We start from the raw sequence: 56109 nt of genomic DNA, 5'->3' as shown, positions 1-56109 counted from the left end.
CACGCTTCCCGTGGCTAAGCCCCGGGGGTGAGAAAAGAAGCCGAAGCAGAGCACCCGCCGGAGCAGTCGTTTTTGCCTGTGGTGCCTATTCAAGAGGAACGCTTTCGGTCCAGTTGGTTTCCGGCAAAAATTCTGCCTCCTCTTTGACTGCGTCGGCTTCTTCCTGACGACCCAGTGCGGCAAGGATATGGCTCTTGAGCAAGGTGGCCTCCTTGTGGTTCGGGTTTAGCGTCAGTGCCTGATTGACCCTGCCGAGTGCCTGTTCATCCTGTCCGGTTAAAAATAGCGACATGGCCAGGTTGTGATAGCCTTTCTGGTAACCCGGCTCAATTCTGATCGTGTCGGTAAAGTGCTCTATCGCTTTTTCATAGTCACGTTTTTTAGCGTAGATTATCCCGATATCATCGTGTGCCTCGGCATTTTCGGGGTTTAGTTCAAGCGCTTTATCCAGGTCTTTTTCAGCATTCGCGTAATCCTGTAACCACATATAGCGTACACCGCGTTTGGTGTAGGCCAGCGAGCTGTCAGGGTTGCGATCGAGGTATACCGTGAGATCGGCAATCCCCTCACGAATCATCCCTTGTCGTGCCAGCGCCATACCTCTGCCGAAATACGCCTGGTCTGCACCAGGATCCAGTTCTATGGCAATGGTGTAGTCCTCAACTGCATCGAAGAATTCCCTTTTTCCAAAATATAGGTCGCCGCGTTTGATGTAGAGCTGTGCATTATCAGCATTACTGTTTATCTGTTTTGTTATTGATTCAACTGAAATTTCTGCCTGGGCGTTAGCCGGTAGCGGGAGGAGAAGGCTGCACATCAGAGTTGTGCCGAGTAAAAGCCTACGCCCGCTAAAGGGGGGTGCATCTTTTAGTGACATGGTTACGAACCTCCATACCTGGATGAGGGTGTCATTACCTTAATGAGAAGATTAGCCGGGATAATATTCCGGCGTTGGGGTAAACCGAAAACACCCCGGGCACCTCGATAGCGCCAAGCTAATGACAATATTCTATAATAATATCAGTAGATTAAATGTTAATTACTTGCCGGATTTGCCAAACTTACGATCAGTATTGCTTATGGATCATATTATAATTATTTACTTTCATTAATGGTTCTGAGCGTCTAGCATGCGACTTCCCGTTTGGCAGGGCAGTGTCCCCGAAGACGGATGAGCTGATTTCCCGGTGGCAAAGCCGCGCAGGTGAGGTCGGGAACGGCACGACCAATTTCGATTGTATTAGGAGGTTTACCATGGCAGTAAAGAGCTACAACGCGGGCGTTAAAGAGTACCGCGAAACTTACTGGATGCCCGATTACACGCCCAAGGATACTGACATCCTGGCGTGCTTCAAGATCACCCCTCAGGCAGGTGTGCCACGTGAAGAAGTAGCTGCTGCGGTTGCTGCCGAATCATCCACCGGTACCTGGACCACAGTGTGGACCGACTTGCTGACCGACCTGGACTACTACAAGGGTCGTGCCTATGCCATCGAAGATGTGCCGGGTGACGATACTTGTTTCTATGCCTTTGTCGCCTACCCGATCGACCTGTTCGAAGAGGGTTCTGTCGTTAACGTGCTGACCTCTTTGGTCGGTAACGTATTCGGCTTCAAGGCCCTGCGTGCCCTGCGCCTGGAAGATATCCGCTTCCCGGTCGCCTATGTCATGACTTGTAATGGACCCCCTCAGGGTATCCAGGTCGAGCGCGACATTCTCAACAAGTACGGTCGTCCGCTGCTGGGTTGTACCATCAAGCCTAAACTGGGTCTGTCCGCCAAGAATTACGGCCGCGCCTGTTACGAAGGTCTGCGTGGTGGTCTCGACTTCACCAAGGATGACGAGAACGTCAATTCACAGCCGTTCATGCGCTGGCGTCACCGTTTCGACTTCGTTATGGAAGCGATCCATAAAGCCGAAACCGAAACCGGCGAGCGTAAGGGTCACTACCTGAACGTTACCGCTCCGACTTCTGATGAAATGATGAAGCGTGCTGAATACGCGAAAGAAATTGGCGCGCCAATCATCATGCACGACTACCTGACCGGTGGTCTGTCCGCTAATACCCAGCTGGCCCAGTGGTGTCAGGACAACGGCATGTTGTTGCACATTCACCGCGCCATGCACGCCGTGCTTGATCGCAACCCCCATCACGGTATCCACTTCCGCGTATTGACCAAGATCCTGCGTCTGTCTGGTGGTGATCACCTTCACTCCGGTACCGTTGTCGGCAAGCTGGAAGGCGACCGCGATGCAACCCTGGGCTGGATCGACACCATGCGTGATTCCTTCATCAAGGAAGACCGTTCGCGTGGTCTGTTCTTCGATCAGGACTGGGGTTCCATGCCGGGTGTTATCCCGGTTGCTTCCGGTGGTATCCATGTATGGCATATGCCGGCACTGGTTGCGATCTTCGGCGACGATTCCTGCCTGCAGTTCGGTGGCGGTACGCTGGGTCACCCCTGGGGCAACGCCGCCGGCGCTGCTGCCAACCGTGTCGCGGTTGAAGCCTGTGTTGAAGCGCGTAACTCGGGTCGCGAGCTTGAGAAAGAAGGTAAGGAAATCCTTACTGCCGCGGCGAAGCATAGCCCGGAACTCAAGATCGCCATGGAAACCTGGAAAGAGATCAAGTTCGAATTTGATACCGTTGACAAGATCGACGTCGCGCATAAATAAGCGACCCGCGTAACTGGCCAACAGTGGCAAGGTGCCTGTTTTAATGCCGGGCACCTTGCCGCCTGATCAAATAAATATTTGGAGTAAATCACAATGAGTGACGTACAAGATTACAATTCAAGCCTGAGCGATGCCGCCCAGAGCCGTAAATTTGAAACGTTTTCCTACCTGCCGCCCTTGAGCAAGGATGCCATCCGTGCCCAGATCCAGTACATTGTGGATAACGGCTGGAACCCGGTTATCGAGCATACCGAGCCGGAAAATGCGCGTAGCAACTACTGGTACATGTGGAAGCTGCCGATGTTTGGTGAGACTGATGTAGACGCTATCCTGGCTGAAGTCGAGGCTTGCCACAAAGCACATCCGAACAACCACGTTCGTCTGCTGGGCCTTGACAACTTTGCGCAATCTGCAGGGACGGCAATGGTTATCTACCGCGGTCAATCTGTTTAATCACGGCCGGGCAAGACCATAAAGATCAAGCCTCTGCCCGGACGACTTCGGTCAGGGGCTTTTTTTATCAGAACTGGAAATTATGGCAAAGCCACAGACTTACGTTGGAATCGATAAAGAAATAGATGGGGGCATGACCGCCATCGGCAAGGTGATTCGTGATGCCTGGGTGTTCGGGGTTATTCCTGAAACCGAGACTTGCGAAGGCTGGAATTTCGGCGGGATTGATAACTTGCTGGACAAGGTCAATCACGAATGGGACAAGTATGGCTGCCTGGTCAGTAACCTGCCTGACGACCTGCGCGAACGCCACGAAAGGATCCACGGTGAAGCCATAAAGCGTGCACGTGCTGCAGGCTGGAGTGGCGAAATGGAAACAGACGATGAAGGGTGAAACATGTCCGCTGTAGATATTGATCAATACAAAATCAAACAGGAACCATTTTATAAATCCGTTAGCGATGAAGTTGAGCTCTACGAGGCAGCTTACAATGCGCGTATGCCGATGATGCTCAAGGGACCGACCGGTTGCGGCAAGTCCCGCTTTGTCGAGTACATGGCCTGGAAGCTCGGCCGTCCGTTGATTACGGTGGCCTGTAACGAAGACATGACAGCGTCTGATCTCGTGGGTCGCTTCCTGCTGGATAAGGAAGGCACCAAATGGCAGGACGGTCCGCTGACAACGGCGGCGCGTATGGGTGCGATCTGTTACCTCGATGAAGTCGTGGAAGCACGCCAGGATACGACGGTTGTGATTCACCCGCTGACTGACCATCGTCGTACCTTGCCGCTGGACAAGAAGGGTGAGTTGATTGAAGCCCATGCGGATTTTCAGCTGGTTATTTCTTACAACCCCGGCTACCAGAGTTTGATGAAGGATCTCAAACAATCCACCAAGCAGCGTTTTGGCGGGCTGGATTTCGACTACCCGGAAGAAGATACGGAAACGGATATTGTTTCCCGTGAGTCGGGTGTTGACAAGGACATCGCGCACAAGCTGGTGCAGATTGCTCACCGTGCCCGCAACCTCAAGGGCCACGGCCTCGATGAAGGGATATCAACCCGTCTGCTGGTGTACTCCGGCCAGTTGATCAATAAGGGTGTTGAGCCGACAGCTGCCTGCAGTATGACCATGGTAACGCCGCTGACCGATGATCCGGATATGCGCGATACGTTGAACGCAGCAGTACAAACGTTCTTTGGTTAAACCTCTGGTTACCCGGCAGCGGGTACTAGTGGCAGTGGGTGGAAGCGCGTAATGGCCATCAAGCTCGAAAACTACGAAGAATTTCTGGAAGATATCGCTCCGGAAATCCGTAATGTGCTGGAAGGCACTTTTTCCGAAGCGACGCACGTCATGTCGCCTACCGGTCTCCAGACTTACCTGGAGGGCGCCAAGGCGCTTGCCAATCTGGGGCGCGGTAGCGACCTGGTTATCTCTTATCTCCAGGAGATGCCGCTGGTCGTGAAGGAATGTGGTGAGGATGTCATTGCCGACTGTATTGCCGCGGCATTAAAGCTTTCCTCGATGACTTCCGGGGAGGTGATAGCCCTGCTGTTTAGCAGCCTTCCAACCGCATCTCGTCGCCTGGGTGACGCTGAGCTGCTGCGCGGTTACCTGACATTGATACACCAGCTTTCTGCGACGGCAGCGCGTGGCTTGCGTCCAATGCTAAGCCATGTCGATGAGCTGCTGTCGAAGCTGACGTTAAGCGGTTTGCGACGCTGGGCCAACTTCGGTGTGCAGGCTTACCGTCGTGATTTCCAGAATCTGACGGCCTATTTCAACCTTGAGTCGCAGGACAGTCTGGCGGTGTTGCAAAAAGAGCGCCGCGGTACGCTGTTCATTGATACCCAGCGCAAGCTCAATTTTTATTTGCGTGCACTATGGGGTCGTGATTTCTTCCTGCGCCCCACGGGTGCCGATTACACCGATTTCAAACCGTATATTGAAAAGCACATTGTGCATATGCCCGACGCGGTCGATGCGATAGGGGATATCTCCGGCCTCGAGCTGTACCGTGCGACCTGTGCCCATATGGCGGCGCATATCTGTTATACCTCCTCGCGAATTTCGGCCGAAGAGCTTGGTCCGGCGCAGATGTTTTTTATCGCCCTGGTTGAAGACGCACGTGTCGAATACAAGGCGATCAGGGAATTTCCCGGTCTGAAGAAGCTGTGGCGTTCGTTGCTGGTACTTGAGTATGAGGATGAGCCGGAACATAAGACGATCCCGATACTGGAACATTTTGCGTTGATGCTGCTGGATGCTTCGGAGCGTTCTGGCGACGAAGAATTGAATGCCCTGGCAGATCGTTTCCACGAAGAGATCGAAGAACGCCAGGATGACAACCGGTTCAGCTGGAACCTGGGTGTTGATCTGTTCAACCTGTTTATGGCGCGCCGCGAAGTACCCAGTTTGCGTATTCTTGACCGTATTCGCATACCTTACCGCGACGACAATCGTTTTGTCTGGGAGTTCGAGGAGTTCGACTGGGACCAGGGGACGGAATATCTGCCAGCCAGTCAGCGCCAGGTGCGGCGCACGGTCAGTGTCATGGAAATGATTAACGAGCTGGATTGCGAGCTCGCAGGTGACGACGCGCAGGAAATATGGACCTGCCAGACCGAACTGTTCCCCTACGAAGACCAGGGCGTCAGTTTTAACGAAATGTGGGGCAAGGAACCCATCTCCGAACCGTTCCATTACCAGGAATGGGACTACCAGATTCAGTTGCACCGCCCGGACTGGGTAACGCTTTACGAGAAGCGTCAGCCCAGGGGTGATCCTGAAACCATCAACGACATCATTACCGAATACAAGCCGGTGGCGCACCGTATCAAGCAGATCATCGATCTGTTGACCCCGGAAGGTGTGCAACGTGTGCGTAACATGGAAGATGGTGATGAGATTGACATCAATGCAGCTATTGATGCCATGGTGGCTATCCGCATGGGCGAGCAACCCAATCCTCGCATCACCATGCGTAATGTCCTCAAGACCCGTGATCTGTCTGTTGTGGTACTGATGGACCTGTCGGAATCCACCAACGAAACCGTTGAAGGTTCCGACAAGACTATCCTGCAACTCACGAAGGAAGCCTCAACACTGGTTGCTACCGCGATCGACGGCATTGGTGACCCGTTTGCCTTGCATGGCTTTGCCTCGGACGGACGCCACGACGTACAGTACTATCGCTTCAAGGACTTTAATCAGCACTTCGATGATGAAGTGAAAGCAAGGCTGGCCGGTATGCAGGGCGGGTTGTCGACGCGTATGGGTGCCGCCATGCGGCATGCAGGGCAGCATCTGCTCAAGCAGCCAGAACGCAGAAAGCTGTTGCTTATCATTACCGACGGAGAGCCGGCCGATATTGACGAGCGCGATCCGCAGCACCTGCGACACGACACCAGGAAGGCCGTGGAAGAACTGTATTCCAGGGGAGTTATGAGCTATTGCCTGACGCTGGATCCCAATGCAGACAGTTATGTAAAACGGATTTTTGGCATGAACAACTATACGATTATCGATAACGTCGAGAAGTTGCCGGAAAAACTCCCGGTGTTGTTCGCTACCCTGACAAGTTAGCGAGTGCGGAATAGTCGGTTTGGCAAGTGACTGCAAAGTGTGTGCTATGCGCGAGTAGTACGGGGAGCGATTTATGAAACTCAGCTTCGAGTGCGGTGATGAAATAAGCCGGGACGTCCGGCAGCTGCCTGCTGACTATTATAAAAAGATCTTGCTGCTTTTCTCGCGTAGCCAGAGTGAAAATCTTTTTATCCCCATCCGAAACATGCAGTACCTTGCCGTTATAGCCAATGACGAAATTGTCTTTATCGACGGGCTGGGTGCGCGTCGCATCGAGCTTGCGTGGCGCAACTTTCGCCATGAAACAGAAGTGCTCGATGACCCGGTCAGCTATGACAGCATTATCTTCGAAGAAAAAGGTGCAAACGTACTGGTACGCCTTCAGGGAGAATTTCTCAAGGCGCTGGCAGTGGCGGAAGCGCGGGAACCGAGAACCGGCAGCGCTACCGTGACACCGCTGGATCGCACCTGACGACATCCCTTGGAAGATACGCTGATCGATTAATCGCAGAGTGGTATTGATACCCTGCGATGATACAATAAGCACCAGTTATGTATTGGATCGAGTTCATAAGGGCGCTATTGTGAATATTACCCTGCGACAGTTAAGAATCTTCGAGGCTGTAGCCCGTCACCTCAGCTTTACCCGCGCAGCCGAGGACTTGCACCTCACGCAACCGGCTGTCTCCATGCAGATCAAGCAGCTTGAGGGCGTCACCGGGCTGCCCTTGTTTGAACAGGTCGGCAAGCGAATTTTCCTCACCGAAGCGGGTCATGAGATGGAGCGGTATTCGCGCTCCATCCTGGCGACGCTCGAGGAAGCAAAACTGGTGTTCGATGAATTGCGTGGCCTGAAGCGCGGGCATCTGAAAATCGCCGTGGCCAGTACCGCAAACTATTTTGTCCCGCAGTTGCTGGCCAAGTTTTGCCGGCGTTTTCCCGGGGTAAAGGTCAGCCTCGATGTCACCAACCGCGAGGGATTGCTGGAAGCGCTGGGCGATAACACCACCGACCTCATTATCATGGGCAAGCCACCCGGACGAATCGAGGTGGAATCCGAGGTACTTATGGAAAATCCCTTAGTGGCAATCGCGCCGCCCACACACCCGCTGGCCGGGGAAAAGGCGATACCCCTGTCGCGCCTTCAGGAAGAAACTTTTCTCATTCGGGAGAAGGGTTCCGGAACACGATCGGCGACCGAGCGGTTTTTTATCGACCAGGGCCTGTCCCTGTCGTCGACGATGGAGATGAGCAGTTCGGAGGCGATCAAGCAGGGTGTTCAGGCCGGATTGGGGCTGGGTTTGTTATCTCTGCACACGCTGGAGATGGAGCTGACTTTGAAGCGGCTGACAATTCTGGATGTGCAGGAATTGCCGATCATTCGTAACTGGTATGTTATGCATCGCTCCGGCAAGCGCCTGTCTGCGGTTGCGCGGAGCTTTCACGACTTTGTGAAAGACGAGGTCAGTGAGGTCCTGAATCTGCCGACCCTGGCGTAGTGGTGTAGCCGGGATCAGGCTTCGTCGGGTGCCGCAGGATCGATGGCCACGCGAACACGTTCTGCAATACGCATCGCCTCGGTGGGGTCATCCGCCAGTGAGGTAAAGTGTCCCATCTTGCGTCCCGGCCGCGCTTCTTCCTTGCCATACAGGTGCAGATTGGTATGTGTCTCTGCAAACAGGTGTTGCCAGCGCGGCGGGCCCTTGCTCCACAGGTCGCCAAGAACATTGACCATAACAGCAGCCGATAACAGCCGCGTCGATCCCGGGGGTAACCCGCAGACAGTCCGCACTTGTTGTTCAAACTGTGAAGTCAGGCAGGCATCGATGGTGTAGTGGCCACTGTTATGTGGCCGTGGTGCCATTTCATTGATCAGCAGACGACCGTCTGTGGTGATGAAAAATTCGACGGCCAGCACACCACGATAATCCATGGCATTCGCCAGTTTCAGCGCCATGTACCGGGCGCTGGCAGCCACGTCATCATCGAACCGTCCCGGTACGCAGGTGGTATCGAGAATGCCCTTGACGTGCAGGTTTTCTCCGGGGGGATAGACAGCCGTTTGTCCGTCCGTACCGCGTGCCAGTATCACAGACAGCTCCTGCTCCAGCTGAACGCATTCTTCCAGTACACATGGCGCCTCGTTCAGGTCATCAAAAGCCAGCCTGGCTTGCGCAAGGTCATTGACGCCGATCTGCCCTTTGCCATCGTAGCCGAACTGCGCGGTTTTGAGTAACGCGGGCATAGTAAGTCCGGCGCAGGCCTGTTCCAGGTCAGCCGCCGAGTTGATGGCGAAGAAGTCCGCAGTGGGCAGGCCCAGATCACGGATAAAAGACTTTTCGCGAATGCGGTCACGGGCTATAGCAACGGCTTTTGAACCCGGGCGCACCGGTATCCGGGCTTCCAGGAATTCCAGTGTCTCGGCCGGGACATTCTCAAATTCGGTTGTAACAGCAGCGCAGCCGCTGGCCATTTCATCGAGTGCGGCGGTGTCGTTATATGCGGCTTGCAGGTGCCGGTCGGCCATACTGCCCGTCGGGCTGTCAGGGTCCGGGTCCAGCACCCACACCTTGTAACCCATACTGTGCGCTGCAAGGGTAAACATACGTCCGAGCTGCCCGCCGCCGAGCACGCCGAGTGTCGCACCCGGAAGTATCATAATTCGGGTGGCAGGGTCATGTTCAGCGCCATCTCTGTCTGTGCGGCGCGGAAATCATCAAGTTTTGCTGCCAGCGCAGCGTCGTTCAGGGCCAGCAGGCTGATGGCATACAGTGCAGCGTTGGCCGCACCGGCTTCACCTATGGCAAAGGTTGCCACGGGCACGCCCTTTGGCATCTGTACAATCGACAGCAGTGAATCCATGCCTTTCAGGTGGCGGGAAGGAACCGGCACGCCAAGCACGGGCAGGGTGGTCTTGGCAGCCAGCATACCGGGCAAATGCGCCGCGCCACCGGCGCCGGCAATAATACAGGCCAGCCCACGCTCGCGTGCGGTCGAGGCGTAGTCAAACAGTAAATCCGGTGTGCGGTGCGCAGAAACCACGCGCGACTCGAATTCAACACCGAACTGCTCCAGTTGCTCGGCTGCCGACTGCATGATGTCCCAGTCGCTGTTGCTGCCCATCACCAGGCCGATTTTTGTGGCTGCCATAGCATGCCCCGAAAATGAGAAAGCGCGCATTGTACCATCGCCACCACCGGCCGCCACCGGTACAATGCCGTATTGCCGGGGTTATTCGGCGATTTTCAGTATTTTGACGGAATCCACTATGCTCGACGTATTATATGAATCCACGATTTCCAGCCTGCCCCGTGTGGCGCGCGGCAAGGTGCGGGATATCTACGCGGTGGGTGATGACCACCTGCTGATTGTCACCACGGACCGTCTGTCGGCCTTCGATGTTGTGTTGCCCGACCCGATCCCGGGCAAGGGCGCAGTGCTGACAGCGGTATCGAATTTCTGGTTTGAGGGTACCCGCGCGCTGCTGCCGAACCATTTGTCCGGCTTGTCCCTGGAAAGCGTATTGCCGGATGCCGCCGAGCGTGAACAGGTCGAAGGCCGCGCGATTGTAGTACGCAAGCTGAAGGCTTTGCCGGTCGAGGCGATTGTGCGCGGTTACCTGATCGGATCCGGCTGGAAAGACTACCAGGCCAACGGCACGGTGTGCGGGATTCGGTTGCCGGAGGGACTGCGGATGGCTGATCGCCTGCCCGAGGCGATCTACACACCCTCCAGCAAGGCTGAGGTTGGCGAGCACGATGAAAATATCGATTTTGCAGCCACTGAGCGTCTGCTGGGTGCTGATCTGGCTGTCAGGGTACGTGACGTCAGCCTCGCCATTTACCGGCAGGCAGCCGACTATGCGCTCGACAAGGGGATAATCATCGCTGATACAAAGTTCGAATTCGGCGTCGATGAAGCCGGAACGCTGGTACTGATCGACGAAGTCCTGACGCCGGATTCCTCGCGCTTCTGGCCGCAGGACGAATACCGGGTCGGCATCAGCCCGCCCAGTTTCGACAAACAGTTCGTGCGTGATTACCTGGAAACGCTGGACTGGGACAAGACAGCACCTGGACCTAAGTTGCCAGAGGACATCATTCGCCGCACTTCGGAAAAATATAATGAGGCATTACGGCGGCTTACCGGCCATTCCCTGCAGACCCCGCTATGACAGGCGGTGGCTTCGCAATGCACGGGAAGCCTGGGTAATTCAGAAGTTGCTTATTGATCGGCTAAAATTTTTTGCCAGAATGCCGCTATTGCGGGAAGATGCAACAATAACGCGGGCGCTTGCCCGGGAATGATATTTTTTCAGCACCCTGGCGGTGTTCAATTATTGAAGAGGGAAAGGTCATGCGAATGATCCCGAGAAAACTGACAAGTTATGTGATGGCAAGTGTGCTGACAGTAGCTACGCTTGGTGTGCCGACAATGGCCAGTGCCAGTGACTATGCCTTTAATAATCCCAAGGCGGCGCCGACCGGTGGTGAAATGTTGGCTGATGCCTTCATGGTTCGGCCTTTCATGCTGGTGAGCACCGTGGTTACCACGGCAACATTTATTGTGACACTGCCGTTCAGTGCGATTGGCGGTAATGTAGGCGAGGCGGCCAATAAACTGGTTGCCGAGCCAGCGAAATATACGTTTGCCCGGCCGCTCGGAGATCTGTAAGAATAGCCGGTAAGGATTGTGGAATGACGGGGTCTTCGGGCCCCGTTTTTTTTTACTGTGTGAAAAGCCAGAAATACCCGCTGTTGTAAAAGACATGCAGCAGGATCGGGGCGGTAAGACCGCCACTGCGTTCCCTGGACAACCCGAACAGCAGAGACGGGAGAAATACAGCGGCGGCCCAGATGGGCGGATGGTTGATAAAGTGCAGCGCGCTAAAGACCAGGCTGGTGAGCAGGTTCGCATGGGTCAGTGGGCCCAGTCGCCAGGGGCGAAGGCGTAGCTGGATAAATTCCTGCATCCAGCCGCGAAAGACGATTTCCTCGATGACCGGGTATAACACTGCAGGGTAAATAAATCGCAGCGGTTCCCGTAGTGGCCAGGCAAGATCTGTTGCAGGTGTTGAAATAACCCATAACAACCCCCAGTAAAGCAGTGCTGCCCCTGTGGCAGCAAGGAATACCGGGTCGCGCCAGAATGCCCTGTATGCTTGACTCATGCAGGGAGTCTACCTTGCCGGGCAGCATCCGGTACAATCGCTTTCCAGCCAGGAATAAGGAGTGCAGTCATGTATGGGTTCAGTGTTCAGATGTCGTGCAGTTTTGATGAGGCAATCGGGAAAGTCACCGAAGCACTGAAATCGGAAGGCTTCGGTGTGCTGACCGAGATTGATGTCAAGGCGACACTCAAGAAGAAAATTGATGTGGATCGCAAGCCCTACACGATACTGGGGGCCTGTAATCCGAAACTGGCCAACCAGGCGATTAATGCAGACCCCGATATCGGTCTGCTATTACCCTGTAATGTTCTGGTGCGTGAAGAAGACGATGGCGCTGTTACGGTCGCCTTTATGGATCCATCCGCAGTGCTGGGTCTGGTCGAGCAACAAGATGTCAGGGAGATCGCAGGCCAGGTCCGCAGCAAGCTGGAAAAGGTGCGTGACCAGCTGGGTTAAGACGGAGCTTGCAAGCTTATGCCGCTTCGCCGTGCGGCAGGATCACCGTGCTGGCTTCCTCGAACAGGATATCTGCTTCGGCTGATACGTCTTCAATGATGTCAACTGACAGGCCGGTGAGTTCCCAGGCGCCGGGTTCCAGCGGGGCCGGGCAGGATGTGCCGGCAGCGGTGACATGCACCATTCCGGTGATAACGTCGGCAAGATGAATGGTTGCAGTTTCCAGGCGGTGGTTTTCGGCCGCCGATGGTTGATGGTGGTAGCGTGCCACGGTGGCAAAACTTTCCGGCAGGTTCCAGCTGCGCATTAATTCGGCGCCGACCGCGCCGTGGTCAAAGCCCAGTATTTCGCGCTCTGCCACGTGCAGCGGCAGGTCGTTGGCGCGGGCCATTTCCAGCGCCTGTCTGGCCTCTACGGGTTTTTGCCGAAACAGGATCAACGCACCTACGTCGTGTAATAGCCCCATGACAAAACAACGTTCAGTGTTAGGTGCGCGCAGGTGACGTGCGAGGATCCTCGCCACCACGCCTGCGTACAGGCTGTGGCTCCAGAACTGTTGCATACTGACAAGCTGGTTGGGCAGACGGGTAAAAACCTGGATGGCGCTGGACCCCAGAATCAGATCAGTCAGTTCACGCGTACCAATAATGGTGATAGCGCGTGAGATGGTGTCAATTTGTGACGGAAAGCCATAGAAGGCGCTGTTGACGATTCTCAGGAGTTTAATGGTGAGCGCAGGGTCCTGGCTGATGACCTCACCGATATCGGATGCAGAGGTGTTCGGATTATTCAGCAGACCCATGGCCGTGGTGACAACAGAGGGCAGGGAGGCGAGTTCAAGTGTATCGGTGATCAGGTCTTTTGCATCGAGGGTCATGGATGTCGATTCCCTGTTCATTTGATGAACAAACGTCCAGGCCAGTTTGCCCGGATTATGACGGAAATGCATGTTGTGGCATTCCCTGCAGAGGGTTATAGAAGCACTGAACAAGATCTTGTGTTTACATAAGAGACTGATCTTACAGAAATTAACAGATAGATCAAACAGGTTTTACAGCGCGCGGCCGGTCTGCGAAAATAGGCGCCAGTTTTTAACCACGGTAGTATTTGGAGAGAAATCATGAAAAAGGTGTTTGTAGCAGTTACAGGAAGTGTTTTGTTGTTAAGCGCCAGCATCAGCATGGCAGGCGATGCAGCAGCCGGAAAGGCCAAGGCAGCCACATGTGCCGGTTGTCACGGCGCCAATGGTGTCAGTGCCAATCCATTGTGGCCGAACCTGGCAGGTCAGAAGGATGCCTACCTTGCCAAGCAGCTGAAGGCGTTCCGCGATGGCAGCCGTACCGATCCGACCATGTCGGCAATGGCGAAGCCGCTGACGGATGCGGACATCGATAACCTGGCGACGTACTTCTCTGGACTTAAATAGTATTCTTGCTGTGACCGGTTAACGCTCCGGTGCAGGCAGAATACGCGCACAACAAGGCCCGGTATTTGCCGGGCTTTTTTGTGGGCGGGCTAAAAGAGCCTTGCCGGTTTGTGCAGGCGATGATTGACAAACAACAGAACCGTTAACAGTGTCAGAGCGCCAGCCTGGTGCAGGGACGCCAGGGCCACGGGGACATGGAGCAGCAATGTGGATATTCCAAGGCTGACCTGTCCCACAACAACCAGTGCTAACAGGTTGAGTCCAGTGCGCGTTGCACGCGTGGTCACACGGTGCCGCGTGCGGAACCAGAACAAGATGACAGTGACGAATGTCAGCGTGGCAAGCACCCGGTGGTCAAACTGTACCGTGGCAATGTTTTCGAACAGGTTGCGCCAGCCGGGTTGCAGTGTCCAGCCGGCCGGAGGAAGCCACTGGTCACCCATTTTCGGAAAAGTATTATAGGCGTGCCCGGCCTTGAGCCCCGCTACGAAACCGCCGGAGAGCACGGTTGTACCGGCCAGGGCAAGCAGCCATTTCGCGGCCTTGCCAGAACGTTGATGGCTGTTTCCTGGTTCACGCTCCGGAAATAACAGGTCGAACATCAGCCACAGCAGGTAACAATAAATCACCAGCGCCAGCCCCAGGTGGGCTGTCAGCCGATACTGGCTGACATGGGGTCGGTCGACCAACCCGCTTTTAACCATGTACCAGCCCAGCAAGCCCTGAAGGCCGCCCAGCACAAAAGCAAACAACAGGCGTGGTATCCATTTGCGCGGCAACATGCCGCGCCAGAGAAAGTACAGGAAAGGAATCAGGAATACCGTACCTATCGAACGCCCCAGAACCCGGTGCGAGAATTCAAACCAGTAAATAGATTTAAACCCGTGCAGATCCATATTGGTATTGATCTTCAGGTATTCCGGTGATTCACGGTATTGGGTAAAGGCCTCTTCCCATTGTTGTTGATCGAGTGGAGGGACAAAACCGAATATCGGGTCCCACTCGACCATCGACAGCCCGGAGCCGGTCAGACGCGTGACGCCACCGAGAATTACCATGGCAAAGATCATAATGGAGCACAGCAGCAACCAGCCGGCGACTTGCTTGCGCGCCATATCTGTCATCCGGTCGGGAAATCGGAGCATGTAGTGGTACCAGCAGGTTGTAAAACAGCATAATTGTAACGGATGTTGTTGCGTCGTGCCGCAGGCTGTTACAACATGGAGATTCCCTGCGCAGACAGCCGAAAGTGATGGATTAAACCCGATGGCACGAAATCTTTTGATCTTTGCGGTAGCCGTGCTGGTGTTCTGGTTTGGCGCAGACCTGCTGACCGGTCAGCAGGCAGATAATGCCGGGCGTGATACTGCTGCGAGGTCCCCATCCTCTGAACTTGAGTCGATTGTCCCTCCGTCAGGTAATAGTGGCGCCCGACGGTACGCAGATATTAGTGTACATACTACAGAGCAGCTTGAGCTGTTGTTTGATCGTGTAGAGGCGTTGCTGGATCGACCGCGAAGCGAAGGTGAGGCGCCGATAATTTCACTGGTGCTGCATGGTCCGGAAGTCGAGTTCTTTGCGCTGAAGAACTACCCGCGTTACAAGAACCTTGTTGACCGGGCCGCCAGGCTGGCCGCATTTGGTGCTATAGACATCAGTATCTGTCAGACACAAATGCGCCGGCGGGGTATTGGCAAGGACGAGGTGCCTTCCTTTCTGCGCCAGGTGCCGTTCGGCCCTGCTGAGGTGGAACGCCTGCGCAAGCAGGGTTATATCGCCATGTAATCTGTCTCAAGCAGAGGGTCTGGTGTGACCAGGAAGATACACCACCCGTGTGCCTACAGCAGTTCAGCAGCGCGGACTTCACCATACCGGTCCAGGGTCAGCCGCAGCCGCCCCTGGCAGGGCACACGGCCCGCCAGGCTTCCAGAGCCTTCCATGAGAATTTCCTCGAACTGTACCAGTGCAATCACGTGATGGTCGTTCTGTTCGATAATTTCATAATAGAGCGACTTGTTGTCAATCCACCCGTTCTGAGAGCAGAAGGCGGTTAACTCCCGACACGACATCAGGTAGCGCTCGATATTTTCCATCAGACGGTGCATAACTGGTTACGAATGGAACTCCGTGTTGTTATCGGTATAGCGACTGGGATCATCGGGTTGGGCTGCAAGGTAGGCTTGCCGGGTCGCCTCCGATTCAAAGTAAATCTTGGTTTGCGCAGCTCCTCCGCCTTCAACAACAAAGGGATGATGCTCCAGATCCTGTACGCGGTTGCCGGTTACAGGGTCGATAGTGGTCACAATCATGATCCAACCTCCTTCCAGACCGCGATTACAATCCTCCGATCCGGATCCGGTGACCTGTCTAAAAGTATAGATGGGATTTGTGGGCCGACAAGCGTCAAAAAATGGTCGTTTTACGGGCGAGGTGTGTATTACAGAAAGAGCGTCAGAACACCGGTGTAGCCATAGAGGCGCTGGTTGGAGATTTCCCCGTTGGCAAAGAAGCCGACCAGCGGGAAGTCGCCCAGTGTGCTGCGAATCATCTCCAGCTCTACCGAGTCCTCACCGAACAACGCCTTGCCGCGGCCAAGGCAGGACACATACACGCCTCCCTTGGGCGCTGAAGAGAGGCGCTGTTTGAGTTCGTCGAGCATGCGCTGCATGTCTTCCGTGGCTGTTTTGCCGTCACGACGGCAAAACTGGACAGGTTGGCCGGGCATGACAATATCACCAATGGCAATACGTCCACCCTCGCTGTCCACGCCAACCAGATTGCGTACCAGGTAGTCACCTGTATCGGATCCGCGGATCGGCAGTCCGGCAAAAATATAGCCGGCTGCACGGTTCAGGTCGCGGGCGAGAATTTCACCGATGTCTTCCTTGAGCACGTCCAGCGCAGGCCGGTCGTCAATGCGATTGATGACATTGTTGTCACAGCTTGAAATAACGCGCTTGTCGGCAATGGGTGTGCAGCCCTGTGTGAGGCCGGTCAGTATCGGTTGTTGCGGGTTGAACACGATACCGGACAGACCGCCGTCCAGAACATCATCGGCAATCTGCGGATGCTCGCCGTGTGATGAGCTCAGTCCGCCAACCAGAAAGCCGCCGGGCAGTGAGGCGTCCAGTTGCTGCAACAGTTGCGGCAGGCTGCCATTGCCAGGGTCACCGTGCAGTAAGGCAACGTGTGAGTCAGACTGGCTTAGCCAGGTGTCCCAGCTGCCGGGCAGGTTGTCCGCGGCGCGATTATAGAACGGCAGTATCCTGAAACTGTCGTCTGGAAAGCGGCCGATCATGACAGCCATCGCCGATGTTTGGGAATATTCCTTACCTGTAGCGCAAATGCCGATGCCTACTGTGCCGACCCAATGCGTCACACCGGTTTTACGACGTAACTGCTCCAGGATCGATGCGGCCAGATCCGCGTACAGGTCAGTCATGTAGAGAAAACCGATATTCGCTTGCGTCGGTACAGCGCCGATCTGCTGCAGGCATTGTTCCAGTGCCTCGTTCCAGTCCGCAGAGCGGGCGTGGCCAAGCAAAAATTTACCAGACTCAGACATGCTATGACCTGACAAAAAAGGGGGCGTCAGCCTGTGGCCGCACGCCCCCCCGGATGATTAACAGGGTCAGCCTGTCAGGCTGACTTTTTCTGCGACATCATCTGTTCGATGATCGGTGCGAGTACGATTTCCATGGCAAAGCCCATTTTTCCGCCCGGAACAACGATAGAGTTGCGGCGTGACATAAACGAGCCATCGACCATGTTCAGCAGGTACGGGAAATCCACGTCCAGTTTGGCAGGATCGCGGAAGCGGATCACCACGAAACTTTCATCCGGTGTCGGGATGTCACGGGCGATGAACGGGTTTGAGGTATCGACCGTGGGCACCCGCTGGAAGTTGATATCCGTGCGCGAGAACTGCGGCGTGATGTAGTGCACATAGTCGTGCATACGGCGCAGGATAGTGTCGGTAACGACTTCGGCGGAATAGCCGCGCTGGGCGCAGTCGCGGTGGATTTTCTGGATCCACTCCAGGTTGACGATCGGCACAACACCAATCAGCAGGTCGACAAATTGCGCTACGTTGGTAGTACCGTCCACAACACCGCCGTGCAGACCTTCATAAAACAGCAGGTCGGTACCGGGCGGGATAGTCTCCCAGGGTGTAAATTCGCCGGGCTTCTGACCAAACGGCTCGGCTTCCTCATCGCTGTGCAGGTAATAGCGGCGCTCACAGCTCCCGGTATCACCATACTTCTTGAAAGTTTCACCAAGCTTGTCGAACAGGTTGGCTTCAGGGCCAAAATGACTGAAGTTGGTGTTGCCCGTTTTTTCCGCTTCTTCCATCGCGGTTTTCATGGCGACACGGTCATAGCGGTGATAGCTGTCACCCTCGATGACGGCCGGGTTGACGCCTTCGCGGCGAAAAATATGCTCGAAGGCGACCTTGACGGTCGTGGTGCCGGCACCGGAGGAACCGGTAACTGCAATCACGGGATGCTTCTTGGACATACAACTCTCCTCAAACCTGTTACTGATAAAACGTAGACAATCCGCCGTTGCAGGGGCGAACTGCGTGAATTCTGTTGTCGTCGCGTACTCGGCAAACAGGACCTTCCGCGACCTCCGGGGGCGAGTCGGAACGGCGTATTGAACCACTTTTGCGACATGGGCGCCAATTCGCAGGTAACTTATTGATTCTCAGTCTTGATTCGCTGAAAAATCAGGTCAAATACGGCGTGTCCAAGACGCTGGCCGCGGCGTTCAAATTTGGTGACAGGCCGGTAGCCGGGCCGTTCGACAACATCGCCGCCCGGGCTGGTGTTACGGAAGTCTGCACAGGCCTGCAGGGTGTGCAACATATGTGTGGCGTAGGGCTCCCAGTCGGTAGCCAGGTGGAAATAACCGCCGGGACGCAGCTTGCGCGCAATGAGCGCGGCAAAATCAGGTTGAACGATACGTCGCTTGTGATGTTTGGTTTTGTGCCAGGGATCCGGAAAGAACAGCAGTACGCGATCCAGTGTGGCATCCGCTATCTTCTGTTCAAGCACCTCGACGGCATCATGGCAAAAAACGCGCACGTTATGGCTGCCTTGTGTATCGAGTGTTTTCAGCAGGTGGCCAACGCCCGGGCGGTGCACCTCGATGCCAATGTAACGACTGTCCGGGTCTGCCGCAGCCATCTGCGCCAGACTCTCGCCATTACCGAAACCGATCTCCAGCGTCAGCGGAACTGACTGATCGGCCCGGTCGAGCCAGTCCGGCGTGACCTCGAAATCGAGGCCATAGCGGGGCCACAATTCGTCGAGTGCGCGCTGCTGGCCGGGCGTCAGCCGCCCTTCGCGACGCACAAAGGAACGGATACGCCGTAACTGCGGGTCTGTGTTATGTTTGCTGTCATTCATGATGTCGGTCTGCGTGAGGGGATTATACGGTCTTGTTTGAGACGTATCTGAATAAAGTCAAAAGCTGGGTCAGCCATATCGATTACATGGCTATGGGCTGGGAGCTGGTGATTCTGGTTCTGGCCGGTATTGGCGCCCTCATGGTGCACCGCACGCTCGGGCGTTACCTGCTGGCGTCTACGTCCAGTGCCGGGGAGCGTACTTTCAAACATATCACGCTGCGCAGCCTGCAGCGTGTTGTCTTTCCGCTGAGCCTGTTGCTGGGTGCGCTGGTTGGCCGGGCGATCCTGGAGTCGATGAAAGTCGACGTCACGCTACTGAATTTTGCCGTGCCACTGATGCTGTCGCTGGCACTGGTGCGTTTCATTGTCTATGTGCTGCGCAAGGCGCTACGCCCCGGTCCTGCAGTCAAGGCCTGGGAGAATTTTATCAGTACGGCGATCTGGATACTGGTCGCCATGCATCTGGTTGGCTGGTTGCCGGAAGTGGTGCGTGCGCTGGACGCTTTTGGCTATTCTTTCGGTGATATCCGCGTATCGCTCTACACCCTGCTGCAGCTGGCGGTGGCTGTCGGCGCCCTGCTGGTGATGGCTACCTGGCTTTCCACTGTTATTGAGCAGGGATTGTCACGCTCGGAGTTTATCAGTCCCGGTGTGCGAATCGGTCTGGTCAAAACCAGCAAGTTCGGTCTGTATACCCTGGCAGCCCTGCTGTCGCTGAAAGCGGTCGGCATCGATCTTGGCGCGCTTGCCGTGTTTAGTGGCGCGCTGGGCGTAGGGCTTGGTTTTGGCCTGCAGCGCATCGCCAGCAATTTCATCAGTGGTTTTATTCTGGTCTTTGACCGATCCATCCGTCCCGGCGATGTCATCAGCATCAACGATAAATTTGGCTGGGTCGAGGAATTGCGGGCGCGCTATATCGTGGTACGCGACCGCGATGGTGTCGAGACACTGATACCGAATGAAAACCTGATTACAACCGAAGTGATCAACTGGAGTTACAGCGACCGCCAGATACGCGTCAAGTTGCAGGTGCAGATCAGTTACCAGGATGATCCTGAGCAGGCGATGGAAATTTTGTTACAGGCGGCGAAAGCGTCGCCGCGCGTACTGACTGATCCGCCGCCTGCAGCCCGCTTAATGGGCTTCGGCGACAGCGGTATTGATCTGGAGTTACGGGTGTGGATTCACGATCCGCAGCAGGGTGTGGCGAATGTGCGTTCTGATGTGAATGTGGCGATCTGGAAAGGTTTCAAGGAGGCAGGGATCACGATCCCCTACCCGCAGCAGGACCTGTATATCAAGGAAATGCCGTCATAAGGGAATCCCTGATTGATCCGTCGTTCCCTGGAAAAATAACCCGTCCACCGGTGAGGAGGCGCTGGCAAAGCGTTTGCGGGGAATGCGTCCGGCCAGGTAGGACTCGCGTCCTGCCTCGATGGCTTTTTTCATGGCTGACGCCATCAATACAGGGTTATTTGCACCGGCAATCGCGGTGTTCATCAGCACGCCGTCACAGCCAAGCTCCATGGCAATGGCGGAGTCCGACGCACAGCCGACGCCGGCATCGACCAGGATCGGCACGCCGGCATTTTCCACAATAGTCCGGATGTTGCCCGGGTTGCGAATACCCAGCCCCGAGCCGATCGGCGCGGCCAGCGGCATGACGGCCACGCAACCCATGTCCTCGAAGCGTTTGGCGATTATAGGGTCATCATTGGTGTACACCATGATTCTGAAGCCCTCGGCAACCAGCGTTTCGGCGGCTTCCAGCGTCTGGATGATGTCCGGAAACAGGGTTTTCTCATCACCCAGCACTTCGAGTTTGACAAGGTTGTGCCCGTCCAGCAGTTCACGCGCCAGCCGGCAGGTGCGCACGGCGTCTTCGGCGCTGTAACAACCTGCCGTGTTGGGCAGGTAGGTATAGCGATCCGGCGGCAGTACTTCGAGCAGGTTGGGTTCGTCGGCATTCTGACCGATATTGGTGCGGCGAATGGCGACAGTGATGATTTCTGCACCACTGGCCTCGATGGCCAGCCGGGTTTCTTCCATGTCCTTGTATTTGCCCGTACCGACCAGCAGCCGGGACGGGTATTCAACGCCGTCGATCATTAACGGGTCTGCGGTTGTCGGACTGGCTGATTTCATCACGCTGGACATGAGGTGCTCCTGAAAGCGGGGTCGTTAGGGTTTTGCACTGCCACCACCGATGGCACGCACGATTTCGATCCGGTCGCCCGGCACGAAGGTATAGGTCTCAAACTGGCTGCGTGGCACGATTTCCTGGTTGACCTCTATCGCCAGCCGCTCGTTTTCCAGCCCAAGCCGGTTGAGCAGGGCGGCCGCCGTGGTGCCTTCCGGGGCCTGTTGGGTTTCGCCATTGATGACCAGTTCCATGTCACCATATTCTACCGTAAAAGTTGCATCGGCGGTGATTCCATGGACAAATAGCGGGTATGGTCGATTGGCAGGAAGATCTGATAACGGTAGAAACGGCGTCCACGCTGGACGGGCTGTTTGTCGAGCGCGTGCGGCGCAGCCCCGACACCCTGGCATACCGGAATTTCGACAAGGCCACGAAAGACTGGCGTGATTACACCTGGCGGGATGTGGCACGTTGTGTTGCGCGCTGGCGTGCGGCGTTGGCTGACGAAGGTCTGGATGTCGGTGAGCGGGTTGCAATCCGGCTGCGTAACAGCCTGGACTGGGTCTGCTTTGACCAGGCAGCGATGGCTGAAGCGCTGGTGACCGTGCCGCTGTATACCGAGGACCGTCCGGATAACGTAGCCTATATTCTCGATGATGCGGCCGTGTCGCTGATGCTGGTGCAAACTCTGTCGCAGTGGAAAAAACTTGAGCCTTCACTGGCGGATAACACCGTTTTGCAGCGTGTCCTGATTGTGGATCCCCCCGAGAGTGTCGAGGCGCGTGAATCGGCGCTTGCGGAGGATGAGAGATTGCGTTTTGTCGACGACTGGCTGCCGGTCACCGCACCGGCCATTACCCGTCGTGAAGGCGACCCACATGGGCTGGCTTCAATTGTCTACACCTCCGGCACAACCGGGCGTTCCAAGGGTGTGATGCTCAGTCACTATAATATGTTGTCGGTTGCGCATACGGCGGTGACATCAGTGTCCTGCTACCAACAGGACCTGTTCCTGTCCTTCCTGCCGTTATCACATACGCTGGAGCGAACCGGCGGTTACTACCTGCCGATGATGGCGGGCGCTGCCGTGGCGCACGCCCGTTCTGTCCCGCAGCTGGCCGAGGATCTGTTGCATATACAGCCTACCGTCATGATTGCGGTGCCGCGAATCTTTGAGCGCGTTCACGGACGTATCAGCGCGCAGCTGGAAAAAAAATCGCCTTTGGCACGCTGGTTGTTCAATACGGCAGTCAACATCGGCTGGCGAAATTTCCGTCGCCAGCAAGGTGAAGCAAGCTGGTCTCCGGTACTGTTGTTCAACCCCCTGTTGAAGAAGCTGGTCGGTGACAAGGTGACTGAAAAACTGGGTGGCCGCATGCGCTATGCGGTCAGTGGTGGCGCGGCTTTGCCGTTGACCGTTTCAAAAGTCTTTATTGGCCTGGGACTGGAAATATTGCAAGGCTACGGGCTCACCGAAACCAGCCCCATCATCAGCGTTAATGTTCCCGGGCGTAATGATCCATCGACTGTGGGTGAACCGTGTCGCGGCATCGATGTATGCGTAGGCGAAAGCGATGAGTTGCTGGTGAAAAGCCCCGGCGTGATGCTGGGGTACTGGAACAATCACGCTGCAACAGCCGAGATGATCGATGCAGACGGCTGGCTGCATACCGGCGACCAGGTGCGTATCGATGACAGGGGGCGCATTTGTATTACAGGGCGTCTGAAAGACATCCTGGTGCTCTCCAATGGCGAAAAGATCCCGCCTGCGGATATGGAATCCGCTATCTGCCTCGACCCCCTGTTTGAGCAGGCGCTGGTGGTGGGAGAGGGCCAGCCCTGTCTTGCAGCACTGGTTGTACTGAATGCCGATCTCTGGTTTGGTTTTGCAAAGGAGCTTGGGCTGGATCCCTTTGAAAGGGAAAGTCTTGATGATGAGCGGTTACAGAAAAAAGTGCTGGCTCGTATTCAGGCGCAGTTACATGACTTTCCCGGTTATGCGCGAATCCGGCGTGTAAGCCTGAGCCTTGAGCCATGGACTGTGGAAGACGGGTTGGTTACGCCAACACTGAAGACAAAGCGGGCAAAGATCATTGAACGTTATCAGCCCCGGATAGATAAAATGTACCAGCAGGTTCAGCGCTGAATCATCAATCCACTTTCTCCTGGTTTGCTGGCTTGTCCAGCCCGCCGAACGAGGCTTCCACTCTGAACTCGATCCCGGGGGTGGCACGAAAATCATCATCGTTGCGGAAGACCAGTTGTGGATTGATTTCATAGAACAGCCACTTTCGCCAGATTTGTCGACGAAATTTGATGCGTAGCCCGGTTTCGTCGACGGCATGATTGGGTCGTGTGACAAAACTGGTGCTCCACTGGTATTCAATGGCGGCGCGCGGATGGATCTTTTGTATCAGGGCGGGTCCAAGACTGTAGCGCAGGCCTTTGTCTGACAGGTCTTCTTCCCTGATACGGACATCAAAAGTGCCACGGAAGAACCATGATGTGCCCACAATGCGTTCGGTATCCAGTCGTGTTCTGGACTCCCAGCCGATATCGGTATACCAGCGAATCCGCTCGGTAAATCGCAGTTGCCAGGGGGAAAGTTGCCAGGTTTTTCGCAGGCGTGGGCCTATGAACAGATCCACGCCGTGATCACCACCCAGTTTAATGCCCGCGGTAATGTTGGTATTTAACCGGTCCTTGTCGTGCAGGACATACTGCAGGCCGACGTTGGTCTCATCGGTTTCCGGATCTGTGAAACGTTGCGAATCGAGAGTTCCTTTTGCATCGCTTTCTTCGTCGCTGACAACGAGTTTCAGTTTTCGGTTAAATCGTGGCACATTCAGTCGCGCCCCCACAGACAGTTTGACGCGGAAGGATTTCCCTTCTTCGAGCAGCAGCGAAGGACGCAGCCGGATACGGCTTGTCGCTTCCTCGGCGATGAATCGTTCGTCTTCGAAAAACGAGTCGAACCAGCGTGCGGCATCATTGGCAGATCCGGTCATGCTGGCGTGGAAACGGTCAATGTGCGATGCGGTGGTTCGTGTTTCACTCTGTGCTTGTGCTTGTGCTTGTGCTTGTGCTTGTGCATCAGCCGTCAGGCCGGCTGCCAGTATCAGTGCCGGCACGATGCTGCCGGCAAATACCCCTGGTAGGGGTTTTCGGGCAAAATGGCCCAGTTCCACCATTGAATTACACCCGCAATACTCTTAAGAGACAGTAGTTTACAGAAGAGTGGGGGTGGGCGCCACTAGCGGGCAGGCGTAATGACCGTTATAGCGAACCGTGCAAAGCATAACGGCACCCGAGGGCGCCGCTAGAAGTCTCGTAAGAAAATGATTAAGGTTTTAAGCGGCTTTCTTTCTCCGCGCCAATCCGACCAAACCGATCAATCCTGAGCCAAACAACCAAACGGCTGCGGGTACCGGAACCACCGCGCCCGCGGGCTCATACGAACCTTCGTCAGTCTGGAACTTGAGCGGAAAGCCCATGAGTATCGCCATAGGATCCGAACCGAACGCACCTGTCAGGCGTATCTGCATGCTGTCTGACGCACCGATAGCCAGTCCATCGTTTACACTCCCACCGGAACAGTTGTTGGCGGCAAACGCACAAACGTCTATTCCCTTGAACCCCCCCGGGAATGACTGCTGACCACCCTGGCCATCAGCGACAGTTACAAAGGTCGTTCCAGAGGTCAGGAACGAGGGCACCACATCCGGATCCACACCAAATCCGAACGACAATATATTCGCCTTGAAGCCGCCATCGAGTAACGTAGTGTTGCTGATGGCGATGCTCAGATCCAGCGTCGTACTGGTAAATGCATCGACTGATACTGTCATTTCCGCCGCAAGGTCATGGGTCAGTGCCGAGCTCGCGCTGGACGGCACGTTCCAGAAAATGTCAAAGGAACTGTTTACGTCGGTCGAAGAGATTTTTACTTCGTACAGGTCTCCAGGCGGGTTTCCAGCCTGCATCCCCGTGTTAGTTATGAGGAATGCCTGCGCCGTACCCGAAAAAATACCGGCTGCCAAGGCCGCGGCTGACAAAGCGCCCCATGCAAAATCTTTCAATACCATCCTGTTTCTCCTCCAGATTACTCAATGCTCCATGCCAGGACACTTGCACATAGACAGTTAATTGTTTTGAATCCCGCCAACGCGTTTCTATCAACCCGCTTATTAAGCAGAATTCGCACCATAAAAATTATTACGTCGAAATCCAATTGGTTGCGGTAAGGCCACGCATTATTGCCTACGCTTAATTGTAAGTTAAATCGACATCTTTTCTGTTGTTCTTTACACATGTCGGAAATTTGGCGAAGAACACCACCATCGCTAAAGTGCGACCCAATCGCTCAGATGTAGTGCACTGAAGGCGTCCCTAATGGGTCTACTAATACACTGGTGGGTGGTGTGGGGACTGTTCCTGTGTCCAGATACCATTCCACTACCGTCAGGTGGTGACTCTTACCCCCTATGAGTTGTAAACTGCCGTGATAATTGAATATTGCGGGTGTAGTTCAATGGTAGAACTGGAGCTTCCCAAGCTTCAAACGTGGGTTCGATTCCCATCACCCGCTCCATCATTAACCTGCTCTGCAGGATTGCACCGGTTTTCAGTTAACAGGGGTTTGCTATGAGTAAGTTGATACGCTGGGCGGGTCTGGGTGTCGGGGCGTTGCTGGTGCTGATTATTGTGGCCGTGGTGGTTTTGCCCATGATCATCGACCCGAATGACTTCAAGCCGGAGATTGCCAGTGCGGTGGAATCCAGTACCGGGCGAACCCTGACCATGAAGGGCGATCTGGAACTGTCGGTATTCCCCTGGCTGGGGGTGGGTATCGGCGATAGCGCGCTGTCCAATGCGAAAGGCTTTTCCAGTCAGCCGTTTGCGCAGGTTGAAACTGTCCAGATCCGGGTAAAACTGTTGCCCTTGTTGTCCCGGGAACTGGTCATGGATACCGTGGTGCTGAAAGGACTGAAGGTGTCGCTGGAGACCGACAAATCGGGTCGGACCAACTGGCAGGATCTGGCAGGTGCAGCGGCTGAAAAGAAGCCGGCGAAAAAGGAAACTGCCCCGGAGCCTGGCGCAGCACCGGCACTGGCCGGTCTGGCGATCGGTGGTGTCGAAATAGAGGATGCACAGCTTGTATGGGACGACCGTCAGGCCGGCAGCCGCTACCAGGTCGACGATTTAAGCCTCAAGACCGGTGCAATCGGGTCTGGTGAGCGCGTGCCGGTATCGTTGTCAATGAGGGTCAAGGGAAGCGGGCTGCCGGCAAGCGGACTGGCGCCAGAGCTTGATTTCGACGTGGCAGTTGATATCGATGCACAGACACTGAAACTGTCTGATCTTGTCTTTCAGGTTGCCGGCATGACCATGGAAGGCGATCTTTCAGGCAAACAGATCATGAGTGATGCCAGCTTCAACGGTAAGCTCAAGATCAGGGAATTTGTTCCGCGCGACCTGATGGCGGCGTTTGACGTGACGCCACCGGAGACTTCAGATCCGGCCGTGCTCAGCCGTGCAGACGCCGTTCTTGCACTGGCGGCCACCCCGAACAGCCTTAAACTTTCCGACATCCGTATTCGCCTTGATGATTCGACGGTGGATGGCAGTCTTTCTGTTGCCAATTTTGCGCGTCCGGCAATGCGTTTCGGGATCAGTCTCGATACAATCGATGTCGATCGTTACCTGCCACCACAGCAGGAGACTACGCCGGCGACACCGACTGCAGCGGCAGCGGCGGGTGCCGGGATGATCCCGGTTGAAACACTGCGCTCACTCGACCTTGCCGGCAAGCTTTCCATTGCGGAGCTGAAAGCGGCGCAGTTACGCAGCCGCGATGTCAGTATGGAGCTGAAAGCCAAAGACGGTGTAGTGCGGATCTACCCGGCAAAAGCATCTCTGTACGAGGGAAGCTACAGCGGTGACGTAAAGCTGGATGTGCGGGGTAAAAAACCGGTGATATCACTGAATGAATCTCTGTCCGGCGTACAAATCGGCCCCTTGTTGAAAGACATGGTTGACCAGGACCGCTTGCAGGGCAAGACCGACATCAGTGCAAAACTGACGGCAAAAGGGCAGACCCCGGAAGCATTCAAGCGCACCCTCAATGGCAACCTGTCATTTACGTTCGCCAATGGTGCCGTGAAGGGTGTCAACCTGATTCGTCTCATTCGCAAGGCGCAGGCCATACTCAAGGGCAAGCCGGTGCCGGCTGACAATACACCGGAGCAGACTGACTTTTCCGAAATGCAAGGTACGGCGGTCGTTACCAACGGCGTTTTACGTAACGATGATCTGCTGATCAAGAGCCCGTTGTTGCGTGTCGACGGCAAGGGCACAGTCAACCTGCCGGCCGAGACGATTGACTACCTTGTGACAACCAAGCTGGTGGGCAGTCTCGAAGGTCAGGGTGGCAAGGATCTCGAAGAGTTGAAGGGCGTCGCTATCCCGGTTCAGGTCAGTGGTACCTTTGCCGAGCCCCGCTACCAGGTAAAACTGGATACCGTCGTGAAAGACGCCGCCAAAAAAGAAATCAAAAAGAAGGTAAAGAAAAAACTTGAGAAAAAACTGGAGAAACAGTTTGGCGATACCCTTAAGGGCCTGCTCCGCTAGAGAGGACGTGTCACGAGTCCTGGCGTGCTGACGGTACAGGATGCCAGGATCGGTATTATCGGTCTTGGCTATGTCGGTTTGCCGCTTGCCGTGGAGTTCGGCAAGCAGATGCCAACGCTCGGCTTCGACATCAATGCACAGCGCATCGGCGAGCTGAGGTCAGGCAGGGACAGTACACTTGAGGTCGATGTTGCAGCGCTTGCTGCCGCAACCCGGCTGGAGTATCACGGGAAGATCGATGATCTGGCTACCTGTAATGTCTACATCATTACGGCGCCGACCCCGATCGACGCGCATAAGCGTCCGGACCTCGAGCCGTTGCTGTCAGCCTGCCGCATGCTGGGCAAACTGCTCAAGCCAGATGATGTCGTTATTTTTGAATCGACCGTCTACCCGGGGGCGACCGAGGAGGTATGTGTGCCTGTGCTGGAAGACGTGTCCGGCCGGGTTTTCAATAAAGACTTTTTTGTCGGCTACAGTCCGGAGCGGGTAAACCCGGGTGACAGGGCGCACCGCTTGACCCACGTCACGAAAGTCACCTCCGGTTCGACACCGGAAACCGCTGACTTCGTCGATGCCCTGTACCGGGAAATTATTTCTGCCGGTACCCACAAGGTCAGCAGTATCCGTGTCGCCGAAGCCGCCAAGGTCATTGAAAATACCCAGCGTGATATCAATATCGCACTGGTCAACGAACTGGCGCTGATTTTTAACCGGCTTGATATCGATACGCTGGAAGTGCTCGAGGCCGCCGGCACCAAGTGGAACTTTCTGCCCTTCCGCCCCGGCCTGGTGGGTGGGCACTGTATCGGGGTGGATCCCTACTACCTGACCCACAAGGCACAGGAAATTGGCTACCACCCGGAAGTTATTCTTGCAGGCCGGCGCATCAATGACAGTATGGGGACCTATGTAGCCGAGCAGGTTTTCGGGTTGATGAACCGGGCGAACTTGCCCGTGCATGATGCGCGCATACTGGTGATGGGGCTGGCCTTCAAGGAAAACTGCCCTGATTTTCGCAACACGCGTGTCATCGATATTATCGAGGCCTTGCGGGGATACAACGCCAGCGTCGATGTCTATGACCCGTGGGTCGATAGTGAAGCAGCCGGACGCGAGTACGGTATCAGGCCGGTCGAACAGCCACAGCAGGGCCATTACGATGCCATTGTGATTGCAGTTGCGCACGACAGCTTCCGTGAGTTGGGCGAAGCCGGCATACGTGCTTTTGGAAAGCATAAAAGTGTTATCTACGATGTGAAGTACCTTCTGCCGGCCGATGCCGTAGACGGCAGGCTCTGAATTCAGGAAAAATCCAAAGCGGGAAAAACACTATGAAAGTTTTAATCACCGGCGCAGCCGGCTTTATCGGAAATGACCTGGCAATCCGCCTGCTGGAAAGAGGCGATGAAGTTATCGGTATCGATAACCTGAATGACTATTACGACCCTTCGCTAAAAGAGGCCAGGCTGGCACGGGTAACCGGTAACCCGGGCTTTACCGATGTGCGCCTCGATATTGCGGATCGCGATGGTGTGGCCGAGGTATTTAAAAAGTACAAGCCAGATCGTGTCGTCAATCTGGCCGCGCAGGCCGGTGTGCGCTACTCGCTGGAAAATCCGAATTCCTATATCGATACCAATGTCGTCGGATTCATGAATATCCTCGAAGGTTGTCGCTATAACGATGTCGAGCATCTGGTCTATGCCTCCAGCAGTTCCGTGTATGGTTCCAATACCAAAATGCCATTCTCGGTACACGACAATGTCGACCACCCGGTCAGTATTTATGCGGCTACCAAAAAAGCCAATGAGTTGATGGCGCATACCTACAGCCACCTGTACCGGCTGCCGACTACGGGACTCAGGTTTTTTACCGTGTACGGTCCCTGGGGGCGTCCCGACATGGCGCTGTTCCTGTTTACGCGCAAGATACTTGCCGGTGAACCCATAGACGTATTCAACTACGGCAAGCACCGTCGCGATTTCACCTACATCGACGACATTGTGGAAGGCGTGGTTCGCACCCTGGATCGCGTCGCGCAGCCCAACCCGGAATGGTCGGGCGAGCATCCCGATGCTGCCAGCAGCACCGGACCCTATGCGCTGTACAACATCGGTAACAATGAACCCGTCGAGTTGATGCACTACATTGAAGTGCTGGAGGATTGCCTGGGCATCAAGGCCGAGAAAAATATGTTACCCCTGCAGGCCGGTGATGTGCCCGATACCTACGCCGATGTACAGGACCTGGTTCGCGACGTCGGTTACAAGCCGGACATGTCGGTCGAACAGGGTGTCGCGAATTTTGTTGACTGGTACCGGGAGTACTACAGAGTCAAGGGCGCTGCCGGCGGAAAATAACAAGCGGCAGGCGCATGGCGTTTTCAGACAACATACTGGCCTGGTTTGAAGTCCACGGCAGAAAGGATCTGCCCTGGCAGAAGCATCCGCTGCCCTATCGCGTGTGGGTCTCGGAAATCATGCTGCAGCAGACCCAGGTAAAGACCGTCATCCCTTATTACCAGCGCTTTATGTCCCGTTTCCCGGATATACACCGTCTTGCCGATGCACCGCAGGACGAGGTGCTTCACTACTGGTCAGGTCTTGGCTATTACGCACGCGCCCGCAACCTGCACAAGGCGGCACAGCAGGTGCGTGACACTTACAAGGGTATATTCCCGGAACAGTTTAAGCAGGTTGAAGCCTTGCCCGGTATCGGCCGCTCGACAGCGGGGGCCATACTTTCGCTGGCCTGTGGCCAGCGCCATGCCATCCTCGACGGAAACGTAAAGCGGGTACTGGCGCGCTATCACGCCGTGCACGGCTGGCCGGGCAGCAGCAGTGTGCTGCGTGAACTGTGGTCACTGGCCGAGGCCGCCACACCAGCGGAGAATGTTGCGGCCTACAACCAGGCCATGATGGATCTCGGCGCAACGCTTTGCAGACGCGGGCAGCCGGATTGTGACACTTGCCCGCTGACATCCGGTTGCCTTGCGCGTCAGCAGGGTGTTCAACGCGACCTGCCATCCCCCAGACCACGAAAGACCTTGCCGGTACGCAAGGTACACATGCTGTTATTGCAGGACGTGCAGCAGGCTGTCTGGTTACAGCAACGGCCACCCAGCGGCATCTGGGGTGGCTTGTGGAGTTTTCCCGAATTTGATGGAACTGCTGCGGTGCACCGCTGGCTGGCTGAAAAGGGTTTGCCGGCGGAAATCCACGAACGCGACGTAGTGCGTCACACCTTCAGTCATTTCCATCTGGAAATCACGCCGTGTCACGTAAAGCTGCAAAACCCGGTTTTTTCTGTGATGGATGGCGATGGGGGACTCTGGTATAACACCGGGCAACCCGGGGCGCTGGGACTGCCAGCGCCCGTTCAACGCCTGCTGCAGTGTTTGCAGGCATCAGATTGAGGAGACATCCGGCATGGCCCGAATGGTTAAGTGTGTAGTACTGGGCAAGGAAGCAGAAGGCCTGGATCGTCAGACCTACCCCGGTGAACTCGGCAAGCGGATTTTCGAAAACGTTTCAAAGGAAGCCTGGCAGAAATGGATGGGCCAGCAGACCATGTTGATCAACGAGTATCGTCTGTCGCCGGTCGACCCGAAGGCGCGCAAGTTTCTCGAAGCGCAAATGGAAAAATTCTTTTTTGGTGAAGGCGCCGACACACTGGATGGATTTGTGCCGCCGGATAGCCAGTAAGCCTGACTAAATTGCGGGCAACCGCACCTGCAACGCCCGATAATCCGTCAATTGGCCGGATTCCCGGCATTCGGGCTTGACGCCCGCGAGGCCGACCTGTTTAATACGCGCTTCCTTTCTCCGGCCGGGTAGCTCAGTTGGTAGAGCAGGGGATTGAAAATCCCCGTGTCGGCAGTTCGATTCTGTCCCCGGCCACCATTTTCCCTCTGCATAATGTTGTACCGACATCACGCTCCGGTCGGTCAGCGGGCTATTTTTCAGAGGTTCCCTAGATCGGGCCAATCAGCTCTGCATGAACGCTCTGGTGATTGACGCGTTCCAGGATTTTTATTGAACTGGTGAGCTGCGGGTCATATTCAACGACCATGAGATGTGGCCGGCGATCTGCAAAGTGTGCACCTGAAACGCCCTGTTCACCCTCGATAGCCTGTTCGATATCCAGTCGCCGGGATTCGCCCAGCGTATCGTCAACATGTAGTACCAGTCCAACTTTTTGGTTTGCTGTAGCCATGACAATTCTCCTTCGTGCAATCAGATAAACAATGTACATCCTGACTGGCTTGCCTCGGCCAGGTAGCTGGCGGCTCCCGCAACATCAATACCGCCAATCAGTTCGTCCTCCTTGATGCCCATTACCTGTAAGGTCATGCTGCAGGCAATGACGTGGACTCCGTTGTCGATGGCCAGCTCCAGAAGCTCTTCAGCCGAGGCAACATGTTTGTCATGCATCATCTGCTTGAGCATGCCAGCGCCGGCACCAAGCATATTGAGTTTGGATACACCCATGCTGTTTGCGCCGGCCGGTGTCATAAGGTCGATCATCTTTTCCTTGATATTTTTGCCGGCGTAGAGGCGTTTCTGTTTGAGGACATTAATGCCCCAGAAGGTGAAAAAAAGGGTGACATCCATACCCATGGCCGCCGCCGTTGTAGCGACGGTCAGTCCGGCAAGCGCCTTGTCCTGGTCACCGGAAAACATCAGCAGCGTTACCTTGTTGCTGTCAGGGGTGTTGCGGCGTAGTTCCTGCACCTCCTGTTCGAGCAGTGAAATACGGTCTTCACTGGAAAAAGTGTGGATGCCCGGTGTATTCACCGCCGGTTTCATCCCCGTGTCAGTATGAATCTGTGTAGCCATGGTGTTTCCCCTTGAGTCATTGTCAAAGGATGGTGCAGTGGACGGGAATGCAGGCTTTGTGCCATAGCGGCCATGTTGGAAAAGCCGCGGGTTTATACCGATTTGATTAAAGTGTGTGGCTGACAGGTTACACAAATGAGAGTGCTGGGGGCGTTGATGCTCTCATGTTTGAGAAGGAGAATCGTTGCGCTTGTGAAGCGCGTAGCCTTTCAGGTCATATTTGTCGATATAGCGAAATAACGTGGCCTGGGATACGCCGAGGATCTCGGCTGCCCCGTTACGATTTCCCTTGGCACGCTGAAGCACCGAGATGATGTGCTGCTTTTTGAAGATATCGACAGCCTCCTGCAACGTTGTGGTCGGGGAGTAGATACTTTCATGGCATCCGCTCAGGTTAAGGTCTTCGGGGCCAATGGTATCTGACTGGCAGAACAGTACCGCACGTTCGATCATGTTGGACAGCTCCCTGACATTACCATTCCAGGGGTGGTTCAGGAGCTGCAGGCAGGCGTCTGCATTCAGTCGTTTTACGGGCTTTTCGTTAGCCCTGGCATGACGTATGCAATAATACTCGGCAAGTGCAGGAATATCCTCCGGGCGCTCTCGCAGTGGAGGGATATGGATCTCCACAACATTCAGGCGGTATAGCAGGTCTTTGCGGAACTGACCGGACTCGACCATTTTCTCGAGATCTTGTGAGGTTGCGGCGATAACACGGGTATCGACGGCAATAGTTTCGTCAGAGCCCACCGGCTGGATCTCTTTCTGTTCAAGTGCGCGCAGTAATTTGGGTTGTGCCCCAGATGGCAGGTCGCCGATTTCATCCAGTAGCAATGTGCCACCGTCCGCCTTGCGGAATGCCCCGGCACGGTTGTGTATGGCGCCGGTAAATGCGCCACTGACGTGCCCGAATAAATGGCTCTCTACAAGATCACAGGGCAGTGCCGCTACATTGACCGGGTAGTAACGGCCCGCCTTGTGCGGTGAGTGGTCGTGAATAGTGCGTGCGACAAGTTCCTTGCCCGTGCCGCTCTCGCCTGTGATGAGGATGGCGCACGAAGAGGCCGCAGCTGTCCTTGCAAGGTGCAGAACCTGACCAAAGCCCCGGCAGTTGGCAATGATGGACTCGACCGCATGTTCCATGAGCCACTCCTGTCCCCTGCGTAACAGTGTAGACGGGTAGCATGGAATGTCGAGACAGCGGCCCGAAGGTTTACAGGCTGTGTACAGGTGTTAGAGTTGACAGAACTGGATAACAGGCAAAGGAGCCGCGAATGACCTTCGATATCATTAATCCCGCAACCGGTGAGACAGTCGAGCGCTACGCGGAGATGCCCCCCGAAGAAGTGGGAGGCATACTGACGAAGTGTCATAGCGCCCAGCAGGTCTGGGCAGACACCCCGTTTGCTGAACGGGCCCGGTTGATGAAATCAGTGGCGACCGTGTTACGCAAGAACAAGGAAGCTTATGCCAGGGTCATGATGCGCGAAATGGGCAAGATCTGGCCGCAAGGGCTTGCAGAGGTCGAGAAGTGTGCCTGGGGTTGCGACTATTACGCCGAGAACGGCGAGCGTTTCCTGGCCTCTGAAGAGGTTGAAACCGAGGCGCACCACAGTTTTGTGACCTACAAGCCGCTGGGCGTGGTGCTGGCCGTTATGCCCTGGAACTTCCCGCTATGGCAGGTGTTCCGTTTCGCAGCGCCGTCGCTGATGGCCGGTAATGGCGCCTTGCTGAAACATGCGCCAAACGTGTTTGGTTGCGCGTTAATGATCGAAGATATTTTCCGCGAAGCCGGCCTGCCGGAAAACCTGTTCCGCTCCCTGCTTATCGATGTCCCGCAAACCACAAAAGTCATCCATGACCCGCGTATCGCCGCGGTAACGATTACGTCCAGTGTGGCGGCCGGTCGTGCGGTGGCCAGCGAGGCGGGCAAGGTGCTGAAAAAATGCGTGCTGGAACTGGGCGGATCGGACCCGTTTATCGTGCTGGAGGATGCCAATATCGACAAGGCCGTGGAAGTCGGCATTGTCGGGCGCTACCAGAACAGCGGGCAGAGTTGCATTGCCGCCAAGCGATTTATTGTCGTCGATGCGGTTTATGACGCGTTCGAACGGAAGTTTGTCGAGGCGGTGAAAAACCTCAAAATGGGCGATCCGGCCGAAGAGGGCGTCTATATCGGCCCCCAGGCGCGTATGGACTTACGCGATGGCTTGCACGACCAGGTCCAGCGCACCTTGCAGGGTGGCGCAAAACTGCTCACCGGTGGCGAAATTCCCGATGGCCCGGGCGCTTACTACCCGGCGACGGTACTGGCCGGCGTTGAAGAAGGCATGGCGGCATGGTCCGAAGAACTGTTCGGCCCGGTGGCAACGCTGATTCGGGTGAAAGACGAGGCGGAGGCCATAAAAGTAGCCAATTGCACCGACTTTGGCCTGGCGGGTGCGGTCTGGACCGAGGACCTGGCGCGTGGCGAGCGGATTGCGGAGGACGGTATCCAGTCCGGGGCTGCTTTTGTCAACGATATGTCCAGGTCGGACCCGCGCATGCCGTTCGGCGGCATCCGAAATTCCGGCTACGGACGCGAGCTGTCCATCCACGGTATCCGGGAATTTGTGAACGTCCATGCCGTATGGGTCAACAAGCTCGATTAGTGAGGGTCCCTGTAATAGCCCTGAAAATTTCAGGGCTGTTTGCAATCTAAATGCGAATCATTATAATTTGAGGCCTCATTTCCCCGCATAGTTAATGTTGCTTATGAAACGCGTTGTTCTTGTTCTGTCACTTCTGGTTTTTTCTTCCCTGTCCCGGGCGGGTGATATCCAGCAACTTCTCCAGCTTATTGACTATGTAGGTGTCGATTACGGAGAGGCTGTCAGTGGTGGCAAGGTGACCCATCCCGGTGAATTCGAGGAGATGCAGGATTTTTCCCAGGGAATCGTCCGGCAGATAGCCGATTTACCCGAGGGATCGACGCGGGACAAGCTGGCCGGGCAGGGCGCCCGGCTCGCCGAACGCGTGTTGGCGAAGGCGGACCCGGCAGAGATACGCAGCCTGACCGGTGAAATGCGCAAGGCCATTATCGAGGGTTACAAGGTGACGGTTGTGCCACGCAAGACGCCGGACCTGGTGCGTGGCGCGCAGCTTTACAGCGAGCGCTGTGCCAGTTGCCACGGGGCGACAGGTGCGGGAGATGGTCCCATGGCTGCCGGTATGCAGCCACCCCCTATCGACTTTACCGATCGCAAACGTTACGCCCAGCGCAACCTCTATGGTCTCTACAACACCATTACCCAGGGTGTGCCGGACACCGCCATGACGCCCTTCCATGAAATGTCCGCCGATGACCGCTGGTCGCTGGCCTTTTATGTGGGTCAGCTCGCCATCAGCGATGAGCAGCGGAGTGGCACGGTAGCCAATTTTTCTGACCCGAAGCTGGCGCCCCTGCAGGATATTCGCAAGCTTACCGTGCTGACGCCGGCCGAAGCCGAGCGTGAATTCGGGCCTGCCGGTAGCGAGATGATGGGTTACCTGCGGGCCAACCCGGAAGCACTGTTTTCCAATCGTTCGCCACTGGAGTTTTCACTGCACCGGCTCGACGATGTGGTGACAGCCTACAAGGCCGGCGATCGCGACAAGGCCTACCGCATGGCGGTGGAGGCCTACCTGGAAGGTTTCGAGCTGGTCGAGCGAGGGCTCAATGCCGTCGACAGCGAGCTCAGGCTGGACATCGAGCATGCCATGACCGCGCTGCGCAACCAGATTCGCGAGGGTGTGCCGGCCGACCAACTTGAGCGTTCAGTCATCGAGATCAAGGGTAAACTCGACGTTGCATCCCAGCGTCTGAGCGGCCGCAGCCTGTCCGGTACGGCGGCCTTTGCCAGCGCCTTCTTTATCCTGCTGCGTGAGGGACTGGAAGCCTTGCTGGTGGTTGCAGCGCTGGCCGCCTTCCTGGTCAAGACAGAACACAAAAATAACATGCGTTACCTGCACTTTGGCTGGATCGGCGCACTGGTGGTCGGTTTCCTGACCTGGTGGGCCTCGGTTTCACTCATCGAAATCAGTGGCGCCAGTCGTGAAATTACCGAGGGGGTGGCGGCGCTGACGGCGACAGCGGTGCTGTTCTATGTCGGTTTCTGGTTGCACGACAAAACCAACGCCGCGCAATGGCGACAGTTTATCGAGCACAATGTGCGCAAGGCACTCGGCGCCGGTGCGCTATGGGGTCTGTCCGGCCTGTCCTTTATTACCGTGTACCGCGAAGTTTTCGAAACCATCCTGTTCTACCAGGCACTGTGGGCGCAGACCGATGAAGCGGGCCGGAGTATGGCGCTTGGTGGTTTTGGTACGGCCATCGGCGTGCTGGTGGTGCTTGCCTGGCTGGTGATGCGTTACAGCATGCGGTTGCCGCTGCGCCAGTTCTTCAGCGTCACCGGTATCCTGATGTTTGTACTGGCCGTGATCTTTGCCGGCAAGGGTGTGGCCGCCTTGCAGGAGGCCGGCTACATTCCGGTCACTCCGGTCAACTTCCCGCGCTTTGATTTACTGGGTATCTACCCGAACCTGCAAGGACTCGCATTGCAACTGGGATTGTTATTGCTGGCGCTGTTCCTCTGGTACGGCCTGCCGTCCAGGCGGAAGCCTGCAACGTGATGTCCCCCACCCCCCACCCCACCACCCCACGTCATTGCGAGCGCAGCGAAGCAATCTCCGACAGTCTGGCACCATGTCAAACAGATTGCCGCGCTGCGCCCATAGAATCCCTCCGGGCTTCATTACGGGTACCTTACCCTTGCGGGTCAAGGCATCGCAATGACTGATCACTTCAGAGGCCCAGGGGTGTGAAAGCCGTAGTAATCAGCGAACTGATGGACCGCAGCGGTGTTGCCTTTGGCACCAGTGGTGCGCGCGGCACTGTCGAGGCCATGACGCCAGAGGTCTGCTATGCCTACACGCGCGCCTTCATTCAGGCCATGGAGACAGACGGCACGCTGAAACAGGGTAGCGATATCCTGCTGGCAGGCGACCTGCGGCCCAGTACGCCACGCATTCTTGTGGCGGTGGCAAAGGCCGTGGAGGATGCGGGTTTTAATGCGGTTTACACCGGCAGGCTACCGTCGCCGGCGGTGGCATTTCACGCCATACAACACAATAACGCGTCTATTATGGTGACTGGCAGCCATATTCCGGATGACCGCAACGGCATCAAGTTCAACCGGCCAGAAGGTGAAATTCTCAAGCGTGACGAGGCCATGATCCGGGAACAGACGGTGACATTGCCCGAACCTTTCCCGGTGATCGATGAGAAAGCTCTGCCGCCTGCCGATCCGGCAGCGGAGCGCGCTTACCTGGCGCGTTATGAAGATTTCTTCGGCCCGGACGCGCTTGCCGGTATGCGTGTCGGTGTGTACCAGCACTCCGGCGTGGCCCGCGACCTGCTGGTGACAATTCTGCAAGCGCTGGGTGCCGAGGTTATGCCGCTGGCACGTTCGGACATTTTTATCCCTGTCGATACCGAAGCGATCCGCGAAGAAGACATCGCGTTGGGTCGGCAATGGGCGGCAGAGCAGGGCTTTGATGCCGTCATCTCGACCGATGGCGATGCAGACCGCCCGCTGATTTCTGATGAACAGGGCGAGTGGCTGCGTGGCGATGTCGTTGGTGTGCTTTGTGCCCGCTTTCTCGGTATTCAGACGCTGGTGACGCCGGTCAGCAGCAACAGCGTGGTGGAAGCCTGCGGCGGGTTCGACGAAGTGTTCCGGACAAGAATCGGCTCGCCCTATGTGATCGAGCAGATGAACCAGGCGCTTGCCGCAGGGGCTACCCGCGTGGCCGGCTATGAAGCCAATGGCGGCTTTCTGCTGGCCTCTGATATTGCCCTGAACGGCAAAACGCTGAAGGCGTTGCCGACGCGCGATGCGGTGCTGCCAATGCTGGCGATCCTGGCCAGTGCACACCAGCAGGGCCTGCCGGTCAGCCAGCAGGTGGCGGCCTTGCCGCCGCGCTTTACCGCCAGTGACCGGCTGAAAGCCTTCCCCACCGAATTATCGAGACAGAAAATCGAACAACTGGCAGCCTCTGATAAGGCGATTGAAGCGATGTTCGGCGATCTGTGCGACGCCGCCGTGCAGCAGACAGACCAGACCGATGGCCTGAGGATTACCTTCGAGAATGGTGAGATCGTCCACCTGCGGCCATCCGGCAATGCGCCCGAATTGCGCTGTTATAACGAAGCGGCAAGCCAGCAGCGGGTGCAGGCGTTGAATCGGGAGTGTATGGGCAGATTGGCGGGGTGGCGGTAGCCAGCGTTACCGCGACGGGGGTTTACCCTGTAATGATGAACACCTAAACTCCACTGTCCGGGGGTACCAGGTCGTGGATGTAAAAAATTCCGACATCCGGCCGTTTAACTGGACTGCATAATAATTTCGACAAACCCGCACTGGCAACTTGGATCGTGGAATTTTAACAAATGGCAACGAAAGAGTTTTTTGTACAACCGCACGGCGGCCAGTTAGTCAATCTATTGGTCGACCCGGAAAAGGCGGAAGCCCTCAAGACAGAATCTCAGCAATATCTGTCACTTACCCTTAGTCAGCGACAGGTCTGCGACCTCGAATTACTGATGAACGGTGCGTTCTCCCCACTGGCCGGGTTCATGAACCAGGCCGATTACGAATCAGTCCTTGATCGTGTGCGGCTGGCGGATGGCACAGTCTGGCCGGTACCGATTGTGCTTGATGTCGACCAGGCCTTTGCAGGCAAGCTGGAAAAAGGAACAAAAATCGCACTGCGTGATGGCGAGGGTTTTATGCCCGCAGTGTTGACCGTTGAGGATATCTGGCAGCCGGACAAGAAGCGTGAAGCGGAAAAGGTTTATGGCACCACTTCGGATGCACATCCGGGAGTGCGATACCTGAACGAAGTTGTAAAGCCCGTATATATAAGTGGGCAGATCGAAGGTATCCAGTCACCCGTACACCACGATTTCGAGAGCTTCTGGGATACGCCGCAGGAACTGCGCGCCTTGTTCAGGAAGAAAGGCTGGCGCCGCGTTGTATCTTTCCAGACTTCGAAGCCGATGCACCGGCTGCAGCGGGATATTACCTTGCAGGCGGCAAAGGATATACAGGGGCACATCCTGCTCCACCCCACCGTAGGTATAACCAAGCCAGGTGATTTGCACTATTACGCCCGTGTGCGCTGTTACCAGGCAATTCGGCAGCACTTCCCGCAAAACCTGGCGATGTTGTCACTGTTGCCACTGGCCATGCGAATGGCGGGGCCGCGTGAAGCCTTGTGGCATGCAATCGTCAGTCAGAACTATGGCTGTTCTCACATGATTATCGGGCCAAGGCACGCCTATCCGCCGGCAGATGCAGATGGCAAGGACCAGCCATTCTACCAACCTGAGCAGTCACGTGAACTTGTCAATAAATTCAGTAAAGAACTTGATATCGAAATTGTTCCCGTGGAAGCGATGCGCTATGTTCCGTCAAAAGATCGTTTTCTGCCTGCGTCAGTCATCGAGCGCGAAGGACTGGAAGCCACTGATTATACCGATGCGCAGCTAAAGGCCGACCTCAGCAAGGGCGAGGAGATACCGTCCTGGTTCAGCTATCCTGAGGTGGTGCGCGAGTTGCGCAAGGCTTACCCGCCTCGCAGCAAGCAGGGTTTTACCCTGTTCTTTACCGGTCTGTCCGGGTCAGGAAAATCCACGCTGGCAAAAATCATTTATGCCAAGATGCTGGAGGCTGGCGAGCGACCGGTCACACTGCTGGATGGTGATGTTGTACGTCAGCATCTTTCCAGCGAGCTGGGCTTCTCGAAGGAACACCGTTACCTGAACGTCAACCGGATAGGTTACGTGGCCAGTGAAATCACCAAGAATCGTGGCATTGCAATTTGTGCGCCGATTGCACCTTATACGCAAATGCGCCGTTCTGTCCGGGAGATGATCGAACCGCATGGTGACTTTATTGAAATCCATGTGGCAACCTCACTGGAAGCTTGCGAGGCGCGTGACCGCAAAGGACTGTATGCCAAGGCGCGACGTGGTGAAATTCCTGAGTTCACAGGAATCAGCGATCCCTACGAAATACCGGAGCAGCCCGAACTGCGTGTCAATACCGAAGGTTTGACGCCTATGGAAGCCGCACAGGATATCTATCTCTATTTATTAAGAGAAGGTTACCTGGATACGCAGGGTGTGCAATCTGATGGTTAATAATCCTGCTGAGTATAAATAATATGAAAGGTATTATCCTGGCCGGCGGTTCCGGGACGCGCTTGTATCCCCTGACGCGTTCGGTCAGTAAACAACTGATGCCGGTGTACGACAAGCCGATGATCTACTACCCACTGTCAACCTTGATGTTGGCGGGTATTCGGGAAGCGCTGATCATTACCACGCCGGAAGACAGTGAGGCATTCCAGAGACTGCTGGGTGACGGAAACCAGTTTGGTCTGGATATCCAGTACGCTGTGCAACCAAAGCCGGAAGGGCTGGCGCAGGCCTTCACCATTGGCAAAGAGTTTATTGGTACTTCATCCTGCTGCCTGGTGCTTGGCGATAACATTTTTTACGGTCACGGTATGGGCACCAATTTGCGCCGTGCGGCAGAGCGTGAATCAGGCGCTACAGTGTTTGCTTACCGTGTGCGTGATCCGGAACGCTATGGCGTGGTTGAGTTTGATGAAAGTGGCCAGGCTTTATCGATAGAAGAAAAACCGGAAAAGCCACGTTCTCATTATGCAGTGACGGGGTTATATTTCTACGATAATCGCGTAGTGGATATTGCTGCCAACCTCAAGCCTTCTCCGCGCGGTGAGCTGGAAATCACGGATATTAATTCCCGCTACCTGCAGGACGGGAGTCTGCAGGTTGAAAAGCTGGGTCGTGGTACAGCCTGGCTTGATACCGGGACACATGAGTCACTATTGCAGGCCGCGAATTTTATAGAAACAGTTGAGCAGCGGCAGGGGCTGAAGGTCTGTTGCGTGGAAGAGATTGCTTACCGGATGGGTTATATATCTTCTGACGAGTTGGAGAAGCTGGCGCAACCGCTGGCGAAGAATGGTTACGGACGTTATCTGCTGGACATTCTTGAAGAAGATGGGCATTGCGCATGAAGATCAGCCCAATGGAGATCCCCGAGGTGCTGTTGATCGAGCCAGACGTATTTGGGGACAGTCGCGGATTCTTTATGGAGAGCTGGCATAGAAGAAAGTATGCGGAGGCTGGTCTGGATGTGGACTTTGTTCAGGATAACCACTCCCGATCAAGTCAGGGAGTGCTGCGTGGCCTGCACTACCAGCTCCAGCAGCCGCAGGGCAAGCTGGTGCGTGTAGCGACTGGATCAGTGTTTGATGTGGCGGTTGATATTCGGCAGGATTCGCCGACCTTCGGTCGGTGGGTCGGTGCAGAGCTGAGTGAGAAAAACCAGCACCAGCTTTATGTTCCGCCAGGATTTGCGCATGGATTTTGTGTGTTGAGTGAGACCGCAGACTTTTTATACAAGTGTACAGATTATTATGCGCCTGAATTTGAGCATGGTATTCGCTGGGACGACTCTGCAATCGGCATAGACTGGCCGGGACGTGATTTCAGGATTTCTGACAAGGATGCCAATAATCGGCTGCTCAGTGATATGGGTCGCAAGTTGCCGGTTTACGAGGATGCGTTGTGACGATCCTGGTAACGGGTGCTAAAGGCCAGCTTGGCAGGGAAGCGGTGTTGGCGCTGCAGGCAGATGGCGAGGCCTTTATTTCAATCGGCCGGGATGAGCTGGATTTTTCACAGCCTGCACAGGTGGCAGAGGCGATAGCTGACTATTCGGCTGACTGGGTGATTAATTGCGCCGCTTATACGCAGGTTGATAAAGCCGAGGAAGAACGGGAGCTCGCCTTTACCGTTAATCGCGATGCTGCTCGTGCTGTGGCAGAAGGTGTGAAACGTAGTGGTGGTCACCTTTTGCATGTATCCACCGATTTCATTTTCGGTGGCGAGCAATCGCGGCCCTATAAAGAAAGTGATGCAACCAACCCGCTCGGTGTTTACGGCCAGTCCAAACTGGAAGGAGAGCAGGCCATACGCGAAGTGCTGCCCGAGGCGCTGATTCTCAGGACAGCCTGGGTCTACGGTGCGCACGGCCATAATTTTGTCAAAACCATTTTACGCCTGGCTGCGGAACGGGAAGAGCTGAGAGTGGTCGATGACCAGATCGGTGCACCCTCATGGACCAGTGATATTGTCAAAGCCATGCGAGTGTTAATTAAAAATGAAGCAACGGGGACTTACCAGTTCAGTAATGAAGGTGTTGCTTCATGGTATGACTTTGCAATGGAAATAGTCGCTGGCGCAAAACGTGCGGGTTTTCCTGTCGTGGCGGAAACTATTCGCCCGATTCCGACTGAAGATTTCCCGTTGCCGGCGAAGCGGCCGGCTTATTCTGTAATGAGTAAGGTGAAAATACGAGGTATGCTGGATTATCAAATTCCTCACTGGCGGGAAAGTCTGTACAGGATGCTGAAGCAGCAGAGTGGCTCGCAGGCGTGACGTTGCTGTCGTAAAAGGTCGATAAGAATGAGAAATGTGTTAATTACCGGTGGTGCAGGGTTCATAGGCTCCAACTTTGTTCGTTACTGGTTGGCGAATCATCCGGGTGATCGGGTGGTTAATCTAGATGCGCTGACCTATGCGGGTAACCTTGAAAGTCTTAAGGATATTGAGTCGAACCCCAATTATCGTTTTATTCACGGAAATGTCTGTGATGTTGACTGTATTGAAAAAGTTTTTGAAGATGAAAAAATTGATACAGTTGTTAATTTTGCAGCGGAATCACATGTGGATCGATCGATCCTCGGTCCCGAGGTATTTATAAAAACAAATATCCATGGAACATTCACGCTTTTGGAGGCGGCTCGAAAGTTCTGGGACAAAGATAAAACAGGATGCCGCTTCCTGCATGTTTCAACTGATGAGGTATATGGCTCGCTTGGTCCCGAGGATCCGGCATTTACAGAACAAACGCCTTTTGCACCGAATAGTCCCTACTCCGCATCAAAGGCGGCATCAGACCACCTTGCGCGCGCTTATTACCACACCTATGACCTGCCGGTGCTGACAACCAATTGCTCAAATAACTATGGCCCCTACCAGTTTCCGGAAAAGCTGATCCCGCTGGTAATTATCAATGCTCTCGAAGGCAAACCCCTGCCAATCTATGGTGATGGCATGAATATTCGTGACTGGTTGCATGTGGAAGATCATTGCCGGGGTATCGATGTGGTGCTTGATAAAGGTTGTTTGGGAGAAACCTATAATATAGGCGGCTGTAATGAATGGGCGAATATCGATATCGTCAAGCTTGTGTGTGAGCATCTTGATGAGTTAAGGCCTGGTAATGCGCCGAAGAGCAATCTTATTACATATATAAAGGATCGCCTCGGACATGACCGGCGTTATGCCATAGATGCCGGTAAAATGAAGCGCGAACTTGATTGGGAGCCTCTTTATACGTTCGAGAAGGGTATTGAGGAAACCATCCTGTGGTATCTGGACAACAAGGAATGGTGGGCGCGAGTGCGTGATGGGGCATATCGTGATTATTACAACAGGCAGTACCGTTGATCATGTTGTTGATACCGGCTATATCAGGCTGTTGTCGACGGTCAGCAAGGTTGAATCAACTGTTACACTTGTTGAATCAGCAGTAATCTTTGGTGGAAGAACAGTCAGTTGGGCATCAAGGCTGGTTACGCTGCCTGCGCTGTTAGTGGCGATTACGCTAAAGACTGCATCATCACCGAGTGCTGTGGGTGATGTGGTGTAAGTAAGACCTGTTGCACCCGGAATATCCAGGCCATTTCGCTGCCATTGATAGAAAAGCGGCTCTGCACCGGAAGCGAGTGTCTCGAATGTTGCAATGTCTCCCTTGACGGCAGTCTGGTCTGAAGGATGTACGAGAAAAGCCGGAGGAGTGGGCGCAGGTGTTGGAGACGGAGCCGGGGTTGTCCCCGAAGAACCGGAGCCACCTCCACAGCCGTACATCGACAGCCCTGATAACAAGGTAAGCGTTTTTTTAATGAAGGCGCGGCGGCCAAAATCCTTGATCATCCGACTGATGCCTTTGTGCAGGCGCACTTCATCCGGGAGTTTGTACGCTTACAGATTCTTATACTTGTATTTGTAATATCGGCGCATTATACAGTAAAAATTGTCACGGCAAAGGTTCTGCTTGGCATTATAACTGTAAGAATTTGCGGCTATTATTTTGACGGTTATGATGGTAGTTACATGAAACTACAGATTTTTCTCATAATTTTAAGATGGGTGAAGGGTGGCCGGAGTGCCAAAGTGCGATTTGATGTGTTAAATTGTGTAAAAACTACCGACATCCGCGGATTGTTGATGTAAATAACAAACAATTGTGTGCAATGTGTCACTCCGGAAATGGTGATGATTGCGCTGGAATGGCTGGAAAACACGCGTGTTAAACAAGAGGCCGATTTTTATTCTGGGATTTCAGCACGGCGGTACGAATATCGTACTGAACCTGCTGCGTTCACATCCGGAAGTCTGCTCGCCACGTGGAGAAATACAGGAGGTCTTCAAAGGCAAGGGGTTTCCGCGAAGGTTCAAGGAACCGGCGTCAGTCGTTTTATCAAAACTCTGGAATTACTTGCCGGTGCTTGCGGCACAAAGACAGGATGTGTTCTCGCTGGATTTATGGGAGGACCGTAAAGCCCTTTCAAAGCGCGCAATGCAGTGCATTGATAAAGTGCTGTTTGATGAGAAACTCAAGGCGCGAGGACCAACACAGAATTGTTACAAGTCGGAAGGGGTCAGGTATACCGATGAGGAGATTGCCCGGTCACGTTTATTGAGTAAAAATCTTGGCGGCCTTGTTTGTTTGTCAAACGACCTCGCACGAATGTATCCCGATGCAACCTTTATCGCCCTGGTCAGGAATGGTTATGCGATGTGCGAAGGACATATCCGGCGTGGCGTGTCACTTGCGAAAATAGCACAGGATTATGAAAGAGGGTGTCAGCGCATTATTGCCGACTCGAAAAAAATACCCAATTATCACATTTTCAGGTTCGAGGATCTGTTGGAGTCGCCGAGAGATGTGTTTGAACAGATTTTCGGCTATGCCGGGCTGGATGTCGGGCAGATCAGGAAGGTGAGACTCGAAAATAAAAAGACAGTCGGGAAAGATGGCGGGCATACCTACACATATGAACAGGACCAGGAAGGGCTCATCTGGTACCCGATAGAGAAATTCATGGACCATTTCAAGGCTGATGTAAACCGGAACCAGATCGAAAGGCTGACAAGGCGGCAGATAGAAGATATTTCAGATATAGCCAAAACTTCACTGGAATATTTCACATACGATAAACCACGTAAACCCTGACCGGTTGATAGATCATGGCAGAGAATAAAAAAACAATCGCATATATAGTTCCGATGGGGGCGGGCCTTGAAACATTTGTTTATCGGGAAATTGATGCGTTGTTTAACAAAGGACGAAAGTTGTTCCTTTTTGCCACAAAATACCGAAAGGGTGATGTATTTGGACCTAAAGAAGACTGGTCATTCAGAACCCTGACGCCCCTTGAATTGCTTATCAGATCCCCGATTATCGCGTTACGGGCATTGCTGCACCCGGGGTTGCTTGTCGAAGCTGCCAGAGACCGTGCTCTGGTAGACCTGGTATTTGCACTCGATTATGCGCCCGTGATGAAGCGTAATAATATTGCGCAGATCCACTGTCATCATGGCGATCACAAGCTGTTTGTCGGCTACTTCTGCAAGAAACTGACAAATCTTCCCCTTTCCGTAACAATACATGCTGCAGAGTTCTACACGAACCCAAACCCATCGTTGTTCAGAAAGGCTGTCCGTTATTGTGATGGTGTCTTTCCTATTTCCCGAAAATGGTATGACCTGCTTAAAAATGATTATGGCGTGGATGAGAGCCGGATACATCTGAATCGACTGTTTGTCGATGTGTCGCTCTACAGGCCTGTAAGCAGGGTAAATATTCTTTCAGTCGGGCGATTTACAGAGCGGAAGGGGTTTCAGTACCTGCTCGAAGCGATTGGAAAATTACAGGATGTGGATGCGCATTTCTGTTTTGTCGGGTTTGGTGACATGGATCTTCAGCACCTGGCAGAGGAGCTTCGCGTTTCTGACCGGGTGACAATATTCAGCAAAATGAATCAGGAAGAACTGCGTTTCCTGTACCAGAGTGTCGATATACTTTGCGTGCCATCCATTACGACTCAAAGGGAGGGCGCAGAGGGTATACCCGTTGTGCTTATGGAGGGCATGGCTTGCGGGCTCCCTGTGGTGGCAACACGATGCGGGGCAATCGATGAAATTGTAGACCAGATTATTGTTGATGAGCGGTCTTCCGGGCAGCTGGCTTCGGCGCTAAGGAAACTGATAGAAAATCCGGAGTTGAGAAAAGACCTGGGTAAAAGAAACAGGGAGTATGTCGAGCAGAACTATTCAGAGAAAAATGTAGATCGGTTTGAAGAAGGCCTGGACCTGATCGCAAATGAAAAATGACATGCCTCTCCCGGTCATCGTGTTTGTGGCGCATGGAATAAGCAGGGAAACAATCAGGCTTCAGCCTTGGCGGTACCTTTATGAGCTGGCAGTGCGCATGAGTAATAATGGAAGAGTTATCTTGATTACAGATGCATCTGGCGCTGAATACGAAGAGGCCTGGTCAGAAAACCTTACAGTGGTCAGTACCAGGCTTCTGTCAGTCAGGCGCATGAGCTCACTGGTTCGCTATATTAATAGTCTTGGGGCAGATCGGGTGTGGTGGAGTGTAACGCCCAGATCAATCATTTATTACCGTGCATGGAAAAAACTTGGGTGCCGAATAACAGCCTTGATTACCTGCCCATTGTATCCATGGGCATTGTTGGTCAGGGCGGGACTGAGCGGTGTGCCGTGGATCGAGTTAAAAGCGTTGATTCAGCAGCGAGGGATTCCCCGCTTTATGTTTGTCAGACTGCTGATGCAGCCATATATAAGAAGGGTGATCGTTCAGAGCCAATCCAACAGAAAAATACTGGTTGAGTCGGGCCTTGAGAAAGAAAGAATTGATGTCGTACCCGTCGGAATTGACCCGGAAGACAGGAAGTCTGTACCTGGGGAGAATATAAACGAGGTGCGTAAGCAGTATGGTTTCGGGGGGAGTGCGCTTGTTTTTTCCTACATGGGTGCGGTACGGAAAATACGTGGTATAGATGTTCTGATAAAGGCCTTTTCGCGTATTGCAGCAAATAGAACGGATGCCTGCCTTGTGGTGCTAGCACGCGGTGCGGACAAAACAACGGTAAATAACTACAGGGAAAAATTCAGAAGTCTTGGTTTAGAGGGAAGGGTCAAAATTATAGGCGGGTGGCTCGACCGTGAGCAGGTCTGGGCGCATATTGAAGCATGTGATGTGGTAGTGCTTCCTTTCGTTGTCGTTCCATCAGACGTCCCGATAGCTATTCTGGAAGCATTGGCACGTGAAAAGCCCGTTATTGGCACACGGGTTGATGGTATACCTGAACTTGTGGAGGGCCGGGGCCTGGTAGTCGAATCCATGGATGATCTGCAGCTTGCGGAGGCAATGAAAAGTATTGTGGACAAAACTGTTGATTACCAGGATTTGTCCAGATCTGCCCGTAAATTTATGAAGGATTATCCCGACTGGGACGAAGTCTACCGGATGGTGGAAAGGCTGGAGAATCAAGTTTCTGATGAATGTTCCCCGAATCATTAACGTAAGCGGTATTGACGGTTCAGGCAAGACTACAGTAGTGGAGTGGCTGGCCGAAAAGCTTGGAGAGCAGGGCTACGATGTGGATGTCCGCTGGCTGCGCTTTAATCACGTGTTCACGAAACCCTTACTCGCATTTTGCCGGCTGACGGGATTGACACGCTACGAGTATGTGAACGGAATCAGGGTTGGATATCACGAGTTCTACAGGTCCAGGGTTATAGCATGGCTATTTGTTTACCTTCAGTACCTGGACGCATTACGCGTCAGGTATCTCTACCTGGGTAAAGGGGCCGGAAATGCCAGGAAGGTCATACTCCTGGACCGGTACATTTACGATATCCTTATCGACCTTATGATTGATACGGGTATCGAAAATCTTGAAAAGACCCACATAGGAAAGGCCTTCCTTCGTCTTTTGCCGGAAGGGAGTCTTGTTTTACCGATTTTGCGACAGGAAAAAAAGGTGCTGGGAGCCAGGCCGGAGTCCAGGGTAGACAGGAATTTTAGTACCCGCTTTCGCCTATACGAGAATTTGCCGGAGAAATTCGGATTATCTGAAGTGAGAAATGATCTTGGGCTGGAAGAATTGCTGAACACTGTTGCAGAAAAGGTTGGTGTAGGGAAATGAAAAGAAAAAAACTGCCTGATTTTGTAAGTAACCCGTTACTGGTGCGGTTATTTCAATCGAAACCAGGGCGTGTGCTGTCCAACTGGGTGCTCCAGGGTATGCTTTATATGAATCCGATTGAGATAATCTACAAGTTGTTACTGGATCTGGTGTTGACTGTATTGTTTATTTTTATCTTTTTTCAGGACCCCGGTATTGGTGATGTGATTGTTGCGCTGTTGCTTGCGCACACCACAAACTGGATCATTAATTGCCAGCCGGTTGCACTGTTAATGCACATCGATATCGGAAAGAATGATCCACACCGCTTCATTCAGTATATTGAGGGTCTGGAGCGAAGAATACAGGGCCGGCCATATCTGGCGGCTGCAGCTTCCTACGGAAGCCTCTCTAAAGGCTGCTATAGGGAAACATCGGATATCGATATACGTTTTGTGCTGAAAGACAATATTCTGCAAAGATTCCAGGCTGCTCATTACTGTTTTCTCGAACGTTTCAGGGCACTCATCCACTGGTTTCCGCTGGACCTCTATGCATTCAGTCTTGAAGAAACACTGCGGAAAATGAATGCTGATGAGGTTCCCGTTATTTTTGTAGACCCGGAGGGGATTATTGAAAGGAATTATGCCAGGACAGTACCGTTTGGAGAGTTCAGGAAAACATTCAGGGCCAATATTCTGGGTGAAACTATCTCATGAGTATTTGTATTGTATGTTCATCAGGTGGTCATCTGGCAGAGATGCTCGTTGCAACCAGTGGGCTGGATGTCGAGCGTTATTTCATCACATTTGATGAGCCGCATGTGAGATCTACTCTGCAGGGAGAGGAGGTATGCTATGTCGTTGACCCACATGTCAGCGTTTTGCTGTACCTTAAAAACTTCTGGCAGTCATTAAAAATATTTCTCGAAAAGCGCCCTCCTGTAGTTATCAGCAATGGTGCAGGTATTGCCCTTATGACATGTCTGCTGGCAAAACTTGGTGGTAGCAAGCTGATATATATTGAAACCGGCGCTCGTATCATGACACCGTCGAGAACCGGGAAAATCGTTTACCGGTTTGCGGACCTGTTTATTGTGCAATGGAAGTCGCTTCTCAAGCATTACCCCGGGGCGGTTTATGGCGGGCCGTTACTGTGATTCTGGTCATGCTCGGCACCAATCCGTACCCTTTTTTACGATTGCTGTATGCAGTCGATAAATGGGCAGGAGAGCATGATGAAGAGGTCGTTGTGCAGGCCGGACATACTGGCTGTAATACAGATAATATCAAATGTCACGACTTTGTGCCGCACCGGCAGATAGAGCAGTGGATCAGTGAGGCGAGGATTGTGGTTACACAGGGTGGATTTGGCAGTATACGCGACAGCCTTGCGGCCAAAAAACCAACGATAGCAGTTCCAAGGATGCGGGAATTCGGTGAATGCCAGGATGATCAGGCCGAGCTGGTAGATGCGCTCGCACAGGAGGGTAAGGTTATTGCCCTGTACGAGGTGGAGATGCTTGATCATGCTATCAATGGAGCGTCTGATTTTGTTGTTCCAGATGCTATGGCGTCACGAATTCCTGAGATTGTACGTGAAGCTGTCTGTTCGGCATTGAAAGTGACAGGGCGGGGTTAATTGTATGGATTTATCCATCGTCATCGTTGAATACCATTGCATGGACCAGATCGACGGATGCCTGCCAACCCTGAGAGAATATTTAGCAGACCTTGAATGGGAGTGCATTGTAATTAGTAACTCCGAATACGAGGAGAGCGTACTGCACGAATACAGAACCAAGTTCGAATCTATACGCCTGATTTCGAATGACAGGAATAGAGGTTATGCAGGCGGTGTTAACAGGGCGCTGCGTGAATGCAAGGCTCCATATGTATTTGTATTTAACCCTGACTGCCGCTTGCTCGACAGTAATATGTCTGGCCTTCTTGGTATGATGAATGATGAAGGCGATATAGCGGCAATTGGTCCTCGTGTTATTTACGGTGATGGTAGTATCCAGCCATCTTGCCGCCGGTTTCCCCGGCCGTGGACGTTGTTTTTTGTCAGGACAGCTCTGCGGAAATTACCTGGTGCCAAGAAAGAAAAGAGAAGATATCTGATGGAAGATTTTTCTCATGATAGTTGCCGTGATGTTGAGTGGCTGTCAGGAGGAGCAATTCTGGTCAGAAAAGCTGCTATAGATGACGTAGGTAAAATGGACGAACGATTCTTTCTGTATATGGAGGATGTTGATTGGTGCAAGAGATTCCTGAATGGCGGGTGGAGAGTCGTTTATGCGCCAGTAACTACTGTATGTCATGATGCTCAACATGATAGTCTGAAAGGTGGGCTGAAACGTTTTAGTTCGCCGCATGTTCGTTACCATCTGACTAGTATGGCCAAGTACTTCCTAAAGCATGGTCTCTTGAGTTAACGAGTAGTTGTGTTTTGTGTTATCAAGGTATACTGGTAAATTTATTTGTACTGGTGTTAACTACACTGAGTGCAATGTCAGCACATGTTGGTACAGTTTCTGCAGAGATCCGCCTGGAAGTGGCTAGTTCGATGACCAGATTGTTTATGGGATCGGTTGCTGCGGGGAGCGGTAAACCCCTGATAGAGATTTGGGCGGCACGTAATGAGTATGAAAGCGTACAGCTACTGTTAACAGACTCAAATAATGCTGGAATTACATCGATAGATTTCGGCGACCTCAAGCATATAGGTGGTGATAGTATCTACAAGGCAGGTAACTGTCTAGCTCGTGCACCTGAGTATGTATATGTTGAGAGAAATACAAGCCGGACTCCGGCAAATGAGTTGGATGGTAAGGCTCCCGGCTGGTATCCGGATCCGCTCCCACTTTTTACTGAAAATTCCAGAAAAGTTGTGAATTCGGTCTGGGTCAGTTGCTATATCCCGGATGGTACTCGTGGGGGTACATATAGAGGGGAGGCTTCGTTAACGGTCGGGACCAGTGCCTACAAGATTCCTGTGCGGCTTCATGTCTGGTCGTTCGCGCTGCCGAAAAAACCTGGTTTACATGTGAGTATGTGGACACACGTTCCGCAAATAGTGAAACGATACAATACTAAGAAGGGCAGCAGGAAATTCTGGCAAGTGGTCGAAGCGATAGCGCAGGATCAGTCAAAGCATAGAGTTGATATTTCATTCGTCTACCTTAGTTTGATTAAAACAACAAAGGATGAAATGGGTAAGTACAGATTCGACTTTACCGACTATGAAAGATGGATAGAAATATTCAGAAAGCAAGGTATAGAGAATTTCGAGGGTTATCCACTGGCTCACGCAAAAGCACATAACATTTATGATGTGGCTTCAGGTGAAAAAATAAAAATTCTAGCTGGGGATGATTTGACTTATGAAGATAAGCGCTACCTCAGAAGTATCTTGAATGCGATTAATGAAGAAAATCGCAAGCTCAAACTGCAGGGCCACTATATGCAGCATGTCGGTGACGAGATGAGAGGTAGTCAGGTAAGAATATACCGTGAGATTGCTGAAATAGTGCGTGAGGAAATGCCGGATGTACCCATAATAGATGCTACACATTTATCAGCATCAGATCGTAAAGGTATGATGGATATACCTGTTACCAATATGGTTGCACCGCTCAGCAAGGAAAGGAACGGTATTGGAAAGAAGTGGGGGCGGTGGTGGTATACCGCTGGATTCAAGCCCAGAGGGAGAATGCCTAACAGGTTCATCGATTATCCCTTGATTAAAATGCGAATAATTCCATGGTTGAATTGGCGTATGGGCGTGTCAGGTTACCTTCATTATGCATATAACTTCTGGTATGGCCCGTCTGGAGAAAGCCCTTGGCATAGAGTTCAGTATGGAAAGTACCCGCCAGGAGATGCATGGGTCGTTTATCCACGCAGGGATGGTGATAAGGAGATTTTAGTCCCATCTATGCGATGGGAAGTATTCAGGGATGGGCTAGAGGACTATGAATATCTGAAACTAATGGAGTCCTGGAAGATTCGCCTTCTGGCAGATGAAGTAGAAGGTTCTGTCCAAAGAGATATGCTGCGTAAAAAATTAGAAGAATTGGAGATAACAGTAAAAGGAGAAATACGTAGTCGTAAGGTCTATACCCGGGATCCGATGAGATTGGAGGATGTGAGGAAAAGGATCGGGCTATTACTGGATCAGCTTGAAGTAGAGTTTTCATATCGTGAATAGGGTTTATTTGCTGATCCAGAGGTACAGGGGGTTTTTCAAGGATGCGATAGGGCTGATTGGGTCAACAACCCTGGCAAAAATAATCGGTCTGGCGCTTGTTCCGGTTGTAACGCGCCTGTTTACGCCAGATGACTTTGGTGTGATGGCTATTGTTCTCTCGCTCGGGTTGTTGTTTGGTAATGTCGGTACACTTAGGTATGACCAAGCTATCGTTTTACCAAGGAGTGGCAGTGATGCTGTGCGATTGACAGTTCTGTCATTATGGTCAGTGTTTGCGATTAGTACTTTGTTGCTGGTGGTTTCAATTGCAGTTGACTTCCTGGGTGTCGAGTCCGGGATCATATCGCAAATTGGTGTGTGGATATATTCTATTCCTCTTATTGTGCTGCTCATAGGATTTAATAAGGTTATATCAGCATGGTGTGCGAGAGAAACAATATATCCGGTTATTGGAAAATCAGAGATAATGGCTAGTTTGATGACCGGGTTGCCCAGAATTGCGATAGGCTTTGTCTATGGGTCGAGTATAGGGGGGCTGCTGTTTGGGGCAATATTCGGATTTATTGCAAAAGGCGCAATGTTGTTGAGCGGGGTAAATTTGTGTGAGATGCGCAAGGTGTCAAAAGCTTCAGATAAGGGGCTTCTGCACATCGCGAATCAGTATCGTGACTTTCCGGTATATTCTGTCCCAACAGGATTTTTGAGAGAGTTCATACAAAAAATGCCCGTGATTGTTCTGGGCGTTATTTTTATGCCGGCTGTTGTCGGGTTATATGCAATGGCGAATAGAATAGCAAGAATACCAATAGAGATAATCAGTAGTTCGCTGAGAAGAATATATGTGCAGAGAATTGCCAAGCTCAGGAATATGGGGCATGCAATAAGCGGTGTATTAATTAAGGCTACGCTGGGACTGTTCCTTCTGGGTCTGGTGCCATATCTGACCCTAGCATTTTTTGGCGAGCCTCTATTTGGCTGGTTGTTGGGCAAGAGTTGGGCAGCCTCCGGAAAATATGCATCAATACTGGTTCCATGGCTTTTTTCTGTTTTTATCGTTTCTCCTTCAACAACAAATTTTATTGTTTTAAAGAGGCAGCCCCTGCTATTGAAAATACAATTTTATACGGGCGTTCTTGGCTTGGGAGTTTTCCTCGTTGCATATCTCATAAATGCAGAGCCTGAACTTTCATTGGTCATGTATTCAAGTGCAGCTACTTTGGCTAATATGGTGCTGTTCGCTATTTCGTTATTGATAACAAGATCGGATGACCGTGATAGAGAGTTGCTTGGTGCCGAGTAGTGTATGCCCGTAATATTTGAAAGAACTTCTGGTTTGGCTGGTCATCATAAACCAGCTAAGAGGACGTATTAATGCTTGAGCATCTTCAGAACCCAATATTCCCGGTATTCATTCTTATTATCGTCTTGATGATTGGCTATGCCTCCTACAGGGCCGAAATATTACCAGGTTTCATATTCTTTTTGTTTGCCTCGATGGGCGCATTTTTGCAAATAACAGGGATTGGTCAGATTGGTCTGTTTAGGGCGTTTCTTACACCTGTTCTTGTGGCAATACTTGTGGCAATAAGGATAAGAGAAAGACAAAGACTCCCGTTTTTTTATTGGTCGCTTATTCTGCTGTACATGTTCATTGTATATATATCAGGAACCTTGAACGGGATTCCTTTCGCAAATTATCGTGGCGACGTGGGCATGCTGTTATTAGCGATGCTTGTATCATTGGCGCCCGTAAAAGAGAGCACATATAGATACTTTATGTTGAGCGTAGCTTTATGGGGGCTCATCAATATGGGGGCTGTCATGAGTGGGTGGATGGGGTTAAATATATTTGGTTCCTACGGGAGTCTCTTTAATGAAGGGGGTAGAGCCGTCGGCTTAATGCGTCATTCAACAATGATGGGGATCTATTTTGCCATATCGGTCATCGCTGCTCAGGTACTGTTTTATCAGGCCATGACCCGGTTTGGAAAAATCATATGGTTTATTGCGGGAAGCTTACTGTTTCTCGGTCTGTTGAGCAGCCTTTCCAGGGGTGCTTTGGCTGGCTGGTTGGTTGGATTCCTGTTTATCCAGTATAAGCTCAGGGGCATGTCAATGCGGGCAGTTCTTGGCATAACGTTAACAGGAGCTATCCTGGTGGGTGTTGCCTCATTTATCGGGCTTGGCGAAGAGGTCGCAGGGCGTTTTACGGATATGGACGAGGACATCTCTGCCCAAGCCAGGATACCTCTGATTATATCCAGCTTTGAAACGTGGGCTGAAAGCCCCGTACTTGGGCGAGGCGTAGGTTGGAAGGATAAGTCTCTACACCTTCAATCGCATAATACATATTTTCAGGTCCTTGTGGAATCAGGTGCAGTAGGTTTTATTGCATTTATGACATTGATGTGGGTCGGCCTACGTGGTGTTTTCAAAAGATTAAAGCCATCCAAAAAAAACACCGAGGGTATTGTTATATACAATACAGGTATTGCTGCGATGCTTATCACGATATTGTTGGATGGGCTGACGCATAGCTTTGATTTCGTTTTGCCTTACTGGATACTTTTGGGCTTCGGTTTTATGTTGTGAGGCTGGTATGAACATTTGCTTTCTCGCGCTAACAGGATACCCAATACTTGCAGGCACTCAAGAAGCCAGAGTAGGTGGGGCCGAAGTACAAATGGTAATGTTAGCCA

58 protein-coding genes and 2 tRNA genes (1 of these 60 only partly in view) are annotated in these 56109 nt (G+C 53.5%); 41 read left to right on the top strand and 19 right to left on the bottom strand.

Features of this window, described 5'->3' with window-relative positions:
* Positions 1 to 85: 85 nt before the first annotated feature.
* On the bottom strand, positions 86 to 877 hold the full coding sequence (locus DFR30_RS13955; RefSeq protein WP_132974264.1) for a tetratricopeptide repeat protein: 792 nt from the start codon (positions 875 to 877) through the stop codon (positions 86 to 88).
* 377 nt (positions 878 to 1254) lie between these two features.
* On the opposite strand from DFR30_RS13955, the gene DFR30_RS13950 reads away from it, so the two are divergent.
* The 7 genes from DFR30_RS13950 to DFR30_RS13920 all read left to right on the top strand — a co-directional run bounded on the left by DFR30_RS13950 (position 1255) and on the right by DFR30_RS13920 (position 8217).
* Positions 1255 to 2676, top strand: coding sequence for a form I ribulose bisphosphate carboxylase large subunit (locus DFR30_RS13950; protein WP_132974262.1), 1422 nt, complete (start codon positions 1255 to 1257; stop codon positions 2674 to 2676).
* A 93-nt stretch (positions 2677 to 2769) separates the two neighbouring features.
* Entirely contained in the window at positions 2770 to 3129 is a 360-nt protein-coding gene (locus DFR30_RS13945) for a ribulose bisphosphate carboxylase small subunit (protein ID WP_132974261.1), read from the top strand.
* 82 nt (positions 3130 to 3211) lie between these two features.
* A complete protein-coding gene (locus DFR30_RS13940) occupies positions 3212 to 3523 on the top strand; it encodes a hypothetical protein (protein WP_132974260.1) in 312 nt (103 codons plus the stop codon).
* Between the two features lie 3 nt (positions 3524 to 3526).
* Complete coding sequence (locus DFR30_RS13935; RefSeq protein WP_132974259.1) at positions 3527 to 4336, top strand: CbbQ/NirQ/NorQ/GpvN family protein; 810 nt, start codon at positions 3527 to 3529, stop codon at positions 4334 to 4336.
* A gap of 51 nt (positions 4337 to 4387) precedes the next feature.
* The gene (locus tag DFR30_RS13930) at positions 4388 to 6718 is read left to right on the top strand and encodes a nitric oxide reductase activation protein NorD (RefSeq protein ID WP_132974257.1); all 2331 of its coding nucleotides are present in this window, start codon (positions 4388 to 4390) and stop codon (positions 6716 to 6718) included.
* Positions 6719 to 6791: 73 nt separating this feature from the next.
* On the top strand, positions 6792 to 7190 hold the full coding sequence (locus tag DFR30_RS13925; protein WP_132974255.1) for a hypothetical protein: 399 nt from the start codon (positions 6792 to 6794) through the stop codon (positions 7188 to 7190).
* Between the two features lie 112 nt (positions 7191 to 7302).
* A complete protein-coding gene (locus DFR30_RS13920) occupies positions 7303 to 8217 on the top strand; it encodes a LysR family transcriptional regulator (RefSeq protein WP_207891913.1) in 915 nt (304 codons plus the stop codon).
* A gap of 14 nt (positions 8218 to 8231) precedes the next feature.
* On the opposite strand, the gene DFR30_RS13915 is transcribed toward DFR30_RS13920, so the two are convergent.
* Both DFR30_RS13915 and purE read right to left on the bottom strand, forming a co-directional pair.
* Positions 8232 to 9377 (bottom strand): 5-(carboxyamino)imidazole ribonucleotide synthase, encoded by a 1146-nt coding sequence (locus DFR30_RS13915; protein ID WP_132974253.1) that lies wholly within the window; start codon positions 9375 to 9377, stop codon positions 8232 to 8234.
* A complete protein-coding gene (purE, locus tag DFR30_RS13910) occupies positions 9374 to 9868 on the bottom strand; it encodes a 5-(carboxyamino)imidazole ribonucleotide mutase (RefSeq protein WP_132974251.1) in 495 nt (164 codons plus the stop codon). The genes DFR30_RS13915 and purE overlap by 4 nt, the downstream gene beginning before the upstream one ends.
* Before the next feature lie 118 nt (positions 9869 to 9986).
* Here purE and DFR30_RS13905 point away from each other — a divergent pair, with 118 nt between their 5' ends.
* On the top strand, positions 9987 to 10892 hold the full coding sequence (locus DFR30_RS13905; RefSeq protein WP_132974249.1) for a phosphoribosylaminoimidazolesuccinocarboxamide synthase: 906 nt from the start codon (positions 9987 to 9989) through the stop codon (positions 10890 to 10892).
* A 188-nt stretch (positions 10893 to 11080) separates the two neighbouring features.
* Positions 11081 to 11392, top strand: a complete 312-nt coding sequence (locus DFR30_RS13900) for a hypothetical protein (RefSeq protein ID WP_132974247.1) — start codon at positions 11081 to 11083, stop codon at positions 11390 to 11392.
* A 52-nt stretch (positions 11393 to 11444) separates the two neighbouring features.
* On the opposite strand, the gene mrtJ is transcribed toward DFR30_RS13900, so the two are convergent.
* Positions 11445 to 11888 carry a JDVT-CTERM system glutamic-type intramembrane protease MrtJ gene (mrtJ, locus tag DFR30_RS13895; protein ID WP_132974245.1) on the bottom strand — a complete coding sequence of 148 codons (444 nt, stop codon included), beginning with the start codon at positions 11886 to 11888 and terminating at the stop codon, positions 11445 to 11447.
* A 69-nt stretch (positions 11889 to 11957) separates the two neighbouring features.
* On the opposite strand from mrtJ, the gene DFR30_RS13890 reads away from it, so the two are divergent.
* A complete protein-coding gene (locus DFR30_RS13890) occupies positions 11958 to 12344 on the top strand; it encodes a DUF302 domain-containing protein (protein WP_132974243.1) in 387 nt (128 codons plus the stop codon).
* A gap of 16 nt (positions 12345 to 12360) precedes the next feature.
* Here the strand turns inward: DFR30_RS13890 and DFR30_RS13885 are convergent, their stop codons facing one another.
* Positions 12361 to 13293: an HDOD domain-containing protein gene (locus DFR30_RS13885; protein WP_132974241.1), complete on the bottom strand. Its 933-nt coding sequence runs from the start codon at positions 13291 to 13293 to the stop codon at positions 12361 to 12363.
* Between the two features lie 171 nt (positions 13294 to 13464).
* On the opposite strand from DFR30_RS13885, the gene DFR30_RS13880 reads away from it, so the two are divergent.
* Positions 13465 to 13770, top strand: coding sequence for a c-type cytochrome (locus DFR30_RS13880; RefSeq protein WP_132974239.1), 306 nt, complete (start codon positions 13465 to 13467; stop codon positions 13768 to 13770).
* Between the two features lie 89 nt (positions 13771 to 13859).
* Here DFR30_RS13880 and DFR30_RS13875 read toward each other — a convergent pair whose 3' ends face one another.
* On the bottom strand, positions 13860 to 14885 hold the full coding sequence (locus tag DFR30_RS13875) for a COX15/CtaA family protein (RefSeq protein WP_207891912.1): 1026 nt from the start codon (positions 14883 to 14885) through the stop codon (positions 13860 to 13862).
* Between the two features lie 151 nt (positions 14886 to 15036).
* Between DFR30_RS13875 and DFR30_RS13870 the strand changes: the two genes are divergently transcribed.
* Positions 15037 to 15555 carry a DsrE family protein gene (locus DFR30_RS13870; protein WP_132974237.1) on the top strand — a complete coding sequence of 173 codons (519 nt, stop codon included), beginning with the start codon at positions 15037 to 15039 and terminating at the stop codon, positions 15553 to 15555.
* Between the two features lie 53 nt (positions 15556 to 15608).
* Here DFR30_RS13870 and DFR30_RS13865 read toward each other — a convergent pair whose 3' ends face one another.
* The 5 genes from DFR30_RS13865 to trmB form a co-directional block, all read right to left on the bottom strand.
* Entirely contained in the window at positions 15609 to 15863 is a 255-nt protein-coding gene (locus DFR30_RS13865) for a hypothetical protein (protein ID WP_132974492.1), read from the bottom strand.
* An 18-nt stretch (positions 15864 to 15881) separates the two neighbouring features.
* Positions 15882 to 16079 carry a hypothetical protein gene (locus DFR30_RS13860; RefSeq protein WP_132974235.1) on the bottom strand — a complete coding sequence of 66 codons (198 nt, stop codon included), beginning with the start codon at positions 16077 to 16079 and terminating at the stop codon, positions 15882 to 15884.
* A 128-nt stretch (positions 16080 to 16207) separates the two neighbouring features.
* Positions 16208 to 17335: an FIST signal transduction protein gene (locus DFR30_RS13855; protein ID WP_132974233.1), complete on the bottom strand. Its 1128-nt coding sequence runs from the start codon at positions 17333 to 17335 to the stop codon at positions 16208 to 16210.
* Between the two features lie 74 nt (positions 17336 to 17409).
* Positions 17410 to 18288, bottom strand: coding sequence for a phosphoribulokinase (locus DFR30_RS13850; RefSeq protein WP_132974231.1), 879 nt, complete (start codon positions 18286 to 18288; stop codon positions 17410 to 17412).
* A 179-nt stretch (positions 18289 to 18467) separates the two neighbouring features.
* Positions 18468 to 19181, bottom strand: a complete 714-nt coding sequence (gene trmB, locus DFR30_RS13845) for a tRNA (guanosine(46)-N7)-methyltransferase TrmB (protein ID WP_132974229.1) — start codon at positions 19179 to 19181, stop codon at positions 18468 to 18470.
* 32 nt (positions 19182 to 19213) lie between these two features.
* Between trmB and DFR30_RS13840 the strand changes: the two genes are divergently transcribed.
* A complete protein-coding gene (locus DFR30_RS13840) occupies positions 19214 to 20500 on the top strand; it encodes a mechanosensitive ion channel family protein (protein ID WP_207891911.1) in 1287 nt (428 codons plus the stop codon).
* Here the strand turns inward: DFR30_RS13840 and DFR30_RS13835 are convergent.
* Both DFR30_RS13835 and thiS read right to left on the bottom strand, forming a co-directional pair.
* Positions 20495 to 21328, bottom strand: coding sequence for a thiazole synthase (locus tag DFR30_RS13835; RefSeq protein ID WP_424565412.1), 834 nt, complete (start codon positions 21326 to 21328; stop codon positions 20495 to 20497). The genes DFR30_RS13840 and DFR30_RS13835 overlap by 6 nt on opposite strands.
* Positions 21329 to 21364: 36 nt before the next feature.
* On the bottom strand, positions 21365 to 21577 hold the full coding sequence (gene thiS, locus DFR30_RS13830) for a sulfur carrier protein ThiS (RefSeq protein WP_132974227.1): 213 nt from the start codon (positions 21575 to 21577) through the stop codon (positions 21365 to 21367).
* 59 nt (positions 21578 to 21636) lie between these two features.
* Between thiS and DFR30_RS13825 the strand changes: the two genes are divergently transcribed.
* Positions 21637 to 23472: an AMP-dependent synthetase/ligase gene (locus tag DFR30_RS13825; protein WP_132974225.1), complete on the top strand. Its 1836-nt coding sequence runs from the start codon at positions 21637 to 21639 to the stop codon at positions 23470 to 23472.
* 4 nt (positions 23473 to 23476) lie between these two features.
* On the opposite strand, the gene DFR30_RS13820 is transcribed toward DFR30_RS13825, so the two are convergent.
* On the bottom strand, positions 23477 to 24517 hold the full coding sequence (locus DFR30_RS13820; RefSeq protein WP_132974223.1) for a hypothetical protein: 1041 nt from the start codon (positions 24515 to 24517) through the stop codon (positions 23477 to 23479).
* Positions 24518 to 24676: 159 nt separating this feature from the next.
* Positions 24677 to 25411 carry a cistern family PEP-CTERM protein gene (locus DFR30_RS13815; RefSeq protein WP_207891910.1) on the bottom strand — a complete coding sequence of 245 codons (735 nt, stop codon included), beginning with the start codon at positions 25409 to 25411 and terminating at the stop codon, positions 24677 to 24679.
* Positions 25412 to 25843: 432 nt separating this feature from the next.
* Here DFR30_RS13815 and DFR30_RS13810 point away from each other — a divergent pair.
* The 7 genes from DFR30_RS13810 to DFR30_RS13780 all read left to right on the top strand — a co-directional run bounded on the left by DFR30_RS13810 (position 25844) and on the right by DFR30_RS13780 (position 31861).
* Positions 25844 to 25917 (top strand) — tRNA-Gly (locus DFR30_RS13810).
* A 53-nt stretch (positions 25918 to 25970) separates the two neighbouring features.
* Positions 25971 to 27956: an AsmA family protein gene (locus DFR30_RS13805; protein ID WP_132974221.1), complete on the top strand. Its 1986-nt coding sequence runs from the start codon at positions 25971 to 25973 to the stop codon at positions 27954 to 27956.
* A gap of 24 nt (positions 27957 to 27980) precedes the next feature.
* Entirely contained in the window at positions 27981 to 29258 is a 1278-nt protein-coding gene (gene tviB / locus DFR30_RS13800; protein ID WP_132974219.1) for a Vi polysaccharide biosynthesis UDP-N-acetylglucosamine C-6 dehydrogenase TviB, read from the top strand.
* A 32-nt stretch (positions 29259 to 29290) separates the two neighbouring features.
* Positions 29291 to 30319: an NAD-dependent epimerase gene (locus DFR30_RS13795; RefSeq protein ID WP_132974217.1), complete on the top strand. Its 1029-nt coding sequence runs from the start codon at positions 29291 to 29293 to the stop codon at positions 30317 to 30319.
* 14 nt (positions 30320 to 30333) lie between these two features.
* On the top strand, positions 30334 to 31374 hold the full coding sequence (mutY, locus tag DFR30_RS13790; RefSeq protein ID WP_132974215.1) for an A/G-specific adenine glycosylase: 1041 nt from the start codon (positions 30334 to 30336) through the stop codon (positions 31372 to 31374).
* A gap of 13 nt (positions 31375 to 31387) precedes the next feature.
* Positions 31388 to 31663: an oxidative damage protection protein gene (locus DFR30_RS13785; RefSeq protein ID WP_132974213.1), complete on the top strand. Its 276-nt coding sequence runs from the start codon at positions 31388 to 31390 to the stop codon at positions 31661 to 31663.
* Between the two features lie 122 nt (positions 31664 to 31785).
* Positions 31786 to 31861 (top strand) — tRNA-Phe (locus DFR30_RS13780).
* Positions 31862 to 31931: 70 nt separating this feature from the next.
* Here DFR30_RS13780 and DFR30_RS13775 read toward each other — a convergent pair.
* The 3 genes from DFR30_RS13775 to DFR30_RS13765 form a co-directional block, all read right to left on the bottom strand.
* Positions 31932 to 32174 (bottom strand): ATP-binding protein, encoded by a 243-nt coding sequence (locus DFR30_RS13775; protein ID WP_132974211.1) that lies wholly within the window; start codon positions 32172 to 32174, stop codon positions 31932 to 31934.
* A 20-nt stretch (positions 32175 to 32194) separates the two neighbouring features.
* On the bottom strand, positions 32195 to 32797 hold the full coding sequence (locus tag DFR30_RS13770) for a DsrE/DsrF/DrsH-like family protein (protein WP_132974209.1): 603 nt from the start codon (positions 32795 to 32797) through the stop codon (positions 32195 to 32197).
* Positions 32798 to 32959: 162 nt separating this feature from the next.
* Entirely contained in the window at positions 32960 to 33940 is a 981-nt protein-coding gene (locus DFR30_RS13765; RefSeq protein ID WP_132974207.1) for a sigma-54 interaction domain-containing protein, read from the bottom strand.
* A 131-nt stretch (positions 33941 to 34071) separates the two neighbouring features.
* Between DFR30_RS13765 and DFR30_RS13760 the strand changes: the two genes are divergently transcribed.
* The 8 genes from DFR30_RS13760 to rfbB all read left to right on the top strand — a co-directional run bounded on the left by DFR30_RS13760 (position 34072) and on the right by rfbB (position 44426).
* Positions 34072 to 35448: an NAD-dependent succinate-semialdehyde dehydrogenase gene (locus DFR30_RS13760; RefSeq protein ID WP_132974205.1), complete on the top strand. Its 1377-nt coding sequence runs from the start codon at positions 34072 to 34074 to the stop codon at positions 35446 to 35448.
* Positions 35449 to 35551: 103 nt separating this feature from the next.
* Positions 35552 to 37447, top strand: a complete 1896-nt coding sequence (locus tag DFR30_RS13755; protein WP_207891909.1) for a cytochrome c/FTR1 family iron permease — start codon at positions 35552 to 35554, stop codon at positions 37445 to 37447.
* A gap of 188 nt (positions 37448 to 37635) precedes the next feature.
* A complete protein-coding gene (locus DFR30_RS13750) occupies positions 37636 to 39096 on the top strand; it encodes a phosphomannomutase (RefSeq protein WP_243640743.1) in 1461 nt (486 codons plus the stop codon).
* 170 nt (positions 39097 to 39266) lie between these two features.
* Positions 39267 to 41021, top strand: a complete 1755-nt coding sequence (locus DFR30_RS13745; protein ID WP_132974201.1) for a bifunctional sulfate adenylyltransferase/adenylylsulfate kinase — start codon at positions 39267 to 39269, stop codon at positions 41019 to 41021.
* A gap of 23 nt (positions 41022 to 41044) precedes the next feature.
* Positions 41045 to 41926 (top strand): glucose-1-phosphate thymidylyltransferase RfbA, encoded by an 882-nt coding sequence (gene rfbA / locus DFR30_RS13740; protein WP_132974198.1) that lies wholly within the window; start codon positions 41045 to 41047, stop codon positions 41924 to 41926.
* Complete coding sequence (gene rfbC / locus DFR30_RS13735) at positions 41923 to 42483, top strand: dTDP-4-dehydrorhamnose 3,5-epimerase (RefSeq protein WP_132974196.1); 561 nt, start codon at positions 41923 to 41925, stop codon at positions 42481 to 42483. The genes rfbA and rfbC overlap by 4 nt, the downstream gene beginning before the upstream one ends.
* The gene (gene rfbD / locus DFR30_RS13730) at positions 42480 to 43352 is read left to right on the top strand and encodes a dTDP-4-dehydrorhamnose reductase (RefSeq protein ID WP_132974195.1); all 873 of its coding nucleotides are present in this window, start codon (positions 42480 to 42482) and stop codon (positions 43350 to 43352) included. Before rfbC ends, rfbD begins: the two co-directional genes overlap by 4 nt.
* Before the next feature lie 27 nt (positions 43353 to 43379).
* Positions 43380 to 44426: a dTDP-glucose 4,6-dehydratase gene (gene rfbB / locus DFR30_RS13725; RefSeq protein WP_132974193.1), complete on the top strand. Its 1047-nt coding sequence runs from the start codon at positions 43380 to 43382 to the stop codon at positions 44424 to 44426.
* Positions 44427 to 44444: 18 nt separating this feature from the next.
* Here rfbB and DFR30_RS13720 read toward each other — a convergent pair whose 3' ends face one another.
* On the bottom strand, positions 44445 to 44912 hold the full coding sequence (locus tag DFR30_RS13720) for an immunoglobulin domain-containing protein (RefSeq protein WP_207891908.1): 468 nt from the start codon (positions 44910 to 44912) through the stop codon (positions 44445 to 44447).
* A 373-nt stretch (positions 44913 to 45285) separates the two neighbouring features.
* Between DFR30_RS13720 and DFR30_RS13715 the strand changes: the two genes are divergently transcribed.
* From DFR30_RS13715 to DFR30_RS13660, 12 genes are all read left to right on the top strand, one after another.
* Positions 45286 to 46215 (top strand): sulfotransferase, encoded by a 930-nt coding sequence (locus tag DFR30_RS13715; protein ID WP_165869224.1) that lies wholly within the window; start codon positions 45286 to 45288, stop codon positions 46213 to 46215.
* Between the two features lie 14 nt (positions 46216 to 46229).
* Positions 46230 to 47375 (top strand): glycosyltransferase family 4 protein, encoded by a 1146-nt coding sequence (locus DFR30_RS13710; protein WP_132974187.1) that lies wholly within the window; start codon positions 46230 to 46232, stop codon positions 47373 to 47375.
* Positions 47365 to 48591: a glycosyltransferase family 4 protein gene (locus DFR30_RS13705; RefSeq protein ID WP_132974185.1), complete on the top strand. Its 1227-nt coding sequence runs from the start codon at positions 47365 to 47367 to the stop codon at positions 48589 to 48591. The genes DFR30_RS13710 and DFR30_RS13705 overlap by 11 nt, the downstream gene beginning before the upstream one ends.
* Positions 48569 to 49219, top strand: coding sequence for a nucleoside/nucleotide kinase family protein (locus tag DFR30_RS13700; RefSeq protein ID WP_132974183.1), 651 nt, complete (start codon positions 48569 to 48571; stop codon positions 49217 to 49219). The genes DFR30_RS13705 and DFR30_RS13700 overlap by 23 nt, the downstream gene beginning before the upstream one ends.
* Positions 49216 to 49917 (top strand): nucleotidyltransferase family protein, encoded by a 702-nt coding sequence (locus DFR30_RS13695; RefSeq protein ID WP_132974181.1) that lies wholly within the window; start codon positions 49216 to 49218, stop codon positions 49915 to 49917. The genes DFR30_RS13700 and DFR30_RS13695 overlap by 4 nt, the downstream gene beginning before the upstream one ends.
* Positions 49914 to 50357: a PssD/Cps14F family polysaccharide biosynthesis glycosyltransferase gene (pssD, locus tag DFR30_RS13690; protein WP_132974179.1), complete on the top strand. Its 444-nt coding sequence runs from the start codon at positions 49914 to 49916 to the stop codon at positions 50355 to 50357. Before DFR30_RS13695 ends, pssD begins: the two co-directional genes overlap by 4 nt.
* Positions 50354 to 50839: a glycosyltransferase gene (locus DFR30_RS13685; protein WP_165869223.1), complete on the top strand. Its 486-nt coding sequence runs from the start codon at positions 50354 to 50356 to the stop codon at positions 50837 to 50839. The genes pssD and DFR30_RS13685 overlap by 4 nt, the downstream gene beginning before the upstream one ends.
* 4 nt (positions 50840 to 50843) lie before the next feature.
* Positions 50844 to 51635 (top strand): glycosyltransferase family 2 protein, encoded by a 792-nt coding sequence (locus DFR30_RS13680; RefSeq protein WP_132974174.1) that lies wholly within the window; start codon positions 50844 to 50846, stop codon positions 51633 to 51635.
* 131 nt (positions 51636 to 51766) lie between these two features.
* Positions 51767 to 53410 carry a DUF4091 domain-containing protein gene (locus DFR30_RS13675; protein WP_165869222.1) on the top strand — a complete coding sequence of 548 codons (1644 nt, stop codon included), beginning with the start codon at positions 51767 to 51769 and terminating at the stop codon, positions 53408 to 53410.
* Complete coding sequence (locus DFR30_RS13670; RefSeq protein WP_165869221.1) at positions 53403 to 54710, top strand: lipopolysaccharide biosynthesis protein; 1308 nt, start codon at positions 53403 to 53405, stop codon at positions 54708 to 54710. The genes DFR30_RS13675 and DFR30_RS13670 overlap by 8 nt, the downstream gene beginning before the upstream one ends.
* 71 nt (positions 54711 to 54781) lie before the next feature.
* Positions 54782 to 56002: an O-antigen ligase family protein gene (locus DFR30_RS13665; protein ID WP_132974168.1), complete on the top strand. Its 1221-nt coding sequence runs from the start codon at positions 54782 to 54784 to the stop codon at positions 56000 to 56002.
* Positions 56003 to 56009: 7 nt separating this feature from the next.
* Positions 56010 to 56109, top strand: partial view of a glycosyltransferase family 4 protein gene (locus DFR30_RS13660; RefSeq protein ID WP_132974166.1) — the 5' portion only. Its footprint extends 1019 nt past the window's final position; only the first 100 of its 1119 coding nucleotides appear in the window; its start codon is at positions 56010 to 56012; the stop codon falls past the right edge of the window.

This window comes from Thiogranum longum, assembly GCF_004339085.1.
Taxonomy (GTDB): Bacteria; Pseudomonadota; Gammaproteobacteria; order DSM-19610; family DSM-19610; genus Thiogranum; species Thiogranum longum.
The sequence above is the reverse complement of the archived record's forward strand: the minus strand, read 5'-3'. Positions and strand labels throughout refer to the sequence as shown.

Excerpts from the sequence above, each read along its gene's own strand:
- DFR30_RS13955 (WP_132974264.1), bottom strand. The coding sequence starts at position 877 with ATGTCACTAAAAGATGCACCCCCCTTTAGCGGGCGTAGGCTTTTACTC.
- DFR30_RS13950 (WP_132974262.1), top strand. The coding sequence starts at position 1,255 with ATGGCAGTAAAGAGCTACAACGCGGGCGTTAAAGAGTACCGCGAAACT.
- DFR30_RS13945 (WP_132974261.1), top strand. The coding sequence starts at position 2,770 with ATGAGTGACGTACAAGATTACAATTCAAGCCTGAGCGATGCCGCCCAG.
- DFR30_RS13940 (WP_132974260.1), top strand. The coding sequence starts at position 3,212 with ATGGCAAAGCCACAGACTTACGTTGGAATCGATAAAGAAATAGATGGG.
- DFR30_RS13935 (WP_132974259.1), top strand. The coding sequence starts at position 3,527 with ATGTCCGCTGTAGATATTGATCAATACAAAATCAAACAGGAACCATTT.
- DFR30_RS13930 (WP_132974257.1), top strand. The coding sequence starts at position 4,388 with ATGGCCATCAAGCTCGAAAACTACGAAGAATTTCTGGAAGATATCGCT.
- DFR30_RS13925 (WP_132974255.1), top strand. The coding sequence starts at position 6,792 with ATGAAACTCAGCTTCGAGTGCGGTGATGAAATAAGCCGGGACGTCCGG.
- DFR30_RS13915 (WP_132974253.1), bottom strand. The coding sequence starts at position 9,377 with ATGATACTTCCGGGTGCGACACTCGGCGTGCTCGGCGGCGGGCAGCTC.
- purE (WP_132974251.1), bottom strand. The coding sequence starts at position 9,868 with ATGGCAGCCACAAAAATCGGCCTGGTGATGGGCAGCAACAGCGACTGG.
- DFR30_RS13905 (WP_132974249.1), top strand. The coding sequence starts at position 9,987 with ATGCTCGACGTATTATATGAATCCACGATTTCCAGCCTGCCCCGTGTG.
- DFR30_RS13900 (WP_132974247.1), top strand. The coding sequence starts at position 11,081 with ATGATCCCGAGAAAACTGACAAGTTATGTGATGGCAAGTGTGCTGACA.
- mrtJ (WP_132974245.1), bottom strand. The coding sequence starts at position 11,888 with ATGAGTCAAGCATACAGGGCATTCTGGCGCGACCCGGTATTCCTTGCT.
- DFR30_RS13890 (WP_132974243.1), top strand. The coding sequence starts at position 11,958 with ATGTATGGGTTCAGTGTTCAGATGTCGTGCAGTTTTGATGAGGCAATC.
- DFR30_RS13885 (WP_132974241.1), bottom strand. The coding sequence starts at position 13,293 with ATGCATTTCCGTCATAATCCGGGCAAACTGGCCTGGACGTTTGTTCAT.
- DFR30_RS13880 (WP_132974239.1), top strand. The coding sequence starts at position 13,465 with ATGAAAAAGGTGTTTGTAGCAGTTACAGGAAGTGTTTTGTTGTTAAGC.
- DFR30_RS13875 (WP_207891912.1), bottom strand. The coding sequence starts at position 14,885 with ATGGCGCGCAAGCAAGTCGCCGGCTGGTTGCTGCTGTGCTCCATTATG.
- DFR30_RS13870 (WP_132974237.1), top strand. The coding sequence starts at position 15,037 with ATGGCACGAAATCTTTTGATCTTTGCGGTAGCCGTGCTGGTGTTCTGG.
- DFR30_RS13865 (WP_132974492.1), bottom strand. The coding sequence starts at position 15,863 with ATGGAAAATATCGAGCGCTACCTGATGTCGTGTCGGGAGTTAACCGCC.
- DFR30_RS13860 (WP_132974235.1), bottom strand. The coding sequence starts at position 16,079 with ATGATTGTGACCACTATCGACCCTGTAACCGGCAACCGCGTACAGGAT.
- DFR30_RS13855 (WP_132974233.1), bottom strand. The coding sequence starts at position 17,335 with ATGTCTGAGTCTGGTAAATTTTTGCTTGGCCACGCCCGCTCTGCGGAC.
- DFR30_RS13850 (WP_132974231.1), bottom strand. The coding sequence starts at position 18,288 with ATGTCCAAGAAGCATCCCGTGATTGCAGTTACCGGTTCCTCCGGTGCC.
- trmB (WP_132974229.1), bottom strand. The coding sequence starts at position 19,181 with ATGAATGACAGCAAACATAACACAGACCCGCAGTTACGGCGTATCCGT.
- DFR30_RS13835 (WP_424565412.1), bottom strand. The coding sequence starts at position 21,328 with ATGAAATCAGCCAGTCCGACAACCGCAGACCCGTTAATGATCGACGGC.
- thiS (WP_132974227.1), bottom strand. The coding sequence starts at position 21,577 with ATGGAACTGGTCATCAATGGCGAAACCCAACAGGCCCCGGAAGGCACC.
- DFR30_RS13825 (WP_132974225.1), top strand. The coding sequence starts at position 21,637 with ATGGTCGATTGGCAGGAAGATCTGATAACGGTAGAAACGGCGTCCACG.
- DFR30_RS13820 (WP_132974223.1), bottom strand. The coding sequence starts at position 24,517 with ATGGTGGAACTGGGCCATTTTGCCCGAAAACCCCTACCAGGGGTATTT.
- DFR30_RS13815 (WP_207891910.1), bottom strand. The coding sequence starts at position 25,411 with ATGGTATTGAAAGATTTTGCATGGGGCGCTTTGTCAGCCGCGGCCTTG.
- DFR30_RS13805 (WP_132974221.1), top strand. The coding sequence starts at position 25,971 with ATGAGTAAGTTGATACGCTGGGCGGGTCTGGGTGTCGGGGCGTTGCTG.
- DFR30_RS13795 (WP_132974217.1), top strand. The coding sequence starts at position 29,291 with ATGAAAGTTTTAATCACCGGCGCAGCCGGCTTTATCGGAAATGACCTG.
- mutY (WP_132974215.1), top strand. The coding sequence starts at position 30,334 with ATGGCGTTTTCAGACAACATACTGGCCTGGTTTGAAGTCCACGGCAGA.
- DFR30_RS13785 (WP_132974213.1), top strand. The coding sequence starts at position 31,388 with ATGGCCCGAATGGTTAAGTGTGTAGTACTGGGCAAGGAAGCAGAAGGC.
- DFR30_RS13775 (WP_132974211.1), bottom strand. The coding sequence starts at position 32,174 with ATGGCTACAGCAAACCAAAAAGTTGGACTGGTACTACATGTTGACGAT.
- DFR30_RS13770 (WP_132974209.1), bottom strand. The coding sequence starts at position 32,797 with ATGGCTACACAGATTCATACTGACACGGGGATGAAACCGGCGGTGAAT.
- DFR30_RS13765 (WP_132974207.1), bottom strand. The coding sequence starts at position 33,940 with ATGGAACATGCGGTCGAGTCCATCATTGCCAACTGCCGGGGCTTTGGT.
- DFR30_RS13760 (WP_132974205.1), top strand. The coding sequence starts at position 34,072 with ATGACCTTCGATATCATTAATCCCGCAACCGGTGAGACAGTCGAGCGC.
- DFR30_RS13755 (WP_207891909.1), top strand. The coding sequence starts at position 35,552 with ATGAAACGCGTTGTTCTTGTTCTGTCACTTCTGGTTTTTTCTTCCCTG.
- DFR30_RS13745 (WP_132974201.1), top strand. The coding sequence starts at position 39,267 with ATGGCAACGAAAGAGTTTTTTGTACAACCGCACGGCGGCCAGTTAGTC.
- rfbA (WP_132974198.1), top strand. The coding sequence starts at position 41,045 with ATGAAAGGTATTATCCTGGCCGGCGGTTCCGGGACGCGCTTGTATCCC.
- rfbC (WP_132974196.1), top strand. The coding sequence starts at position 41,923 with ATGAAGATCAGCCCAATGGAGATCCCCGAGGTGCTGTTGATCGAGCCA.
- rfbB (WP_132974193.1), top strand. The coding sequence starts at position 43,380 with ATGAGAAATGTGTTAATTACCGGTGGTGCAGGGTTCATAGGCTCCAAC.
- DFR30_RS13720 (WP_207891908.1), bottom strand. The coding sequence starts at position 44,912 with ATGATCAAGGATTTTGGCCGCCGCGCCTTCATTAAAAAAACGCTTACC.
- DFR30_RS13710 (WP_132974187.1), top strand. The coding sequence starts at position 46,230 with ATGGCAGAGAATAAAAAAACAATCGCATATATAGTTCCGATGGGGGCG.
- DFR30_RS13705 (WP_132974185.1), top strand. The coding sequence starts at position 47,365 with ATGAAAAATGACATGCCTCTCCCGGTCATCGTGTTTGTGGCGCATGGA.
- DFR30_RS13700 (WP_132974183.1), top strand. The coding sequence starts at position 48,569 with ATGAATGTTCCCCGAATCATTAACGTAAGCGGTATTGACGGTTCAGGC.
- DFR30_RS13695 (WP_132974181.1), top strand. The coding sequence starts at position 49,216 with ATGAAAAGAAAAAAACTGCCTGATTTTGTAAGTAACCCGTTACTGGTG.
- pssD (WP_132974179.1), top strand. The coding sequence starts at position 49,914 with ATGAGTATTTGTATTGTATGTTCATCAGGTGGTCATCTGGCAGAGATG.
- DFR30_RS13680 (WP_132974174.1), top strand. The coding sequence starts at position 50,844 with ATGGATTTATCCATCGTCATCGTTGAATACCATTGCATGGACCAGATC.
- DFR30_RS13675 (WP_165869222.1), top strand. The coding sequence starts at position 51,767 with ATGACCAGATTGTTTATGGGATCGGTTGCTGCGGGGAGCGGTAAACCC.
- DFR30_RS13665 (WP_132974168.1), top strand. The coding sequence starts at position 54,782 with ATGCTTGAGCATCTTCAGAACCCAATATTCCCGGTATTCATTCTTATT.